The organism is Paractinoplanes polyasparticus, assembly GCF_019710575.1.
GTDB classification, from domain to species: Bacteria; Actinomycetota; Actinomycetes; order Mycobacteriales; family Micromonosporaceae; genus Actinoplanes; species Actinoplanes polyasparticus.
Map to the genome: position 1 here is coordinate 1 of NZ_JAHWFK010000053.1, position 54,399 is coordinate 54,399.

Consider the following 54,399-nt stretch of genomic DNA (forward strand, 5'->3'; position numbering starts at 1 on the left):
CCAGGTTGTCGGAGGTGATCACCGGCTGCGGCGGGAACGAGACGACCTGCTCGCGCATGTCGACCTTGCTGCGCACCGCGTCGACGAACGGCACCAGCAGGTTCAGGCCGGGGCTAAGGGTGCGCTTGTACTTACCCAGGCGCTCCACAACGTCCATGCGCTGCTGTGGAACGATGCGAACGGACTTGACCAGCGTGACGATCGCGAACAGCGCGACCACCAGTACGAGGACGCCGATTACAGCTTCCATGGCACCTCTCTATATGTTGGGCAGATCGTCGCGCCACACGATCACCGTGCCGCCGTCGACCTTGATGACCCGGACGCGTTCGCCGGGAAGGTACTTCTCTTGGCCATCGAACGAGCGGGCCTGCCAGTGCTCGCCGTCGATCTTGACCATGCCGTGTGCGCCGTCGATCTCCTCCAGGACGGTGGCGTGCGTGCCTTCGATCGCCTCGACCCCGAACGGGGTTTCGCCTGTCTCGATCGCAGGCCTGGCGTGCCGCTTGACGATCGGGCGCAGGGTGGCCACCGACAAGCCGGACACGGTCACGAACACGATGATCTGGAGGAGGAAGGGTGCGCCGAGCGCGGCCGCGCCAGCCGCGGCCAGAGCCCCGACCCCGAAAAAGATGATCAGAAAAGTGGCCGTGAAAGCCTCGGCGATCGCCAAAGCGATGCCGAGCACGATCCACAGGACAGCTTCCACACATCGATCGTGACACGTCCGCGCACGTCCGGCGACGCTGCGTGCTCCCTCGCGGAAAATGTCATCGAACTGCCATCCAATCCGGGCCGCCGGGCGGCGTAGCCATATCGGCCGCGCGGAGTTATACCCACGAGTCACACATCGAGAGGGTCCACCGTGTCACTGCTGCCGGAGACCGGCCGACGGGTCGAGGAGATCGCCGTGCGCGCCCAGGCCGAGGGGCGTACGCCGTCGCTCGTCCTGGCTGTCGTGCGCGACCGCGCCGTGCTGCACCAGGTCTTCACCGGCGAGCATCCGCGCCCGGACGCGAAGACGCAGTACCGCCTGGGTTCGATCACCAAGACGATCACCGCCACGCTGGTCATGCAGCTGCGCGACGAGGGCTTCTTCGCCCTCGACGACCTGCTCTACCGGCATCTGCCCGGCACCCCGATCGGCGGCGTCACGCTGCGCCAGCTGCTGGGCCACGTGTCGGGCCTGCAGCGCGAGCCGGACGGCGCCTGGTGGGAGCGGCACGCCGGCGGCGACGTCGACCAGCTGCTGGCCGACCTCGGCTACGACAAGGTCGCGGGGCCGCCGTTCCGCCGTTACCGCTATTCGAATCTGGCGTACGGCCTGCTGGGCGCCGTGCTCGAGAAGGTCACCGGCGAGAGCTGGCAGGCCCTGGCCGGCAAGCGTGTGCTCGACCCGCTCGGGATGAAGCGGACGACGTACTCGCCGGTGGAGCCGTTCGCCCGGGGCTATGTGGTGCATGAGCTGGACCGTTCGCTGCACGAGGAGCCCCGCCTGGACTCGGGGGCGATGGCTCCGGCCGGCCAGCTCTGGTCGACGCTGACCGACATGGCCAAGTGGGCCGCGTTCTGGACCGACCCGGCGCCGGCGGTCCTGGCCCGCGAGACGGTCGACGAGATGTGCGCCCCGGTGGCGATCAGCGACCTCGAGTCGTGGACCGGCGGCCACGGCCTCGGGCCGCAGCTCTACCGGGTCGGCGAGCGCGTGTTCGCCGGCCACGGCGGTTCGATGCCCGGGTACGTGGCCCAGTTCGCCGTCCACCGCCGCAGCCGCCTCGGTGTGGTCGCCTTCGCCAACTCGTACGGCCTCTCCGGCACCACCATCAAGGACGTGGCCCTCGCGGCGCTGACGGCGGCCGTCGAAGCCGAGCCCGTCGCCCGCCCGCCGTGGCTGCCGCCCACCCCGCCCACCGGCGAGGCAGCCGCGCTGGTCGGCCGCTGGTGGTGGATGGGCCGCGAGTTCGAGGTCACCACCGACGGCGACGCGCTGGTCATGACCGGCCCCAACCACCGCTCACGCTTCACCCGCGAGGCCCCGGACCGCTGGCGCGGCGTCGACGGCGACAACGAGGGAGAAGTCCTGCAGATCCTCCGCGACGACGAAGCCCGCGTCACCGCGATCGACATCGCCACGTTCGTCTTCAGCCGCGACCCGGCGCACCTCGCCTGAGCCGCCTCGGCGCCCGGCCGGCGTCCACCCCGGCCCGGCCATGGGCGATCAGCACGAGGTGCACCCGGTCCCGCGCGCCCAGCTTCTCCATCAGATGAGCGACGTGGGTCTTCACTGTGGCCTCGGAGACGTGCAGGGCCCACCGCCCGGACCGCGGCCAGCATCGACGCACGCGGGCTGTCCTTGAGCAGGAACCCGGAGGCGCCCGCCCTCTACCTCGGGGTGTCCGCGCTGAGCCTGCCCGACTCCCGGGCGTGGGGCCCGGCGTAGGCGGCGCTGGCCTGCGCGGCCGGGCTCACCTACGCCTTGGCCGCGGCGGTTCCCGCGGCGGTGACCACACGCTCGGCCGCCATCACCACGTCACCGGCGGGCGCCACCGGCGGCTGAGCCGTGCTCCGTCCGGGACGGAAGCCCAGCGCCAGCCCGGCGGCGACGACCCCGATGCCCAGCCAGACCGCGAGGCCGGGCATCGGGCCGCCGACGGCCACGCCCACAGCGGCGGCCGAGACGGGGGCGATGCCGGTCAGCAGGCCGGCCCGGGCCGAGCCCAGTCGCTGGACGCACGTGTACCAGAGAACGAACGCCACCGCCGTGACCGCGACGGCCAGGTAGACGCCGGCCAGCACGTCGTCGAGCCGCAGCCGGAGCGCCGCCGTCGGTCCCTCGCCGAAGAGCCCGCCGAGGCCGAACGCCACGGCGGCCATCCACGTCGAGTGCGCCGAGACGCCCAGCGGGCCGTGGCGTCCCAGCACCGGGACGGCCAGCAGGGTGAAGCCGGCCTCGCAGGCGAACGTGACCAGCGCCCACAGCAGCCCGATGCCGTCGGTGCGGCCGAAGCCCTGCACGAGCGCGGCGCCGGCCGTGACCACCAGCGCGGCGACAATCAGGCGGCGGGCCGGGGTCTGTCCTTCGAGCAGCGGCCCGGCCACGGCCAGCAGCAGCGGCACGCAGGCCACGGCGACACCGAGGACGGCCGGCTCGGCGTGCTTCGAACCCTGCACCAGGGCCACGTTGAAGACGATCATGCCGGTCGCGACGACGCCGGCGAGCCACAGCCACTCCGCCCCGCGCGGGCGCACGACCCGTTTGCCGACGAGGCGGGCGTACAGCATGAGCAGCAGGCACGCCACCGCGTACCGCAGGGATTGGACGGTCAGGGACGGCGCGTCGGCCAGGAAGCCGGAGACCGCCACGCTGCCGCCGACGAAGGCCATACCGGTCGCCCCGGCCAGCGCGGGCAGGAGATTTGTCTTCACACCAACGATGCTGGCCGGGATATGGTCCGAGTTGAAGGACCAATCCATGGCGACCGAGGGGGACCAATTTCCGGATCGGACTTCCTGCAGCTGCGGCCGGAGGAGGCGCCGGCCAAGGGCCTGACCACCTGGCTGGCCGACGGGCTCCGGCTGGCGGTGTCGCACGGCCGCCTCGCGCCGGGGACCCGGCTGCCCGCCACCCGCCTGCTGGCGTCCGAGCTGCGGATCTCGCGCGGCGTGGTCGTCGACGCCTACCAGCGGCTCATCGACGAAGGGCTCGCGCAGGCCCGCACCGGCGCCGGCACGACGATCGTGGCGCATCCGCACGTCCGCGACGCCCCGTCCGACCGCCGCCGCTCGCTCGACACGTTGCGCCTGCCCCTGCCGCCGGCCGACGGCATCGATGTCGACCTCTCCCCCGGCGTTCCCGATCTCGCTGCTTTCCCCCGCACGGCCTGGCTGCGGGCCGAACGGGCGGTTCTCGACGAGATCACCGCGGCCGATCTGGGGTACGGCGACCCGGGCGGCACCCCGCGCCTGCGGGCCGAACTGGCCGGCTGGCTGGCCCGCACCCGCGGCGTCCGGGCCGAGCCCGACGACGTGATCGTGGTCAACGGCGTCGCCCAGGCGCTGGCGCTGCTCGCGCAGACGCTCGAGACGCGAACCGTCGCCGTCGAGGATCCGGGGTCACGCGGGGCGCGGGACCAGCTCGCGCACTGGGGCGTACGGCCGGAGCCGGTCCCGGTCGACGCCGAGGGCCTGGTCGTGGACGCGCTCACCCAGGCCGCGGTCGTCATCACGCCGGCCCACCAGTTCCCGACCGGGGTCGTGCTCGGCCCGGCCCGCCGCCGCGCCCTGCTGACCTGGGCCGCGGCCGGCGGCACGATCATCGAGGACGACTACGACGCCGAGCACCGCTACGACCGCGCCCCCGTGGCCGCGCTTCAGGGCTCGGCGCCGGACCAGGTCGCGTACGCGGGAAGTGTCTCGAAATCGCTCGCGCCCGGGATGCGCCTGGGCTGGCTGATCGCGCCCCGGCGGATGCAGCCCGCCCTGCTCACCGCGAAGCACGACAGCGACCTCGGCAACCCCGCGCTGCCGCAGCTGGTGCTGGCCCGGCTGCTCGCGACCGGCGACTACGAGCGGCACCTGCGCAACGTCCGCAACCGCCAGCGCCGCCGCCGTGACGCGCTCCTGGCCGCCCTGCGCGTCCACCTGCCGCGGGCCCGGGTGACCGGGGTGGCGGCCGGTCTGCATCTGCTGATCATGCTGGACGGCGACGAGCCGGACACGCGGACGGCCGAGCGGGCGGCGAAGCACGGCATCCTCGTCCACCCGCTGTCGTGGCACCGCATGACCCCGGGCCCGCCCGGCCTGGTGCTCGGCTACGCCGCCAACCCGCCCGACCGGCTGGCCGAGGCCGCCCGGCGCCTGGGCCAGGTCATGGCACAGTGACGAAATCGATCAGCCGCTCCATCGAGTTGATCAACGGCGTCTCGACGTCCTTGTAGCTGCTCACCGAGGACAGGATCCGCCGCCACATGTCGGCCGGTTCCCGTACGCCCACCGCCGCGCAGATGCCCTCCTTCCAGGGACGCCCGGGCGGGATCACCGGCCACTTCTGCAGTCCCACCCGCTCCGGCTTCACGGCCTGCCAGATGTCGACGTACGGGTGACCGGTGACCAGCACGTCGGGATCGGTCACGGCGGCCACGATCCGGCTCTCCTTGCTGCCGGGGACGAGATGGTCCACGAGTACGCCCAACCGTCGCTGCGGCCCGGGGCGGAACCCCCGCACCGCGCCGGCCAGGTCGTCGATCCCGTCCAGCGGCTCGACCACGATGCCCTCGATCCGCAGGTCGTCACCCCAGATCCGCTCGACCAGCGCGGCGTCGTGGATGCCCTCGACCCAGATGCGACTCGCCTTGGCCACCTGCGCCCGCACGTTGTCGACGGCGATCGACCCCGAGGCCGTCACCTTCCGCTGAGCCTGCGCGGGCGCCGCCGACGGCCGCCGCAGCGTCACCGTCTGCCCGTCGAGCAGGAACGCGGCCGGCGCCAGCGGGAAGTTGCGCCGCTTGCCGTGCCTGTCCTCGAGCACGACCGCGCCCAGCTCGAACCCGATGACCGCCCCGCAGAACCCGGAATCCGCGTCCTCCACGACCAGGTCGCGTTCGGCGTCCACCTCGGGCACGACCCGGCGCCGCCGCCACTCCCCTTTGAGCACGTCCTCCCCATACATGCAAGGCACCGTAACCCGTGCGTTGGGACACGGCGTTTCTGACTCTCCGGCCGAGACAAGGTTCCCAACCGGCACGTACCCTTGCTCGCATGTCCCCCGCAGCAGATGCGGCCACCCGCGTCGCGCGGCGCTCCACCCGGTTCGTGACCTGGGTGCGCGCCTGGCGCGCCGGGCTCGCCCCCTTCGACGAGCTGGCCGACGAGATCGCCCGCGACGAGGAACACCTGGTCGCCGACGTGCCCGGCACGTGGACCGACGTGCCGCTGCCGCAGGGCCTGCCGGCCTTCGCCAAGGTGCACCCCGACGACATCCGGCTCGTGCTGCCCGCCCCCGGCGACCCGCGCGGCCTGCCCGGCCCCGGCCCGCTCACCGGCGCGGCCATGCTGGCCGGCGAGGCCGTGATGACGCCGTCGTTCGGTGTGGTGCCCGAGGTGCGGCGCCACGTCTCCGGCTCCGGCGTCGAGTTCGAAACGGTGCTGTGGCGCTGGTTCCCGGTGGAAAACTACCGCCCGGTCTTCCAGATGGGCGCGGCCGAGGCCGAGGGCGAGCTGACCCTGGCCCTGAGCGAGGCGACCAGCCAGCTGACCAAGCTCGACGTGGCGCAGTGGAAGCCCGAGCTGGCCGGCGCCCTGCAGGCGTTGCGGCGCCCCGAAAGCACGGCCACGCTGCCGCCCGGCTTCGACCCGCGCGCCCGCCGCCTGTTCGCCCGGGCGTCGATCCTCGACCAGGTGCTCGCCCTGGCCGAGACGAACGCGCCCGGCGGAGCCATCAACGGCTACGAGGCCCAGCAACGCGACGCCGCCCTGCGCCCGCTGCTCGACGCGTGCCGCCAGGCCCTGGTCGCCGCGTGCAACTCCCCCCTGCATGCCTGACCGCATCAAGCACTGCACCTTCTGCGGCGCACGCTTCGTCCCCGGCCAGCCGTGGCCGCGCCGCTGCACAGCCTGCGCCGAAACGACATACCGCAATCCCACCCCTGTCGCGGTCGCCGTCCAGCCGATCGGCGCCGGCCTGCTGGTGGTACGCCGGGCGATCCCACCCGCCCTCGACCGGCTGGCCCTGCCCGGCGGCTTCATCGACTACGGCGAGTCCTGGCAGGACGGCGCGGCCCGCGAACTGCGCGAGGAAACCGGCCTGACGGTCGACCCGTCGACGGCGACGCTGTACGACGTCATCAGCGCCCCGGACAGCACACTGCTGGTATTCGCCCTGTTCCCGCCGCTCGCTTCCGTCGACGAGATGCCGGCCCCCGAGGCCAACGCCGAGACGTACGGCTGGGAGGTGCTGAACGGCCCGGCCGAACTCGGCTTCAGCCTGCACACCGCCGTGGCAGCCCGGTTCTTCAGCTGATCAGGCCGGCGGCGACCAGTTCGCCCAGCAGCAGCCGGATCGCGGGGGCGCACCGGGCGGCGTCGGCCGACGTGAACCAGGCCAGCTCGGCGATCTCGTTCGCGGCCACCGGCCGTTCGTCGGGTTTGCCACCGGTGAAACAGATCAGCCGTACGGTCGTGCCGGGTGGACGGTTGTGGGCCGGCGCCACGATCTCGGTGAACAGGGTGAGATCGGCCGGGTCGACGACGAGGCCTACCTCTTCGCGGGTCTCGCGGGCTGCAGCCTCGGCGTACGACTCGGACGGCTCGGGTTTGCCGCCGGGCAGATAGAAGGCGTCCAGACCGTCCGGCCGCACCACCAGGACCCGGCGTTCGCGGACGTGGACCCAGGCGGCGGCAATCACTTCACTTGTCACGCCGTGAGCCTAAATCGAGGACGCGGAGCCTCCCCGGCCACTAACCTGCAGCGCCATGGAGATTCGGGTGGAGCGGGGCGGGGACGACGTCGCTGAGGTGCATCGGGTGGCGTTCGGCGATGACGGGGACAAGATTGCTGAGCTGGTTCGGGCGCTCAAGCAGGACGACCCGGCGTTGCTGTCGTTGGTGGCCGAGGTGGACGGTCGGGTTGCCGGCAATGTGATGTTCACGCGCAGCCTGCTCGACGCGCCGCCCCGGCTGGTTGATGTGTGGGTGCTCAGCCCGCTTGCGGTCCTGCCCGAGTATCAGCGACAGGGTGTCGGGCGTGCGCTCATCAAGCGCGGCCTCGAAATCGCCGACGAACAGCGGGTGCCGCTGGTCTTTCTCGAGGGCGACCCGGCGTACTACTCGAAGTCGGGGTTCCGGGCGGGCGGCGAGCTCGGGTTCCGGAAGCCGTCGCTGCGGATTCCGGATGCGGCGTTCCAGGTTTATCCGCTGAGCGCCTACGAGGCGTGGATGACCGGCACACTCGTCTATTCTGCGACGTTCTGGGACTTCGACTCGGTGGGCTTGCGCGACTCCTGAGCCTGCAACTCGTCGATGTGGGGCGGGGTGTGCACGCGCGTCGCGATGAGCGCGGCCACCAGGCAGGCGGCGGCGCCGATGAGCAGGGCGAGACGGGGGCCGCCCTGGGCGCTGACCCAGCCGCTCAGCACGCTGCCGATCGGGGTGGTGCCCAGGTAGACGAAGACCCACAGGGCCAGGATGCGGCCCCTGTACTCGGGCGCCGCGTGCAGCTGGATCGCTGTGGAGGCCAGGGTGGCGAAGCCGAAGGCGGCCGCGCCGGTCAGCAGCAGGGTGACGGCGGCGACGGGCACGTCGGGGGCTATCGCCGTCAGGGCCATGCCGGCCGCGAAGGCGAAAGCGGTGAAGACCAGGTACGTACGCCGGGGGTGTTTGATGAGGCCGACCGCGAGGGAGCCCAGGATCGCGCCGACGCTGAGCATCGTGGAGAGCAGCCCGTAGGTGCCGCCGTCGCCGTGGAACGTCTGCTTCGCCAGCACGGGGAGCACGACCGCGAAGTTGAACGCGAGCACGCCGACGAAGCCCATCATCACGAGCGGCAGCCAGACCTGCTGGCGGGTGCGGGCGTAGCGGATCGCGTCGGCCACTCCGCTGTGCGAGACCGCGCGGCGTGCCGTGGCGAGCGGCCGGATGGCGAGCAGCGCGACGATGACAGCCAGGTAGGAGAAGGCGTTCACGGCGAAGCACGGCGTCGTCCCGACCGCGACGATCAGCACGCCGGCCAGGGCCGGGCCGACCACGCGGGCGCTGTTCATCACGACGCCGTTGAGGCTGACCGCGCTGGCCAGGTCGGCCGGTGGGACGAGCGAGCTGACGAACGCCTGCCGGGCCGGCGAGTCGACGATCCCGATGATGCCGCCGGCCACGCTGACCGCGACGATCAGCGGCACGCCGGCCCGCCCGGACGCTGCGGCCAGCCACAGGCCCAGCGCCAGCACGCCGTACGTGGCCTGCGTGACGAGGATCAGCTTGCGCAGGTCGAAGCGATCGGCGACGGTCCCGCCCCACGGGCCGAACAGCAGCGACGGCACGCCACCGGCCGCGAGCACGAGTCCCAGCGCCGAAGCCGAGCCGGTCAGTTGCAGCACGAGCCAGCCGATCGCTGTCTGCTGCACGAAGGTGCCACTGGCCGAGGCCACCTGCCCGCCGAAGTACCAGCGGAACGGAACGGCTCGCAGGGCGCGGAAACTGTCGATCATGCGCGACGGGTGCCCCGTACGCCGGTCGTGCGAATCGTCTCGTGACCGAGGACTCAGGCCGGCCCGAGTCCTCGTGACTGAGCACTCAGGCTGGCGTGACCTCCGTACGGTGACGGGATGCAGAAGCCGGAACTGGACGACGGGCAGCGGACGCTGGCCGGGCGCGTCACCGCGATGATCGAGGGGCTGGGGCCGGGCGACGACCATTCGGACGCTCTGCCCGCTCTGCGCGAGCTCACTCGGGACAGCCTGGTGCTCGGGGACGTGCTCGGCGACTATCTGCACCAGGTGATGGCCGGTAGCCAGGCCGGCACCATCTCGCTCTGGCCCGTGCTCGAGTTGCTGCGGGCGGCGGGCGCCGACGAGGAGCGGGCCGCGGCCAAGGCGACCTGGCTGCGCACCTCGCCCGTCACTCCACCACGCTGACCGGCACGCCGTCGGGCAGGTGACGCAGCAGCAGGCGCTGGACGTCGGGCGGCACGCGGACGCAGCCGTTGGAGATGCTGCGGCCGAAGGCGGATTCGTCGCGCCAGGCGTGGATCGCGGTGTGCCCGTTGCGCAGCGAGGCCGACAGGGCGTCCCGATCGTCGGGCACCGCGCCCAGCACGAGCGCGTCGAGACCGGCGTACACGGAACCGTGGGTGATGGTGCGGCCCATCACGAAGGTGCGGCCCAGCGGGGTCGGGGTCCGCGACGAGCCGACGGCGACCTTCCACTGGCCGCGCTGCTGGGAGTCGCGCAGCCAGGTGAGCCGGCGCCGGCTGAGGTCGACCACGAGCTGATCGCGCAACGGCCGTACCGATCCCGACGACGAAGGCACCCACCCGATGCGCCGGTTGATCGACGGGATCAGCACCGCCAGCCAGCCCGGCCGCTTGCCGACGATCGGCGCGGTGACCGGCAGCCCGCTGATGGTCCGCGGCAGATAGGCCCTCGGCTTGCCGCCGGGCGCGTCGTAGACGGCCACCTTCCGGTGCGGCCGCAGGCCTTCGACCAGGGCGGCGACCGAGTGGGCGGCCGGGTCGTGGGCCAGGCCGGGCGCCGCGTGCCAGTAGGAGATCTTCGGCAGTCCGGGCGGGGCGGGTGCGGCCTTCGGCACCGGCACTGGCGCGGCCACCGGCTGAACGGCGGCGGGCACTCGGCGCGCGGTCAGGGTCCCGCCGGGATCGGCGCGCGTGGCGGCCACGGCAGCGGTGGCGCCCAGAGCCACCGCCAGCAGCCCGCCCGCGACCGCCGCCCTACGGGTGTACATCGCCCCACACTATGACAAATCGCGGGCCTGCAAGAATGCTCCGATGCGAAGAGCGATCATCTTTCACGGCACCGGCGGCAACCCGGGCGTGGCCTGGTACCCCTGGCTCGCGGCACGGCTGGCCGAGCGGGCGTACGACGTAGAAGTTCCGCATTACCCCGGACTCAACGTCGAGCCGGTCGCCGAGTTACTGCCGCAGGTGCTGAAGGCACACACCTTCGACGAGCAGACCGTGCTGGTCGGCCACTCCGGCGGCGCCTCGCTGCTGCTGGCCGTGCTCGAACACGTGCGGGTCGCCCAGGCCATCCTCGTCGCCGGCTACAGCACCCGGCCCAACGATTCCGACGAGCCCGTGCTGCAGGCGGCCTACGACTGGGACACGATCCGCGCCAACGCCGGCGAGCTCTACTTCATCAATTCCCGCCAGGATCCGTACGGCTGCGACGAGCACCAGGGCCGGGCCATGTTCGAGCGCCTGGGCGGCACCCAGATCGTCCGCGACGACGGCCACTTCGGCGACTGGAACCAGACCTACGACGAGTTCCCGCTGCTGAACCGGCTCATCCCGTAGCGGCGTCGAGCCGGGCCACTCGGCGCTTACCCGCCGTGCGGCGGTAGCTCGCGTCGAGCAGCTCGGCGATCTCGTTCCAGTCGGTGTCGTCGCTCAGGTCGATGCCGATCCAGCCCGCCGGCGCCAGGTAGGCCGGAAGGTAGCACCGCGGGTCGTCGACCAGGGCCGCACGCTCGTCCGGCTCCAGCAGCACGAGCAGCGACTGGTCGTGCCGCCGGTACTCGCCGTCGACCTTGACGCTGCCGCCGTAATAGGCGAAAACCTTGGTCGTGTAGAAGGCCGGGATCCCGTGCGACACCTTCTCGGCCGCATCGGGAAAATTCAGCGCCAACTCCCGTACGCGATGAAGCAGTTGATCTTCTTCGTCGAACATCACGGGGTGGCCCATCGCGGTCAGATCTCGTCGATCAGATCGGCCACCGAGTTGACGATGCGGGACGGGCGGAACGGGTAGCGGTCCGCCTCCTCACGCGTGCTGATGCCGGTCAGCACGAGGATCGTCTCGAGCCCGGCCTCGAGCCCGCACAGGATGTCGGTGTCCATGCGGTCGCCGATCATCGCCGTGCTCTCGCTGTGGCCCTTGATGGTGTTGAGGGCCGAGCGCATCATCATCGGATTGGGCTTGCCCACGAAGTACGGGTCGACGCCGGTCGCCTTCGAGATCATGGCGGCCACCGAGCCGGCGGCGGGCAGCGCGCCTTCGTTCGAGGGGCCGGTGGCGTCGGGATTGGTGCAGATGAAGCGGGCGCCGCCGTCGATCAGCCGGATCGCCTTGGTGATCGCCTCGAAGCTGTACGTGCGGGTCTCGCCCAGCACCACGTAGTCGGGGTCGAACTCGGTCAGCACGTAGCCGGCCGCGTGCATGGCCGTGGTCAGGCCGGCCTCGCCGATGACGTACGCCGTGCCGCCCGGCCGCTGGTCGGCCAGGAACTGCGCGGTGGCCAGCGCCGCCGTCCAGATGGACTGCTCGGGCACGTCGAAGCCCATGCGGGTGAGCCGGGCCTGCAGGTCACGCGGCGTGTAGATCGAGTTGTTGGTCAGGATGAGGAAGGGCTTGCCGGACGTCTTCATCCGGTTGACGAACTCGGGGGCGCCCGGCACCGGCACACCCTCGTGGACGAGTACCCCGTCCATGTCGGTGAGCCAGCTCTCGACGGCCTTGCGCTCAGTCATCATGCTCCTCGTCGCTGTGGGGGTGGGCAGCACGGGACCGGGCAGTCGTCCCAGACCGGCAGCGTACCGAGCCGCTGCAGTGGCGCACCCTCGGTACGCTCGCGCACCAGGTCACGCACCATCGTGACGAAACGCGGATCGGTGCCGGGCGTCGCCGCCCGCGCGTATCCGAGACCGAGCCGCTTGGCCGTGTCGGCGGCCTCGTTGTCGAGGTCCCAGAGCACCTCGAGGTGGTCCGAGACGAAGCCGATGGGGCTGACCACGACGTCGGTGACGCCCTGCTCCTTGAGGTTTTCGAGGTGGTCGTTGATGTCCGGCTCGAGCCACGGCACCTGCGGCGGGCCGGAGCGGCTCTGCCACACCAGGTCCCAGTCGTCGTGGCCCGCGACGAGGCGTGCGGTCTCGTGCAGCTGGGCCTCGTAGCGCCCGCCCGTCGGGCCGGCGGTCTTCGCCATGCTCTCCGGGATCGAGTGCGCCGTGAAGACGAGACGTGTCGTCTCGCGCCGGCTCTCGTCGAGCGTCGCCAGGGCGGACTGCACGGCGCTCGCGTGCGGGCCCACGAAACCCGGGTGGTCCCAGAACTGGCGCAACTTCGAGATCACCGGCGCGCCCGGACCGACCTTGGCCCGGGCGTTCGCGATGTCCTCCCAGTACTGCTTGCACGACGAATACCCGCCGTACGCGCTGGTGGCGAACCCGAGCGCATGGGTCACGCCGTCGTCGCGCATCTGCGCCACCGTGTCGGCCAGCATCGGCTGCCAGTTGCGGTTGCCCCAGTACGCGGGCAGATCGATGCCGCTCGTCCTGAACTCGGCGCTCACCGCCGCGAGCAGGTCACGGCACTGCTGGTTGATGGGCGAGACCCCGCCGAAATGGTAGTAGTGCTCAGCCACCTCGGCCAGGCGCTCGTCCGGAACTCCACGCCCGCGCACCACGTTGCGCAGGAACGGCATCACGTCATCGGGCTTCTCGGGACCGCCGAAGGACAGCAGGACGAAGGCGTCATAGACCACCAGTCCACTATTCCACCGGGCTACGCACCCAGCGCGTGGTAGCCCCCGTCGACGTGCACAACCTCACCCGTCGTGGCCGGGAACCAGTCCGACAGGAGGGCGCAGATGGCCTTGCCGGTGGCCGTGGTGTCGTGCAGGTCCCAGCCCAGCGGCGCCCGGTTGGCCCACGCGTCCTCGAACTGCTCGAAGCCGGGGATCGACTTGGCCGCCATCGTGCGCAGCGGCCCGGCGCTCACCAGGTTGCTGCGGATGCCCTTGCTGCCCAGGTGCAGCGCCAGGTAGCGGTTGGCCGACTCCAGGCCCGCCTTGGCCACGCCCATCCAGTCGTAGACCGGCCACGCCTTGGTCGCGTCGAAGGTCAGGCCCACGATGCTGCCGCCCGCCTGCATGAGCGGCAGGCAGGCCACAGCGAGCGACTGGTACGAGTACGTGGAGACCTGCAGGGCCTTGGACACGTCCTCCCACTGCGCGTTGAGGAACTCGCCACCCAGCACGCTCTGCGGCCCGAACGCGATCGAGTGCAGCACCCCGTCCAGCCCGTCGACGTGCTCCCGCACCTTGCCGGGCAACGCGGCCAGGTGCTCCGAATCGGTGACGTCGAGCTCGATCACCGGCGGCGGCTCGGGCAGGCGCTTGGCGATCCGCTCGACCAGCGACATCCGGCCGAAGCCGGTCAGCACGACCTTGGCCCCGCTCTCCTGAGCGATCCTCGCCGCCGCGAAGGCGATCGAGGCGTCGGTGATCACGCCGGTGATGAGCAGCCGCTTGCCGGCCAGCAGTCCAGACACGGGTTGTTACTCCTTAGATGTTTTCTCAGTGACCCATACCGAGGCCGCCGTCGACCGGGATGACCGCGCCGTTGATGTAGCCGGCCGAGTCCCCGGCCAGGAACGTCACCGCGGCCGCGACCTCGTCGGTGGTGGCCAGCCGGCCGGCCGGGACGGCCTTGATGATCTCGGCCCGCCGGTCGTCCGTCAGCACCTGGGTCATCTCGGTGTCGATGAAGCCCGGCGCCACCACGTTCGCCGTGATGTTGCGGCTGCCCAGCTCACGGGTGATGCTGCGGGCCATGCCGACCAGACCGGCCTTGCTCGCGGCGTAGTTGACCTGGCCCGGGCCGCCGTACAGCCCGACAACCGACGAGATGAAGATGATCCGGCCCCACTTGGCGCGCAGCATCTTGGAGCTGGCCCGCTTGGCGACCCGGAACGAGCCCTTCAGGTTCGTGTCGATCACCCGCTCGAACTGCTCCTCGCTCATGCGCAGCAGCAGCGTGTCGTCGGTGATGCCGGCGTTGGCCACCAGCACCTCGACCGGGCCGAGCTCCTTCTCGATCTGGGTGAACGCGGCGTCGACCTGAGCCTGGTCGGTGATGTCGCACTGCACCCCGTACAGGCCCTCGGGCGCGCCGCTGCCCCGGTGCGTGACCGCGACCCGGTCACCCTGCTTGGCGAACGCCTGCGCGATGGCGAGGCCGATGCCCCGGTTGCCGCCTGTCACCAGTACCGTGCGAGCCACGACCTTCGCTCCTCATACCCAGGTAGGGGGTGCCGGATGGCACCGCGGGGGCACGACGGCGCGGTGCGCAGCGCCGTAACCTGCCGGAGTGGAGACTATCGGCCCGGTGACCCGGCGCAATGCCACGGGGCCGCTACGCCGCCTGTTCTGGTCCCGCGAGACTTCCCGCCCCGCACCGCGGGCGCGCATCTGGATCTATCTGGTGCCGCTCGGCCTGCTGGCCCTGATCGGCCTGGGCCTGGGCACCGGCGCCTACCTGACCGACAACCGCCAGCTCGACCCGATCTGGGTCGTGATCATCGCGGTCGGCTCGGTGCTGCCGATCATTGTCACTCTGCGTCGCCCGGTGCTCGCCTGGCGGCTGGGCTTTCTGATGCTCTTCCTGGGCTCGCTGCAGCCCGGCCTCAAGGAGTCGTGGCCCTGGAACCCGGTCCAGATCCTCGGCTTCCTGCTGATCCTGGGCCGTCTCGCGGTGGTCGAGGACGCCGCCCTCACCATCTGGGCAACCACCTTCAGCCTGGTCCCGGTCTTCGTGTACGCCCCGTACGCAAACGCCTGGGGCGCCGCGATCCTGCTGGTCGCGATCGCCGCGCTCGGCGACATCGTGTCGCGCCGCCGCCGTACGAAGGCGCTGCTCGCCGAAAGCGTCGAGCTGACGGAGCTGGAGCGGGCCAAACGCGCCGTCCTGGAGGAACGCACCCGGATCGCCCGCGAAATGCACGACGTGGTCGCCCACCACATGTCGATGATCGCCGTGCGCGCCGAGACCGCGCCCTACCGGGTGGGCGATTTGTCCGACCCGGCCAAGGACGAGCTGGCGACGATCGCGGACGCGGCTCGCGAGGCCCTGACCGACATGAGGCGGCTGCTGGGGGTGCTGCGGGCCGAGCAGGACGAGGCGCCCCGCGCTCCCCAGCCCGGGTTCGCCGAGGTCGAAGACCTGATCGCGACGGCTCGGGCCGCCGGAGTGAACGTCGCCTACGACGCAACCGGGCTGTCGTCTTCTGTGGATATCCCACCTGATGCCGAACGCCCTGTGGACAACGAAAGCCTTTCCGGTGACGGCTCCCCTAGGCTGCCCACCCTGGGTGGGGCGGCGGCGGAGCTCGCGGCGTACCGGATCATCCAGGAGGCCCTGGCCAACGCGGCGCGGCACGCGCCCGGCGCCCCGGTGACCGTCGATGCTCGCGGCCTCGACGACCGGTTGGAGGTCACCGTGCGCAACCCGCTGACATCCGCCCTCACCGCGAGCAAGGGGCACGGTCTGGAGGGCATGCGCGAGCGGGCCGAGCTGCTGGGCGGCACGCTGACCGCCGCCCCCGACGGCGACCATTTCGTCGTACGGGCGATTCTGCCCAAGGGAGAGAACCAGTGATCAAGATCCTGATCGCCGACGACCAGGCGATGGTCCGCCAGGGCTTCGGCGCGCTGCTGGCTGCCCAGCACGACATGCTGGTCGTGGGCGATGCCGCGGACGGCGCGGCCGCCGTCACCCAGTCCCGCGAGCTCCGCCCCGACGTGGTGCTGATGGACGTACGCATGCCGGTCATGGACGGCCTGGAAGCAACCCGCCGCCTGAACCACAACGACGGCCCCAAGGTCTTGATCCTCACCACGTTCGACCTGGACGACTACGTGTACGCGGCCCTGCGCGCCGGCGCCAGCGGCTTCCTGCTGAAGGACGCCCCCGCCGCCGACCTCATCAACGCCGTACGCATAGTGGCCGCCGGCGAGGCCCTGCTGGCGCCCTCCGTGACCCGCCGCCTGATAGCGGAGTTCGCCGCCCGCCCCGTAGCCGACCGCCCCCGCCCGGCGGCCCTCAACGCGCTCACTCCCCGCGAGACAGACGTGCTGCGCCTGATCGCGCGCGGCCGCTCCAACCAGGAGATCGCCGAAGACCTGGTAGTGGCCGAACAGACCGTGAAAACCCATATCGGACGCATTCTGGCCAAGCTGGGCCTGCGGGACCGAGCCCAGGCAGTCGTCTTCGCCTACGAAACCGGGCTCGTCGTACCGGGGTAGCACCCACGATTGCGGTCTGTGGTGTGACGATCCGGGGTCCACTTCAGCCGGACGCTCCGCGGCATGCGAATCCTGCCGCTCGCCCTGGTCCTGACCAGCCTGCTCAGCCTCACACTGCCCGCTCCCGCGCGCCGCACCGCCGCCGCCGGAGCGCCCGCCGCCGCCCCACCCAGGGTGGGCAGCCCAGCCGTTTCGCCGCGATCGAGCCGGGCGTTGTCCACAGGCACGCCCACGGTTGCGACCTTCAGAAGCACTCTCGTGGCCACCTACCGCGAAACCGCCACCCACATGCTCGCCGGCGGCTGCCCCTACGCCACCTGGGCGGCCCAAGGGCGCCACTTCCTGTTCTTCGACCCCGCCGGCGACGGCCGCGCCGCCGAAGTGCTGGGCGATCTCGCCACCGCCACCCGCGTCGCCGTCCTGATCCCCGGCGTCGACACCACCCTGGCCGACTTCGACCGAGGGCTCGGCGGCGTCCCGCGGCGCGCCCCCGGCGTCCAGGCCCGGGCCCTGCACGACCTGCTCGCCAAGCGCGCCCCGCACACCGCCGTCATCGCCTGGCTCGGCTACGACGCGCCCGAGGGCATCGGCCTGGCCGCCGCCACCGAAGGCCGCGCTCGCGACGGCGCCGCCGCCCTCACCACGTTCGTCCGCGACCTGCTGCCCGGGAAACACGTCACCCTGATCGGCCACAGCTACGGGTCCATCGTCGCCGGGCTCGCCGCGAAGGACCTGCCTGAGGTGGCCGACGTCGTCACGCTGGGCGCTCCCGGCATCGGCGTCGACCGGGCCGACGAGCTCGGTGGCGCGCGGGTCTGGTCGGCGCTCGCCCCGACCGACTGGATCCGCCGCATCCCGCAGGTTCGGGTGCTGGGGCTGGGGCTGGGGCGCCGGCCCACGTCGCCTGGCTTCGGGGCGTACGCCCTGCCCACCGACGGTGTTGCCGGGCACGATTTCTATCTCGTGCCGGGCAGTTCCACGTTGCGAGCGGTGGCCGGGGTCGTCCTGTCGGGTGGTCCTCGACACGACTTGCCGGGCCGCGTTTCTTAGTAGCGTCTTAAGGGGTACAGTTCCGGGCGGTCCTGACGCCGAACGACTTGTTGGAGGTGATCGCTGTGCGAGATAGCGATCCTCCTAGTCGTGGCCGGGCCGCCCGTCAGCGTGACTGACCGCTGACCTCTCTCAACCCCGCATCGCCCCGTTCCCGGGGTTCAGTCGTGTGCGCCGCGACGACGACGCGTGGGTGCCGGCCGCGACGTGACGTGCGCTGATAACGCCCGGTCACCAGCGGAAGAAGCCTCCGATGAAGAACCTCATCGCACCCCTGACCTTCACGGTCGCCGCGGTCTACGTGGTCGTCCTGTTCGTCCTCGCCCACAGCACGCCCTGACTGCGGGTCAGGGCAGCCGTGACGTCCAGATCAGCGACAGACCGGCCGCCGCCAGACCCAGCAGCAACGCCAGCCCGGCGTACCACTGCGTGACCTCGCGGGGCTCCACGCGGTGCCCGATCGAGCTGCCCATGTCCTCGTACACCTGCTTGAGCTCGCTGACCGAGGCCGCCTCGTAGAAGTAGCCCTTCGTGTTCTCGGCCAGCTGCTGCAACGACAAGCGGTCGACCGGCACCCGCTGCAGGGCGCCGCGGATGTCGACCACGCCGGCGTCGGTGCCGAAGGCGATCGTCGACACCGGCACGTTGGCCTGGGCGGCGGCCGTTGCGGCGTCCTCGACCGAGCGGCCCGACGTGCGGTAACCGTCCGACAGCAGCACGATCCGGGCCGGGGGCGCGCCGGCGGCGCCGTCGGCGGGCACCGAGCGGATCGCGTCGAGCGAGGTGAAGACCGCCTCGCCGGTGGCGGTCGCCTCGGCCAGGGTGAGGCCGTCGATCGCCGAGATCACCTCAGACCTGTCCTTGGTCGGCGAGACGAGCACGTTGGCCGCCTTCGCGAACGACACCAGACCCAGGTTGTAGGTGGGCGGGAGTTCGTTGACGAACGCCTTCGCCGCCTCCTGGGCCGCCTCGATGCGGTTGGGGGCCACGTCGTCGGCCTCCATCGAGAGCGACACGTCGATCGCCAGCATCACCGTGGCCCGTTCGAGCGGCTGTTCCTTGTCGACCGACGGACGGGCCAGGGCCGCCCCCAGAGTCAGCAGGGAGAGCAGCAACGCCGCCGCCGAGATGTGCCGGCGCCAGCCCAGGCCCTTGGGGGCGAGGGTGCGCAGCAGGTCGACGTTGGTGAACCGCATCGCGTACGTGCGTTTGCGGAACTGCCGCCACGTGTAGAGGCCGGCCAGGGCCAGCACCGGCAGCAGCGCAAGGAGCCACCACGGCTCCAGGAATCGGATCATCGGGTGGTCCCCCGGGTGCGTGCGTGTCGTTGGGCGGCGACGAAGCGGACTATGTCCAGCAGCCAGTCGGTGTCGGTGCGCAGGCGCAGGTGGGCGGCGCCGGCCGCGCGCAGGGCGGCGGCGATGGCGCCGCGCTGCTCGGCCGCCGCTTCGGCGTACCGGTGTCGCAGTTTGGCGTCGGCGGTCTGCACCTCGTGCAGCTCGCCGGTCTCGGGGTCGGCCAGGGCGAGCACACCGACGTCGGGCAGTTCCAGCTCGCGGGGGTCGACGACCTCGATGGCGAGCACGTCGTGCCGGACGCCGAGCTTGCGGACGGGCCGGGACCAGCCGTCGACCGGCGCCATGAAGTCGGAGATCACGACGGCCACCCCGCGACGGCGGGGCGGCCGGTTGAGCAGGTCGATCAGGGCGCCGAGGTCGGTGCGGCCGGGCCGGATCTCGGTGCCGGCGATCGCCCGCAGCAGACCCTGGGCCTCCTTGCGCCCGGGCCGGGCGGGCAGGCGGATCACGGGCGCGGCGGGCGGGGCTTCGGGCGTACGACGCCGGAAGCGGCCCGGCGACTTCGCGACGCCGGAGCCGGTGCCGACGACCGCGCCGATCCGGTTTCCCCCGCGTACGGTCAGATGGGCCATCGCCGTGGCCGCGGCCAGCACCAGATCGCTCTTCAGGTATTTCGCGGTGCCGAAGTCGAGGCTGGCGCTCAGGTCGATCGCCATCCACGTCTCGAGCTCGCGGTCGGCGACCGTGCGGCGCACGTGCGGCAGCGTGGTGCGGGCCGTGACCGGCCAGTCCATGCGGCGCACGTCGTCGCCCGGACGGTATTCCCGGGACTCGCCGGCCTCGCTGCCGGGGCCGGGCAGCAGGCCCGCGTAGTCGCCCTGGAGCAGCCCGTCGAGTTTGCGGGTGACCAGCAGCTGGAGCCGGGAGAGGACGGCCTCGGCCCGGGCCGTGCCGGCCTCGCCGCCTAGTGCTGTGCCGGCCATACCGCACCGGACTGCGGAGCGTGGGGCTGCGACCCGTCGCTGCCGGGGGCGACCGGGTGGGTTCCGTTCGGCGACGTGCCCTGCCGGGCCGCGACCGAGGGCAGCGGGACGCTCTGCATGATGCGGGCGACGATGTGGTCGGCCGGGATGTCGTCGGCCAGCGCGTCGTAGCTGAGCACCAGGCGGTGGCGCAGGATGTCGGGCGCGATGTCCTGCACGTCCTGCGGCAGCGCGTAGTCGCGGCCGCGCAACAGGGCCAGGGCCCGGGTCGCGCGGACGATGCCCAGCGAGGCGCGCGGGCTGGCCCCGTACTGGATCAGCTGGGCCACGTCGGGCATGCCGTGCTGAGCCGGGGCGCGGGTGGCCAGCACCAGCCGGACCGTGTAGTCGACCAGGGCGTTGTGCACGAACACCTGGTCGGCGCGGCGCTGCAGGCCGAGCAGGTCTTCGGTGGTGAAGACCGTCTTGGGTTCGGGGGGGCTCACGCCCATCCGGTAGACGATCTCGCGTTCCTCGGCGTCGGTGGGATAGCCGACCAGGATCTTCATGAGGAAGCGGTCGCGCTGCGCCTCGGGCAGCGGGTAGACACCCTCCTGCTCGATCGGGTTCTGGGTGGCCATGACCAGGAACGGCGTGGGCACCTCGTGGGTCTGCCCGCCGATCGACACCTGATGCTCGGCCATGACCTCGAGCAGGGCCGACTGCACCTTGGCCGGGGCCCGGTTGATCTCGTCGGCGAGCAGGAAGTTGACGAACACCGGGCCCAGCTCGACGTCGAACTTCTCGCTGGATTGACGGTAGATCCGGGTGCCGACGATGTCGGCCGGAACCAGGTCGGGGGTGAACTGGACGCGCGAGAACGAGCCGCCGACCACCCGGGCCAGCGTCTCGACCGCGAGCGTCTTGGCCACGCCGGGCACGCCCTCGAGCAGGCAGTGCCCGCGCGCGAGCAGCGCCACGAACATGCGCTCGACCATCCTGTCCTGGCCGACGATCACCCGCTTGACCTCGAACATCGCCCGCTCGAGCTGGGACGCGTCCTGTGCCGGGGGCACGGGCGCACCGGCACCGGGGGTGGTCTCGGTCTCGGGCGTGAGCGGCTGCGCCACCAGTCCTCCACAGCGGGTCGAAAAGACATTGCCGACGCTCAAGCCTTACACGACCGGCCTGAGAGCGTGCTTCTGGTGTCGCATTACGCTCCGGCGGTGCGCCTGACCATGGTCCACGGGCTTTGATCTTTCTGCGCGATACGCCGGATCGGGCACCTCCGCGGGGAGGATGCGCGGCGTCCCGAAGCGTGTAACATCGTCCCCGTCGCCGGGCGACTTCCCCCGTGGTCGCCCGGCGCTCATACACTTCAGGGTGTGGATGGCCCCGTAGAGCCGCAGTGCTCCGCCAAAGGATGTCGTGCGGATGCCTCCTGGACGCTCCGGTGGAACAACCCGAAGATCCACACCCTCGACTATCGCAAAACCTGGCTGGCCTGCGACGAACACCGCGTCACGCTGGGCCAGTTCCTGGATCTCCGCGGATTCCTGCGCGAAGTGACGCCCTTCGGTACGGCAACCGATGCGCCCATCTCCTAGGCTCAAGGGGTGACCGTCGACGCCCTGACCCCCTGGCCCGACACCGTCGAGTGGCGTTCGGTCTCGCCGAAGCTGATCACAGTGGAGCTGATCGTCCGGTGGAGCTGGACGGTGATCGTGGCCGCCGGCCTCTGCGTCGGCCTGGTGCTCCAGGGCCACTGGCTGTGGCAGCTGGGCATCGCGCTGGTGGTGGTCAACGCGATCTGGCGCTCGTTCGTCACCGTCCGGGCCGTGCGCGCCTGGGGCTACGCCGAACGCGATCAGGATCTTCTGGTCCGGCACGGCCTGCTGGTCCGGCGGCTCTCCATCGTCCCGTACGCGCGCATGCAGTTCGTCGATGTCACGGCCGGTCCCCTCGAACGCGCGTTCGGGCTGGCCACGGTGCAGCTGCACACCGCCGCGGCGGCCAGCGACGCGCAGATCCCCGGGGTCCCGCCGGCCGAGGCGGCCCGCCTGCGCGACCGGCTCACCACGCTCGGCGAGGACCGGGCCGAGGGCCTGTGACCGCCGCCGGTCCCCCGCAACCGACCGCGCCGCCCGAGGCCGCCGTCGCCGAGCCGCGCCGCCGGCTGCACCCGCTCAGCCCGGTGCTGCACGGGGCCAAGAGCATCGCGGTGGTCGTGGCGGCCCTCTCCTGGCAGACGCTGTCGCAGGTCGGTCTCGAACGGTTCGCGCTGGTGGTGGCCGTCATCGCGGTCGCCGTGGTGATCTTCTCGATCTTCGGCTGGCTGACCACGGGCTACCAGGTGGTCGGTCGCGAGCTGCGCATCACCGACGGCGTGATCTGGCGGCGCAACCGGGCCATCCCGCTCGAACGGCTGCAGGCGGTGGAGCTGCGGCGGCCGTTGCTGGCCCAGCTGACCGGGCTGGCCGAGCTGCGTCTCGAGGTGATCGGCGGGGGCAAGACCGAGGCGCCGCTGGCCTACCTGACGGTGCGCGAGGCATCGGCGCTCCGGCAGCGGCTTCTCGCGCTCGCCGGTCGTACGCAGGCAGCAGCGCAACCCACCGACCAGCTCGCGGACGCGGCGCCCGCCGCGCCCGCCTTCGAACGCCCGCTGCTGCGGGTCAGGAACCGCGACCTGGTCGTCAGCCAGCTGCTCACCCCGCAGGCGTTCTTTCTGCCCGTCGGCGTGGCGTTCGTGGTGCTCCAGTTCGTGATGGAGGGGTCGTGGACCTTCGTCGGCATCGCCAGCACGGTGACGGCGATGGCCGGCGTGCTGCTGCAGCCGGTGCGGCGGGTGCTGCAGGACTGGGATTTCCGCCTGGCCCGCGACCCCGAGGAAAGGCTCGGAGTGCGCTACGGGCTGCTCGAGACGCGCAGCCAGATCGTGCCGCTCAACCGGGTGCAGGCGGTCGGCGCGACGTGGCCGCTGCTCTGGCGCGGGCAGGGCTGGCTGCACCTGCGGCTGGCCGTGGCCGGCTACGCGGGCGAGGGCGGCGGCGACGCGAAGCGCTCCGACCGCCTGCTGCCGGTGGGCGAGTTCGACACAGCCCGCTCCCTGGTGTGGGAGGTGCTGCCCGGCGTCGACCTGGCCGCGCTGGCCACCTCGCCGCCGCCGAAACGCGCGCGCTGGCTCAACCCGATCGCGCTGCGGTCGATCGGCGTCGGGCTGACACCCGAGGTGCTGGTGACCCGCTGGGGGCTGCTGACGCGCGAGATGCACCTGGTGCCGTACGCGCGGTTGCAGAGCGTCCGGGTCGTGCAGGGCCCCCTGCAGCGGATGCTGGGCCTGGCCACCGTGTACGCCGACACCGCGCGCGGCCGGTCCGGCCAGGCCAAGGATCGCGACCTCGCCGAGGCGTACGCGCTGGCCGCCGAGCTCGCCGTGCGGGCCCGGCAGGCGCGCAAGCCGGACTCCGCCACCCCCGAGGCGTATTGGCAGTCGCCTACGCGGCCCTAAGCTCTTGGCATGGAGCTTCCGGAATTCCCGCCCGGTCTGAGCGCCCGGGTCGAGTTGACCGTCACCGATGCCGACACCGCGCAGGCGCTCGGGTCGGGTGACGTGCCGGTGCTGGCCACGCCGCGAGTGCTGGCGCTGGCCGAGGCCGCCACCGTCGCCGCCACCGCCCGGCACCTGCCGGGCGGCCTCACCACGGTCGGAGTCCGGGCCGAGATCAACCACCTGGTGCCCACGCCGGTCGGCGGCTCGGTGCACGCGCTGGCCACGCTGGCCAAGGCCGAGGGCCGCAAGCTGTATTTCGAGGTCGTCGTGCGGATGGGCGAGACCCTGGCGGCCGAGGTGCTGGTCGAGCGGATGATGCTCGACCGTCAGCGCTTCATCGAGAAGACCCTCAGCTGAGGGTGCCCCACCGGGCGGTCACCTCTTCGTTGGTCGGCATGGCCACGGCGCCGCCGCGGCGCTCGCAGACCAGGCCGGCCACCGCGAGGGCGAAGCGCACGTTGCGCTGCCAGCCGTCCAGGTCTTTGGGCAGGCCGTCGGCGAGCAGGCGGCGCACCAGCGCGCCCATCACCGAGTCGCCGGCGCCGGTGGCGTCGACGGCGTCGACCTTGGGCGCGGGCAGCATCACCGCGCCCTCGCCGGCCGACACGTACGCACCCTTCGAGCCCCAGGTGACGACGACGGCCTTGGCGCCCAGGCCGCGGATACGCTCGGCCGCCCGCTCGGGCGTCGCCCCGTCGTAGAGCACCTCGGCGTCGGCCGCGCTCAGCTTGACCAGGTCGGCGGTGGCGAAGAACTCCTCGGAGAGCTCCCGCAGGTGGGTCACGGCGGCGCCGTCCGGCAGCAGGGTGGGCCGGGCGTTGGGGTCGAAGACGCGCAGCGGCCCGGGCACCGCCCACGCGGCCCGGGCGGCGGCCCGGAACGGCTCGCGCAGCAGGCAGATCGAGCCCGTGTAGAGCACGTCGGCCCCGCCCACCATGGCCGTGTCGAGGTCGGCCGGGCCGAGCAGCGCATAGGACGGCGGCTCGCCGTAGAACGTGAAGGTCGGCTCGGCGCCCACGAACGTGGTGACGGCCAGCGTGGTCGGCACGGCGACCCGCTTGACGCCGGCCGTGCCGACGCCGCGCTCGGTGAGGAACACGGCGAGCCGGTTGCCCAGCACGTCGTCGCTCAGCGAGCCGACGTACTGCACCTGGCCGCCGAGCCGGGTCGCGCCCACCGCGACGTTGAGCGGCGCGCCCCCGATGGCCTGGCGGTAGACCACTTCACCGTCGCGCTCGGCCTCCTGAAGGTCGATCAGCGCCTCGCCGAGCACCACCGCGTAGCCCATGCCATGCCTCCTGTGTCGTGGTGGGACCAGCCTCGCGTTCCGGCACGCGCCACGCCAGTGCTCGCACGATATGTCCATATTTGGGATGATCGCCGGATGTTCTCACGCGCGCTTGCCCTCACCGTTCCTCTGTTCATGATCACTGGTTGCGCGAACTCGGTGCCGATCGGGCCCACCACGTCCGCCTCGATGTTCACTTCCGCCTCGGCCTGGACGATCTACCAGGGCTCACCCAGCCCCGCCCCCTCGGCCTCGTGGGCGCCGGACACGGTCGCCACCGGCACGTTCCTGCCGTTCCGGCCGGGCGCGACGGCGATCACCTACGACCCCGCGGTGGTTCCGCCTGGTGCGACGGCCACGGTCGCGGTCGCCCAAATGCCCAGGACCACCGAGGTACGGCTGGAGGCGGCCGGGCTGATCCCCCGGCGCGCGTACGGGGCCCACCTGCACACCGAGCCGTGCACCGCCGTGCCCGACCAGGCCGGCCCGCACTACCAGCACCAGAAGGACCCGAAGACCCCGTCGGTCGACCCGTCCTACGCCAACCCGCGGAACGAGGTGTGGCTCGATCTCAGCGCCGACGGCTACGGCACGGCGACCGTGTCGGCCGTGCAGGCCTGGACGTTCCCGGCCGGCCGGTCGGCCCGTTCGCTGATCCTGCACGCGCAGCAGACCAAGACCGCCGCCGGTGTCGCCGGCACCGCCGGACCCCGGGTCGCCTGTCTGACCCTGCCGCAGCGCTGAGTGTCAGGGGGAGGCGGTAACGTCGGGGTCACACGATCGGAGGCGCCACGATGGCCGAGCAGAAGGCTGCGCAACCCGCAGCCAAGACGGAATCTCACGACCCCGCCTTCCCCGAGGCCTTCCTGCAGTTCATGCGGTCCGGGTGGCGAGAGGACCCGCTGGCCGTCAGCCCGCTGCCCGAGGCGCCCAACTACGCCAAACGGCGCAACGCGCTCTCCGAGGCGTTCCCCGGCGAGACGCTGATCATCCCGTCCGGCAACGAGAAGGTCCGGGCCAACGACACCGACTACCCGTTCCGTCCGGGCAGCGACTTCGTCTACCTCACCGGCGACCGCGACCCCGACAGCGTGCTCGTGCTGCGCCCCAGCGGCTCCGGTCACGACGCGGTGCTCTACACCCACCAGCGCAACTCGAAGGACACCGACGCCTTCTTCCGCAGCCGCAACGGCGAGCTCTGGGTCGGCCGCACCCACACCCTGGCCGAGAAGTCGACCGAGCTGGGCGTCGAGACGGCCTCGCTGGGCGAGCTGGGCGCGGCTCTGGCCGGTTCCGCCCCGGGGCGTACGCGGGTGCTGCGCGGCCTCGACCCGAATGTCGACCGCACCGTGCTGGCCTACGAGCCCGACCGCGAGAAGCCGCGCGACCGCGAGCTGGCCTGGGTGCTCAGCGAGCTCAAGCTGATCAAGGACGAGTGGGAGATCGCCCAGCTCCAGGCCGCGATCGACGCCACCGTCCGCGGCTTCGAAGACGTGGCCCGCGTGCTGCCGGCCGACCGCGGAGTGAAGGAGCGCCTGCTCGAGGGCGTCTTCGGCCTGCGCGCCCGGCACGACGGCAACGACGTCGGCTACGGCTCGATCGTCGGCGCCGGCGCCCACGCGACGATCCTGCACTGGGTGCGCAACACCGGCACCACCACGCCGGGCGAGCTGCTGCTCATGGACATGGGCGTCGAGGGCCACAACTTCTACACCGCCGACGTGACCCGCACGGTGCCGGTGAACGGCCGCTTCACCCCGCTCCAGCGCCAGGTGTACGACATCGTGCACGCTTCTCAGCAGGCCGGCATGGACGCGATCAGGCCGGGCGTGCTGTTCAAGGACGTGCACAAGACCTGCATGCGGGTGCTCGCCGAGGGCCTCGCCGACCTCGGCCTGCTGCCGGTCAGCGTCGACGAGGCGATGGACGAGAAGAGCACCGTCTACCGCCGCTGGACGCTGCACGGCTTCGGCCACATGCTCGGCATCGACGTGCACGACTGCAACAACGCCCGCAACGAGACCTACCGCGACGGCCCCCTGCAGGAGGGCTACGTGCTGACCGTCGAGCCCGGCCTCTACTTCCAGCCGGAGGACGACCTGGTGCCGGCCGAGTTGCGAGGCGTCGGCGTCCGCATCGAGGACGACGTGCTGGTCACCGCGGACGGCTGCCGGAACCTCTCGGCCGGCCTGCCCCGCTCCTCGGCCGAGGTCGAGACGTGGATGGCCGCGCAGCGCGAGGCCGGTCCGCGACTCCCCGGCTGACCGTCAAGGCGGCCTGCCGGGCTGACCGGATCCCGCCCTACAGCTTGTAGTCGCTGACGTTCCAGCACTCCGGGCCCGAACCGACGTCGATGGTCACCTTCACCGGGTGGCCGTCGGCGTTGTCGAACGCCTTGGTGACCTGTCCGCCGTCGTCGGCCGCGGTCTGGGCCATCTCGAGCAGCTCCTTGAGCGTGAAGGCCTCGATCTCCTCCCCGGTGTCACCGGTGGCGGGGCCCAGATCCGCCTCGCCCCCGGCCGACGGCTTCGCCGACGTTGCGTCCAGCCGCTTCGACGCGGCGACCGCGCCCGACTTCACGTCCACCTGATACCGGCCGGTCGGCGTGGCCGCGTCGCAGCCCCGGGCCAGCACATAGGAGTACGCCGCCGGCTCGGTCCACGCCGGCGGTGACGCCGGCGCGACCGGGGCGGTCTTCGCGTCATCCGACGACGACGTGCATCCGCCGACCAATGCCAGCAGAGCGATGCCACCCAAGGCCCATTGCACCCGCACAACGTCTCCCCTCACCGAAAATCGATACGCAATGTAACGCAACGACGCACCCCCAAGATTTGTCGCGGGCCGTGTCGATCGGGGGCGCGCCCGTTCGACCTGGGGGTGAGAAGGTCGACGAGCGACCGGATCGGATACCGAGGAGAGCAGCACCATGGCGAAGTACATGCTGATCATGCGGAACAGCGACGAGTCCCTGGCCAAGATGATGGACGCGTCGTTCGACGACATGCTCGAGACGGTGGGCCGCTTCAACGACGAGCTGATCAAGGCCGGCGTCCTGGTGGCGGCCGAGGGCCTGGAGGACGCCGCGCAGAGCGTGGTCGTCGATCACACCGGCGACACCCCGGTGGTCACCGACGGCCCCTACGGCGAGACCAAGGAGCTGTTCGGCGGCTTCTACATCCTCGACGTCGCCTCCAAGGAGGAGGCGGTCGAGTGGGCCAAGCGCATCCCGGCCTTCCCCGGTTCGAAGACCGAGATCCGGCGCGTCCCCGGCATCGACGAGTTCCCGCAGGACAACGAGTGGATCAAGAAGGAGCGGGCCTGGCGCGAGCAGACCGGCCAGCTGTGACCTCACTCGAGGCCGTCTGGCGCATCGAGTCGGCTCGCATCGTCGGTGCGCTCACCCGCTACACCGGCGGCGACCTGGAACTGGCCGAGGACGTGGCTCAGGAGGCGGTGGCCGAGGCTCTCGTCTCCTGGCCGCGCGACGGTGAGCCGGCCAACCCGGTGGGCTGGCTGTTGAACACGGCTCGGCGGCGGGCGATCGACAGCTTCCGCCGCCGGGCCGCCCGGGACGAGAGGTACGCGCTGCTGGCGTCCGAGGACACCGACGGCGGCGACGGTCACCTGTGGGACCCGGACCGGATCGACGACGATGTGCTGGCGCTGATGTTCGTCGCCTGCCACCCGGTGCTCTCGCCCGAGGCCCGGGTGGCGCTCACCCTGCGTACGGTCGGCGGTCTGTCCACCGAGGAGATCGCGCGGGCGTTCCTGGTGCCGGTGGCGACGATTCAGGCCCGGGTGACCCGGGCCAAGAAGACGATCGCGGCCGCCCGGGTGCCGTTCGAGGTGCCGCCGCAGGCCGACCGCAAGGAACGGCTCGGCGGCGTCCTCAGCGTCCTCTACGTCATCTTCACCGAGGGCTCGACGGCGACGACGGGTGACAGCCTGCTCCGCACCGACCTGGCCTACGAGGCTGTCCGGCTGGCCCGGACGCTGGCCGCGCTGCTGCCCGGCGAGCCCGAGGTGTTCGGGTTGATCGCCCTGTGCGAACTGACCACGGCGCGCTTCCCGGCCCGTACCGGCCCGGACGGTTCGGCGATCCTGCTCGAGGACCAGGATCGCCGGCGCTGGGACCGCTCGGCGATCCGCCGCGGCCTGGCGGCGTTGGCTCAGGCCACTGCGGCCGGTCGCGGTCTCGGCCCGTACGGATTGCAGGCCGCGATAGCCGCCGGCCATGCCACCGCCGCCTCGGTCGCGGAGACCGACTGGGAACGCATCGTGCTGCTCTACGAGGCTCTGGGCCGGGTCGCGCCGTCGCCGATCGTCGAGTTGAACCGCGCGGTGGCGGTGGCGATGGCCAGCGGCCCGGGCCCGGCCCTGCTGCTGGTCGACGAGCTGGTCGCCCAGGACCGGCTGCCCGGCTCGTACCTGTTGCCGAGTGTGCGGGGCGAGCTGCTCAGCCGGCTGGGCCGCACGGCCGAGGCCCGCGCCGAGCTGGAGCTGGCCGCCCGGCTCTGCGGCAACGCCCGGGAGCGGGCCGTCCTCGTCCGGAAGGCTGCGGCGCTCAGCTAGCCTTTTCCAGGACGAGCAGATCGCTCTCCTCCTCGACCGGCCGCGGCCGGCGCTCGGCTCGCACCGCTGCCTCGAGCGCGTCGAACCCCTCGATGATCTCGAGCTCGGTCAGCCGCTCGAACGTGGACGATCCGCGCAGCTTCAACCGGTGCTCGTAGTCGGCCAGGCTGTCGGCGATGCGTTCCTGCACCCGTTCGACCGTCACGAACCTCAGCCCGGCCGCGGCGAACGTGTCGAGCAGCGGGTCCATCCGCGGGAAGACCTGTTCGTCGATGAGCCGGGCGCCGGGGAAGTAGCTGTACCACGGCAGTTCGGGCATGCGGTCGGGGAACAGGCTGCGGATCAGCACCCGGCCGCCGGGCCGCAGCACCCGGGCGATCTCGGCCGCCGCGGTCGCGTGGTCGCGGACGTGGTGCAGCACGAGGAACAGCAGAACGAGGTCGCAGCTCTCGTCGGGCCGCGGGATCTCGGTGGCGGAGCCGGACAGGTAGCTGACGCCCGGCTGGTCGCCGTGTTCGCCGGCGGCGGCTCGCATGTGGTCGGACGGCTCGACCCCCCAGACGGGACCGCCGAACTCGGCGGCCAGGGCCGGGGTGAAGCGGCCGGTGCCGGAGCCGAGGTCGAGCACTTCGAGCGGGCGCCGGGCCGGAGCGTGCCGCGCGAACACGCGCAGCCACTCGGCCAGCCTGTCGGGAGTCAACGCGCGAGCCCGCGCATAGACCAGATGTTGCCGGTCGTCGTAATTCACCTCGCGCAACAGCACACCCCTTCCCCGGCACCCATCCTTTCCCAGTGCGCGGCCGAGCGCGACCCCCCACAGCCATCCGGGAGGCGACTCACAGCCGAACCTCAGGCGGCGTCGGCCACGAAGACGGCCACCGAGCGGGCCGGGACGGTCAGGTTGCCGGCGGCCGCCTTGGCCGTACGCAGCAGCGGGTCGGCCGATCGGACCAGCTCGGGGTGGGGGTGCAGGCTCTCGGAGACACCGGACACGGCCTGGACGGTGGACTCGTCGGTCGCGTTGAAGACGACGACGAGCTGACTCCACCTCGGGTCGAGGCCGGTGCCGTCAAGACACATCACGATCACGCCGGGGGTCTCGCCCGGGCCGCCGAGCGGGAACACCACCCGGCGCTGCACCTCTTCGGCCGTGGGCAGGCCGAACACCGGGGAGGAGCGGCGGATGCGCAGCAGCTCGCGGTAGCGCTCAGCCGTCAGCTCGATGACGTCGGGCGGCGGCACCAGGGACGGCTCGGCCAGCAACGGGCGGGCGCGGGGCCACTGGTCCTCGTTCTCGCCCGCCGGCGGCAGGCCCAGGCCGAAGCCGTTGCCGAGGGCCGGGTCCCAGCGGATCTGGTTGAACCAGTCGCCGGAGTTGTGCGAGTTGCGGTCGAGCGACTTGGAGCGCAGCCGCTCGCTGCCCATGGCGACGAAGCCGGCGCCCTGCCCGAGCACCACCAGCGACAGCGCGACGACCTGGAGCCGGGCCCGGTCGACGGGGGCGGTCGTGATCGGCAGCTTGAACGCCATCGCGTCGTACAGGATCTCGTTGTCGTGGGCGTCGACGTAGTTGATCGTCTCGCCCGGGGACTGCGCGTAGCCGCTGGGCGAACCGTTGTAGTCGACCTGGGCGCCGCTCTGCTCGGCCCCCGTGTGGGTGGTGAAGCGGTAGGTGGCCAGGCCGCCGGCCAGGCCCACCTTGATCTGGTCGTGCACGTGCAGCGGGGTCGACGAGCCGAGCCCGGTGGCGAAGCCGAGCACGCCCGGGTCGCCGAACGAGCCGCCGCCGCGGGCCGCGTCGCGCAGCCGGTCGTTGAACGTGCCGATGCCGGTGCCGGCCATGTTGACCTGGGTGGCCTGGGTGAACCGGGCGTTGCCGGCGACCTCGCCGAAATCCCAGCCCTCGCCGTAGAGGCAGATGTCGCGGCCGTCGGGCAGGTGGTCGAGGTTGACGCGTACCTCGAGGATGTTGGCCCGCGGGTGGTGGCCCATGAGGTCGAAGCGGAAGCCGTCGACCTTGTATTCGCGGGCCCAGGTGACCACGGAGTCGACGACCAGGCGGCTCATCATCATGTGCTCGGGCGCGGTGTTGGGGCAGCAGGTGGACTCGGCGGTCGAGCCGTCGGCCAGCAGGCGGTGGTAGTAACCCGGGACGACCCGGTCGAGGACGCTGAACCGGTCGAGCCCGTCGCCCATGGTGTGGTTGTAGACGACGTCCATGACCACGCGCAGCCCGGCGGCGTTGAGGGCGGCCACCATGCGGCGGAACTCGAGGATGCGGGACGGCCCGGCCGGGTCGACGGCGAAGCTGCCCTCGGGGGCCGTGTAGTGCCACGGGTCGTAGCCCCAGTTGAACCCGTCGGACGCGGCGACGGCCATGACGGCGCGCTGCTGCTCGGGCGAGTCGGGCGGCAGGGCGGCCAGGTCGCAGTCGGGGGTGGCCTGGTCGGCGCGGCGGTCGGGCACGCTGCCGAAGTCGAACGCGGGCAGCAGGTGCATGTGGGTCAGCCCGGCCTCGGCCAGCGAGCTGAGATGGCTCATCGAGGCCGAGCCGGGCCGGGTGAAGGCCGCGTACGTGCCCCGCTCGGCCGGCGGCAGCGAGTGGTCGAAGATCGAGAAGTCGCGGACCGACACCTCGCTGATCTGCATGCGGGCCGGCGCGACCGCGGGCGGTTTGGCCAGCGATTCCCAGCCGGACGGCTTCAGCGCGGGGTCGGCCAGGTCGACGAGCAGGCTGTGGGTGGAGTCGGTGGCCAGGGCCAGCGAGTACGGATCGGTGACGCTGGTGGTGACCACGCGCTGGGCCGACGGGTGCCACACCTCGACCCGGTAGCGGTAGTAGCGGCCCAGCCACTTCGGCTTGAGCGCGGCCGACCAGACGCCGGTCAGCGCGTCCCTTTCCATCGGCACCAGGCGCGGCTCGTCGTCCGGGGCCTTGAACAGCTCGAGCTCGACCGTGCGGGCCGTGGGCGCCCACACCGCCAGCCGCGGGCGCTCGTCGAGGAGGATCAGGCCCAGCTCGGCGTCGGCGGCGTCGGCGTAGAGGTCGTCGAGCACGCCCGGAAGCTGCGCGGCGGTCAGCACGGTGACCTGGCCCCCGGCATCGCGGCCCTCGACCAGCACCGGGCCGCGGAGCAGCTCGCCCAGGGCGGCGTCGCCCATCTCGCGTACGGAGAAGGCGCGGTAGGCCCGCAGGTGGGGGAACCGGCGGCTCTGGGCCTGGAAGAGCCCGCCCGGACGCGCGGTGAGCGGGACGGCGGCCTCGCCGAGCAGCGAGAACGTGACCGCGCGCTCGGCCAGCCAGGCGGGCAGGGCGATCGTGGTGCGGTCGACGAAGACGGCGAACGCGCGGGCCCGGTCGAGCTCGGGGCCGAGGCTGCCGAGCGAGGGGCGCACGGGGTGGGCTTCACCGGCGCGCAGCCACACCTCACGGGCCACGGTGAGATCGAGCCGCTGGTCGTCGGGCAGATCCTTCTCGTCGCCGCGGTGGAGCACGAAACGCAGGCCGATGGCGTCATCGCGTACGGGAACCGAGAAGACGGCGCCGAAGTCGTCGAACGAGGCGGGGCTGAGCGGGCGGCGCCAGTCGGGTTTGGTGATCGTGCCTTCCCAGGCGTGCAGGCCCCAGCCGGCATAGTCGCCGGCGGGCCGCTGGTAGTGGATCACCACGACGTCGGAAGAGCTGATCACCTGGCCATACTCGCACCAGGGCCCGACAGTTTCAGCGCCTGGCGATGACCGTGGTGATTCTTGGCCCATCGGCGCCAAGCCGCAGCAGATAGCTGTAACTCTCCCCCGGCACCGCATTTCCCCGCGAATCCAGGTATTCCCACTCGACCGACACCAGGCTCAGCACCGGCGACAACGCCTGCACGTCGATCAACTGAGCGTGCGCGGCCACGATCTGACGCTCCTCGTAGCTGGGGGCCGCGCCGAGGAACGACAGCGCGACGGCGGCCGGCGTGGCGAACGTGAAGCTGTACGCATCGGAGACCACCATCCCCGGCAGCGCGTGACAGTTCGCGATGGCAACCACGTCTCCGCTGGTCAGAGCGGTGCCGTAGCGGTCGAAGAACTCGCTGAGTCCGACCCTGTCGGTAGGCGCCTGCACGATTGCCGATGTGCCCGGCGCGCGACCGGGGTAAACGTGAAAGGAGGGCGACCCCGGCTTGCGCCGGCTTACAAGACGGACGTACGGTTTACAGACGGACCTGAACCGAGAGTTAGGTATGCCTAACCAGAAGGCCGCCCTTTCGGTGCGAAAGACTTGAACGACAGTCGCTGGGTGTGAAGGAGATGACGGTGGCCAGCCTCGACACCTTTGGTGCGAAGAGCGAGCTCCGCGTCGGTGACGCGAGCTACGAGATTTTCACGATCGACAAGGTCGAGGGGCACGACCGGCTGCCCTACTCCTTGAAGATCCTGCTCGAGAACCTGCTGCGGACGGAGGACGGCGCCAACATCACCGCCGACCACATCCGCGCGCTCGGCGGGTGGGACCAGACGGCCGACCCCAGCGTCGAGATCCAGTTCACCCCGGCCCGGGTCCTCATGCAGGACTTCACCGGCGTGCCGTGCGTGGTCGACCTGGCCACCATGCGCGAGGCCGTGAAAGACCTGGGCGGCGACCCGACCAAGGTCAACCCCCTCGCCCCGGCCGAGCTGGTCATCGACCACTCGGTCATCGCCGACCTGTTCGGCCGCCAGGACGCGTTCGCCCGCAACGTCGAGCTCGAATACCAGCGCAACCGCGAGCGCTACCAGTTCCTGCGCTGGGGCCAGACGGCGTTCAACGAGTTCAAGGTCGTGCCGCCCGGCACCGGCATCGTGCACCAGGTCAACATCGAATACCTGGCTCGTACGATCATGGAGCGCAACGGGCAGGCCTACCCCGACACCGTGGTCGGCACCGACTCGCACACCACGATGGTCAACGGCCTGGGCGTGCTGGGCTGGGGCGTCGGCGGCATCGAGGCCGAGGCGGCCATGCTGGGCCAGCCGGTCAGCATGCTCATCCCGCGGGTCGTCGGCTTCAAGCTCTTCGGCGAGATGCCGGCCGGCACCACCGCCACCGACCTCGTGCTGACGATCACCGAGATGCTTCGCGAGCACGGCGTGGTCAGCAAGTTCGTCGAGTTCTACGGCCCCGGCGTCACCGCCGTGCCGCTGGCCAACCGGGCCACCATCGGCAACATGTCGCCCGAGTACGGCTCGACCGCGGCGATCTTCCCGATCGACGACGAGACCATCAAGTACCTCAAGCTGACCGGCCGCTCCGACGAGCAGGTCGCGCTGGTCGAGGCGTACGCGAAGCGGCAGGGCCTCTGGCTCGACCCGCAAGCCGAGCCCGACTACTCCGAGAAGCTCGAACTCGACCTGTCGACGATCGTGCCGTCGCTGGCCGGCCCGAAGCGCCCGCAGGACAGGGTGCCGCTGAACGCCGCCAAGCAGATGTTCCGCGACGCGCTCACCAACTACGTGTCCGACCAGGGCCCGGCCGACGAGGCCAGCGAGGAATCGTTCCCGGCCAGCGACCCGCCGGCCAACCACGAGAACTCGGCCGCCGACAAGCCGCACGTGTTCAGCGCGGCCACCGGCGCCGACGGCCGTCCCTCCCAGCCGACCAGGGTGGTCGGCGAGGACGGCGTGGAGTACGAGCTCGACCACGGCGCCGTCGTGATCGCCGCCATCACCTCGTGCACCAACACCTCGAACCCGCAGGTCATGATCGGCGCGGCGCTGCTGGCCAAGAAGGCCGTCGAGCGCGGGCTGACCCGCAAGCCGTGGGTCAAGACCACGCTGGCCCCCGGCTCCAAGGTCGTCTCCGACTACTACGACCGGTCCGGCCTCACGCCCTACCTCGACAAGATCGGCTTCAACCTCGTCGGGTACGGCTGCACCACCTGCATCGGCAACTCGGGCCCGCTGCCCGAGGAGGTCTCGGCCGCCGTCAACGAGGCCGACCTGACCGCGGTCAGCGTGCTGAGCGGCAACCGCAACTTCGAGGGCCGGATCAACCCGGACGTCAAGATGAACTACCTGGCGTCCCCGCCCCTGGTCGTGGCGTACGCGCTGGCCGGCTCGATGGACATCGACATCACCACCGAGCCGCTCGGCACCGGGTCCGACGGTCAGCCGGTCTACCTCCAGGAGATCTGGCCCAGCGCCAAGGAGATCGACGACGTCATCGCCTCGGCGATCGGGGCCGAGGGTTTCAGCACCGCCTACGCCGACGTGTTCGCCGGCGACGAGCAGTGGCAGTCGCTGCCCACCCCCGAGGGCAAGACCTTCGAGTGGGCCGACGACTCGACGTACGTCCGCAAGCCCCCTTACTTCGAGGGCATGCAGCCCTCGCCGCAGCCGGTGAACGACATCGCGGGCGCCCGCGTGCTGGCCAAGCTGGGCGACTCGGTCACCACCGACCACATCTCGCCCGCGTCGTCGATCAAGCCCGACTCCCCCGCCGGAAAATACCTCGCCGAGCACGGCGTCCCGCGCCACGAGTTCAACAGCTACGGCTCGCGCCGCGGCAACCACGAGGTCATGATCCGCGGCACGTTCGCCAACATCAGGCTGCGCAACCAGCTGGTGCCGGGCGTCGAGGGCGGCTTCACGGTCAACCACCTCACCGGCGAACAGACGACGATCTACGACGCCTCGGTCGCCTACCAGGAAGCCGGCGTCCCGCTGGTCATCCTGGCCGGCAAGGAGTACGGCTCGGGCTCGTCGCGCGACTGGGCGGCCAAGGGCACCATGCTGCTGGGCGTCCGCGCCGTCATCGCCGAGAGCTACGAGCGCATCCACCGCTCCAACCTGATCGGCATGGGTGTGCTGCCGCTGCAGTTCCCGCCCAAGACCAACGCCGAGTCGCTCGGCCTCACCGGCTCCGAGACCTTCACGATCACCGGCGTGACGGCCCTCAACGACGGCGACACCCCTTCGACGGTCAAGGTCCGCACCGACACCGGCGTCGAGTTCGACGCCGACGTCCGCATCGACACCCCCGGCGAGGCGGACTACTACCGCCACGGCGGCATCCTGCAGTACGTCCTCCGCAAGATGCTCGAGAGCTGAGCCGAGCGTTCCCGAAGCCCCGTCTGCCCGGTCCGGCAGGCGGGGCTTCGCTCTGAGCATCGCCCGTTATCCACAATCCGCACCTGTCCACAGGACGGCCGGACCGCGGCTCCGCGAGTCCACAAAAACGATAAAATCGGCCGTGGCCGGGGGCCCCCGGTGGAGGGCGGGGTTCGCCTCGGCGCAGCCGCGTGCCCGCCGGCGCGGATTTATGCTCGAACGATGACGCGCGCGGTGTTTCCCGGCACGTTCGATCCCGTCACGGCCGGCCACCTCGACGTCGCCGACCGGGCCCGCCACCTCTTCGACGAGCTGATCGTGCTGGTCGCAGTGAACGCCGCGAAGCACCCCACGCGCGAGGGCGAGGCCCGTGCCGAAGCCGTCCGCGCCGCCTTGCCCTCCGCCTGGCACAACGTCACGGTGGCCGCGTGGCAGGGGCTCACCGTCGACTACTGCCACCGCCACGGCGCGGACGTCATCATCCGCGGCGTCCGCAATCCCGCCGACGCCCGCCACGAACAGGAACTGGCCGCCATGAACCAGTCCCTGGGCATCCCCACCCTGCTCATGCCGGCCCGACCGGCTCTGGCTTCGGTCTCCTCGACCGCCGTCCGGGCGGTCCAGGCCTGACCTCGCTCGACCGGACCCCGCTCGCATCGATGCCGGGATCGGACGAATCTCGCGCACGCTGATCGACAGGCTTCGGCGCGGGCTCAGTGGGTAAGCGCGCGCCATGCGTATCGGGAATTCGGAAGTCCGGTTTCTGGGTGGGCCGCTGGGCTGCCTCGGCATGATCGTGCTGTCGGTGGTGGCCTCGATAGTGCTGACCGTGCTGGTCAACATCATTCTTTAGACGGCGCTGTCACAACCGCGGGGCCGGCGGTGCTTACCTGGCATGGACTTAGCACTGGCCCACGGCGGGAAGGACAGCGTGGCCCTGTCGAGAAGAACCCGGGCGGCCCGGCCCGACCTGGAGCAGGTGTTCCGGGCCGCTTACCCGCGAGTGGTGGCCGTGGCCGCCCGCGTGCTCGGCTCGCGCGACGAGGCGGAGGACGTCGCGCAGGAGGTGTTCCTCACCTTCGGCCGCTCCGACGTGCCGGCGGGTGAGGCGCTGCCCTGGCTCTCGGTGGCGGCCGCCCACACCGCGCTCAATCACATCCGTACCGGAAAACGCCGCGCCGGCCGTGAGCAGGCCGCCCGGTCCCACGACACGGTGGTGCCCGACGTCGCCGACGCGGTGGTGGCCGCCGAGGAACGCCGCCGGGTGCGGGCCGCCCTCGCCCGGCTGCCCCGGAAACAGGCGATCGCCCTCGTTCTGCGGCACAGCGGCCTCAGCTACACCGAGGTGGCCGCCGCCCTCGACCTCTCCCCCGGCAGCGTCGGCACCACCGTGCGACGGGCCGAGTCCGCTCTGCGCAAGGAGTTGAACGCATGAAACGCCACCCGAACGACGGCGTGCTGCGCCGGCTGGTGGACGAGCCGGCCGGGGTCGCCGACGCCGACCGCGAGCACGTCGCGAGCTGCCCCGTCTGCAGCGCGGAACTGATCACCGCCCGGCAGGATGCCGCCTTCGCCGCCGAGACCCTGCACACTGCGGCCGATCCGGATGTCGACGCCGGGTGGGAACGCCTGCGGGTCGCCGAGCCGGTGAGCGCGCCGCGCCGGGTCCGCGCCCGCTTCCGCAGTCCGATCATCGCCGGCGCCGCCGTGGCCGTGCTTCTCGCCGGAGCGGGAGCGGCGGCCGCGGGCGACTGGTTCCCGATCTTCCGGACCGAGCGCATCGCCCCGGTCACGGTGCACCAGGCCGACCTGATGGCCATGCCCGACCTCTCCTCGTGGGGCGACGTCGAGATCACGTCGCGCCCGCAGATCCACCAGGTCGCCGACGCGGCCGCCGCCCAGAAGGAGAGCGGCCTCGCTCTGCCCCGGGTCGCCGATCTGCCGCGCGGGGTGACCGGCGGTCCGGCGTACCAGGCGGGCCGGCGCATCAGCGCGACCTTCACGTTCCGGGCGGCCAAGGTGGCAGCGTTCGCCCAGGGCCGGGGCGAGGCCACCCCGTCCATGCCGGCCGGCCTGGACGGGAGCAGCTTCCGGCTGACCGCCGGCCCGGGCGCCGCCGCCGTGTGGTCGAGCCGGCAGGGGGTTCCGTCGCTGATCGTGGCCCGGGCGGTCGCGCCCACCGCGTACTCGACGGGGGTGCCCTTCGCGACGGCCCGGGACTACCTGTTGTCGCTGTCGGGGCTGCCCGCGGACGTGGCCAAGCAACTGCGCACCTTCACCGCTGACGGCACGACGCTGCCCTTGCACGTGATGCCCGAAGAGATGACCAGCAAGCCGACCGAGGTCGACGGCGTCCCGGCGACCCTGCTCACCGCCAGCGACGGGGTGCTGAGCGCCGTGGTCTGGGTACGCGACGGCGTGGTCACCGCGGTGGCGGGCTCGGTGAGCGCGGACGAGGTGCTGTCGGTGGCCCGAGGGCTCCGGTGACCTCTCCCGCGGTGTGGGCCTCGGGCCTGCGCAAACGGTACGGGCGGCGGCAGGCCGTGGACGGCGTGACGTTCGAGGTCGGGCGGGGCGAGGTGGTCGGCCTGCTCGGCCCGAACGGCGCCGGCAAGACGACGGTCATCAAGATGCTGCTCGGTCTCGTCCGGCCCGACGCGGGCGAGGTCATGCTGCTCGGCCGGCCAGGCACGGATCCGGGCTCGCGGGCCCGGGTCGGCTACCTGCCCGAGCTGTTCCGCTACCAGCCGTGGCTGACCGCGGCCGAGGTGCTGCGGCTGCACACGCGGCTGGCGAGCACGGCTGTCCCCGAGGCGGAGCAGCGTGAGTGCCTCGGCCTGGTCGGGCTGGCGGACCGCGCCGGCGACCGGGTCGGCGGCTTCTCCAAGGGCATGCAGCAGCGCCTCGGGCTGGCGGTCGCGCTGGTCGCCCGTCCGGAACTGGTGGTGCTCGACGAGCCGACCAGCGCGCTCGATCCGATCGGCCGGGCCGACGTACGCGATCTGCTTCTCTCCCTGCGCGAGCGGGACGTCGCCGTGCTGCTCAACTCGCACCTGATCGGCGAGGTGGAACGGGTCTGCGACCGGGTGGTCATCCTCGACCACGGCCGCGTCGCCACCTCGGGAACCCTGGCCGAGCTGCTCGGACAGCGAGAGTTGCGGCTCCGGCTGGAGGGCGTGACGCCCGCGGCGGAGAGCCGGATGGGCGACCACCGGCGAGAGGGAGACACCTTCGTCGTGCCGATCGGAGACCTCGACGAGGTGCCCGACCTCGTCGCCGAGCTGGTGAAGCTCGGCGTCCGCGTGCACGCCGTGGAACCCGGGCGGATCACGCTCGAGGAGCGCCTGCTCGACATCATCCGTGGCGGGGAGGCCGCATGAGAATCGTGCTCACCATCGCCGGTCTGACCCTGCGCGAGGCGGCCCGCCGACGGGTGCTGCGCTCGCTGGCCGTGCTGACGATCGTGCTGCTCTCGCTGAGCGCCTGGGGTTTCTCCCGGATCGACGCCGAGTTCGGGGGCCTGACCAGCGGCGAATCGAAGTTCGCGGCCGCCCTGGTGCTCAACCTGGTGATGTTCGGCCTGAGCCTGATCGCCGCGCTGGGCACGGCGTTCCTGGCCGGCCCGACCGTGGCCGGCGAGGCCGAGTCCGGTATCGCGCTGGCCGTGCTGGCCCGTCCGGTCCGCCGCGTGTGGGTCCTGCTGGGCAAGTGGCTCGGCCTGGTGGCGTTCGGCGCCGGTTTCGTGGCCGCGGCCGGCGCGGCCCAGCTGGTGATCGTCAAGGTGACCACCGGGTACTGGCCGCCCGACCCGGCGACCGGCCTGGCCCTGCTGGCCGCCCAGACGGTCACGCTGCTGACGCTGGGCCTGCTGCTGTCCACGGTGATCTCCCCGATGGCGTCGGGCGTGGTGGCCGTCGGCCTGTTCGGCGCGACCTGGATCGCGGGCGTGGTCGGCGGTCTGGGCAAGGCGCTGGGCAACGAGAGCGTCGAACGCATCGGCACCGTGTCGCAGATGCTGCTGCCCACCGACGGCCTGTGGCGCGGAGCGATGCGCTCGTTCCAGGACCCGTCCCTGTTGTCGCAGTTCAGCGAGGCGTTCGAGGGCCACCCGTTCCTCAGCGCGGACCCGCTGCACGGCGCCTACCTGCTGTGGGCGGCGGTCTGGGTGGCGCTGGTGCTCGCCGTAGCCGGACTCGCGTTCCAGCGTCGCGACCTCTAGTGACCACGGTGACGTAACGGTGTTGTCGATCTGCGCATAGGCTCTCCCGCATGGATGACAAGACTGTGCTGAGCCGGATTCACGGCCTGGTCGATGAGGAGCACACGCTGCGCGGGCAGCTGAGCCGGGGCGAGATCTCGTCGAGCGAGGAGCACGACCGGCTCAAGGAGTTGGAAGAGGCCCTGGACCAGTGCTGGGACCTGCTGCGCCGGCGCCGGGCCGCCCGTGAGGTGGGCAACAACCCCGACGCCGAGCAGGCCCACAGCGTCGGCGAGGTCGAGGGCTACCTGCAGTGACGCCGCACCGGCCGCGGCCGCCTCTGTTTGGGCGGCCGCGGCCGGAACGCCTGGCATCTCACTTGAGACCTGCCTCGTAGAGCAGCCTCTCGAGCAGCTCGTCCGCGTCCACCTTCAGCCCGCGCTGGGTGAACCAGGCCGCGACGTTGCGCACGTCACGCGCGATGAAGTCGCCGCCCTGCGGGTTGGCGACCACGTCCACGATCTGCGGCAGGTCGATCAGCACCAGCCGCCCCTCGTGCACCATGGTGTTGTAGGGCGAGAGGTCACCGTGCGCCACCTGCGCGCGGGCCAGCACCGACAGCGCGTCGGTCATCTGCCGCCACAGGTCGGCCAGCTGGTCGGGATCGGCCCGCACCTGCGCGAGCCGGGGCGCCGCCTCGCCGGTCTCCCAGTCGCCGATGAACTCCATCATCAGCTCGGTGCCGATCAGCTGGACGGGATAGGGCACCCGCACCAGGCCGCTCTCCTGGCCGACCTGCCACAGGTGGGTGAGCGCGCCGAACTCGGCCATCGCCCACTGCCCGGCGATCATCTCTTTGCCGAACGCGGTGCGGTTGGTCATGGCCCGCATCTCGCGGGACCGGCGGACCCGGCGCCCCTCGAGATAACCGGCGTCGCGGTGGAAGAGCCGGTGGTCGCCGTCGCGATAACGCTTGGCGGCCAGCACGCTCACCTTGTCGGTGTCGGGAAGTTCCCGGCGTACGAGGTAGACGTCGGCTTCCTTGCCGGTCTTCAGCATGCCGAGCTCGGTGTCGACCGCGCCGTGCTCGGTGCGGACCCAGTCGGGCCGGGGAACGGGGCCGTGAAGCGCGCCGTCCCAGGTCGACCAGCCGTCACCGGTGCTGGGAAGGTCGGGGTCCTCCTTGAGCTGCGGGCCCGGACCGCCGCGCTTCTGGAAGGTCAGATCGTCGTCGTCGAACTTGCGACGGCCGCGGCGCATGGTTGCCGGGCCGAAAGAGTCGTGCTCGCGCACTGGAGGGTCTCCTTGAGAGAGGAAAGATGGCGAATCTGGACACGAGGCATCACAACGACAGCCATGTGTTCACACCCCCTTCTCTCTCAGGCCCTGTGCGGGCGACGCGCTTACTCTCCCGAACCGGCCCGGGAAGTCGCAACCTATTTATTCGCGGCGGCCATGATCGCCGAGATTCCCTGGATCACGTTGCCGACGATCTCGGTCGGGGCGAACCGGTTGTCCACCCACTCGCGGCCGCGATGCAGCCACACGCTGGGCAGACCCATCGCCGCGGCGCCGCCGATGTCGGCCTCGGGGCTGTCGCCCACCACCCAGGCGCCGCCCAGCCTCATCCGCACCCGCTGCGCGGCGAGCGCGAAGATGCGCGGGTTGGGTTTGCTCACACCGGCCTGCTCGGAGATCACCCAATCGGCGACGTAGCGGTCCAGACCCGTGCGCCGGATGCGGACGTCCTGGATCTCGGCCCGTCCGTTGGTGACCACCACCGGGACGAGGCCGGCGTCCTTGGCGATCTGCAGCGCACAGCCGACCAGGGGGTCGAGCTTCTCGTACGCCAGCGGGCCCTCGTGCAGCTCTTCCACGAGGTCGATCGAGGGAATGCCGAGCTGGTAGCGGTCGCGGATGAGGTCGGCCAGGTCCCAGCGGGAGGTCAATCCGTCCGCATCGACGGAGAGTAACCAGTCGAGATCATCCTGTACGGCCCCGATCTCGTCGAGGAATCCCTTGGCCCACAGCCGGAACGCACCGCTGCGGTCGAGCAGGGTGTCGTCGAGGGCTATCAGGACAAGAGGCACCCGGGCACTTTACGTGAGCGGGGAGGGCACCGAACAGCCCAGGACTGTTAACAACTGGCGGGCGGGATGGGGGAATTCGCACCATCCGCCCGTGTGCTGGGCACTCTTGCCAAGACGTACGTACGGATTGCATGCGAAAGGGCGCACGTGACACGATCCAGAGCGTGCCCAGAGTAAGTCAGGACCAGCTGGACGCCCGCCGCACCGAGATCCTCGCCGCGGCGCGCGACTGTTTCGCACGGTTCGGCTACGAGGGTGCGACGGTACGGCGGCTCGAGGACGCGACCGGGCTGTCCCGCGGGGCGATTTTCCACCATTTTCGCGACAAGGAATCACTCTTCCTGGCCGTCGCCGAGGACGACGCGGCTGCGATGGTCGAAACGGTCGCCCGCAACGGGCTCGTCCAGGTGATGCGTGACCTGCTGGCCCGGGCCGGCGGCAGCGAGGGCGACACGGCCGGGTGGCTCGGCACCCAGCTCGAGGTGTCCCGGCGGCTGCGCACCGACCCCGCGTTCGCCAAGCGCTGGACCGAGCGGTCGGCGGCCATCGCCGACGCCACCCGTGACCGGCTGCAACGCCAGCGGGAGGCGGGCGTGCTGCGCGACGACGTGCCGGTCGAGGTGCTCACCCAGTTCCTCGAGCTGGCGTACGACGGCCTCGTGCTCCACCTGGCCACGGGGCGCCCGCCCGGCGAGCTCAGCCGGGTCCTCGATCTGGTCGAGGAAGCCGTCCGAAGGGCCTGATCACAACGCTTGCGCGGCTCTGCACAATGGGGCACAGAAACGCCGCGACGAGCAGGAAGGCCCAGCCCATGGACGACACCTGGGGCATCTCCGGCCCGACCTTCCTCACCTACTTCATCGGGGCGACGATCGCGATCGTGATCATCGCCGCAGTCCACCGCAAGACGCTGTTCCGCGGCGACCGCTCGGCCCGCGTCGACAACCTCGGCCCGCAGCAGGTGGCCTACCTCAACGGCGGCGACCGTCTGGCGATCTATTCGTCGATGGGCGGCCTGCGAGCGGCGAACGCGCTGGGCACCGGCCCCGGCCGCACCCTCATCCGCACCGGCCCGCTGCCCAGCGGCGTGACACCGCTCGACAGCGCGATCTACAACGCGGCCGGCAACGGCGTCCGCACCCGCGACCTGCCGAACGACCAGTGGGTCGCCTCGGCGATCGAGCAGCTGCGCGACCACCTCGAGCGCAGCGGCCTGGCGGTCAGCGCGGGCAAGATGCGCGAGGCCCGGCTGTGGGTGCTCGGCGGCCTGGCCCTCGTGTTGATCGGCATCGCGCGCATTGTGGCCGGCCTCGGCAACGACCGGCCGGTCGGCTTCCTGGTCGTCGCCACGATCGCCGCGTTCGTCCTGACGCTGACCATGCTGCGTACCCGCCGCTGGGCCACCGACGCCGCCCACAGGGGCATGCGCGACCTGCGGTCCCGGCACACCCACCTGGCGCCGGTCAACTCGCCGTCCTACGCGACCTACGGCGCCACCGGCGCCGCGATGGGCGTCGCGCTGTACGGCGGGGCTGCCCTCTATTCGATGGACCCGGCGTTCGCGGCCGAGGCCGAGGTGCAGCGCATCGCCGCCACCGGCGGCAGCGCCGGCAGCTCCGGCGGAACCGACAGCAGTAGCAGCTCGTGCAGTAGCGGCAGCTCGTGCAGCGGCGGCAGCTCCTGCGGCGGTGGCGGCGGTTGCGGTGGCTGAGTACGGCGTGGGAATAGGGTGGCGACCCGAGATCGCCGGCTTCGTGGAGAGTCTTCCCGGCCTGCGCTTCGCCGAAGTGGTGGCCGAGTCGGTGCACGCCCACGACGAGCTCCCCACCGGCCTGCAGGCGCTGCTCGACCGCGGCGCGACGGTCATTCCACACGGCGTACGGCTGTCACTGGGCAGCACCGAGCCGGTCGACCCGGCTCGGGTCGACCACTTCGCGGCCGTGGCCGCACGGTTGAACGCACCGCTGGTCAGCGAGCACATCGCCTTCGTCCGGGCGGGTGGCGTCGAGGCCGGCCACCTGCTCCCCCTGCCCCGCACGAGGGAAGCGGTGGACGCGGTGGTGGCCAACGTCCGGCGCGTGCAGGCCGCTCTGCCGGTCCCGATCGCCCTCGAGCCGATCGCGGCCCTGTTCGACTGGCCCGACGACGAGCTCACCGAGGCCCAGTTCCTCACCGAGATCCTCGACCGCTCCGGCGCCCGGCTGCTGCTGGACGTGGCCAACGTCTACGCCAACGCCCGCAACCGGGGCGCCGACCCCGAGGCTCTGCTCGACGACCTGCCGCTCGACCGGATCGCCTACGTCCACGTGGCCGGCGGCGCCGAACATCAGGGCCTCTACCACGACACTCACACCGACGCGGTCCCGCAGCCGGTGCTCGACCTGGTCGCCGCGCTGTGCGCCCGCCACGTCCCCCCGGCCCTGATGCTCGAACGCGACGGCGACTACCCACCCGCCCCTGCCCTGGCCGCCGACCTCGACGCGATAGCCAAGGCCTCCGGCTACCCACCCATCACATGACCACCCCCGGTCCCCCGGGCGACATCTCGCCGCACCCGTCCCCCGCGACCACCGACTCCGCGCCACCTGGCTCGAACCCGGCCGATTCGTCCGCCACAGCCATGTCGGCTGCCAGTCCCGACGCCTCGCCCGACCCGCATCCGCCGACCGGGTCCGGGCCGGTTCCGTCACCGGCGCTAGGGTCTGTTTCGCAGCGGGGGTGGGAGCGAGGCGCGGTCCAGATTTCGTCTGGTGGTGGCCCGCGGAAGCCCGGCTCCCGGTGTTGGAACCGGGTTTTCGCGGGACGCCGCCAGGCGGGATCTGGGCCTCGCCGCAGCCCCGGCCCCGCTGCGAAACAGACCCTAGGCCCGAGCCTGGCCGACCGGCAGCTCGCCCTGGTCGAGGCGCTGACGGCCGGCCGGCCCATACCCGAAGGATTCGACGGTTTCCGCTTCGAGGCAGCGCGGCTGGCGCTGCTGCGCAAGCGGGCGGGTGAGGTCGCCCGACAATGGCCGATGCTCGCCGCCGGCTTCGGCGACCGGTGGACGCGCGAGTTCGCCACCTGGGCCGCCGCGCGCCCGACCCACGGCTCCCTGCGCGACGGCTGGGACCTGGCCCGCGACCTGACCCGCCGCGGCGCCCTGCCCCCGATGGCCGCGGCCGAACTGGCCGAACGCGAGGCCGCCTGGCACTACGACGGCACGTCGGCCCCCAGGTCCCGCCGCGTCCCCGCCGTCCGCACCGCGTCCGGCGCCATCGCCCTGCAGGTGGCCGGCCGGGTCTGGCTCCTCCGCCGCCCGTAGCGCCCGCCTCTTTCCTCAATGGCGAACCCGGTTGATGCCGCTACCCCGGCGCCTTGTCGATGAAGCCCAGCACCTGGCGGATGCGGCCGTCGGCGTCCAGTTCGGCGACGTCGAAGCCGATCACCAGCGGGTCGCCGGCGCCGGCCGTCAGGGTCCAGGTGAAGCGCATCTGGTCGTGGTGGGCGTCGACCGGGCCGCCGGAAGCGAACGTGTGGCCGGGGAACTGCTGCTGCACGGCCCCGATCAGGGCGGTCAAAGCTTCCCGGCCCTCGGCTGCGGCCAACGGGTCGACGTAGCGGATCCCGTCGGCGAACAGGTCGTCCACGGCCTTCCGACGGGTCGTGGCGTCCGGCTCGTTCCACACGGCCAGATAGCGGTCCATCACGGCGTTGAAATCGGTCATCGTTCGGTCCTCCCGTTTCGGTGTCCGCTGACTGTCGCTCGCCGGCCGGGCGCCGGTCGATTACCCGCGAGGTAATGGGCACGCTTCCCGGGCGGCGCCTACGCTGCGGGCCGGAGGGGGTGCGGATGAGCGGGGTGGGCGAGCTTCTGCGGGGGTGGCGGTCGGACCGGCGCCTGAGCCAGCTGGAGTTGTCGGTGCGGGCCGGGGTGTCGGCCCGGCACCTGTCGTTCCTCGAGACGGGGCGGTCCCGGCCCACCCGCGACATGATCCTGCGGCTGGCCGAGGAGCTGGGTGTTCCGCTGCGGGCACGCAATGAGCTCCTGCTCGCTGGGGGCTTCGCACCGGCGTACGCCGAATCGGCTCTTGACGGTCCGCCGCTCGCCACGGTGCTGGCGTCGTTGCGGGACGTACTGGCCGGGCACGCGCCCTACCCGGCCGTGCTCATCGACCGGCACTGGACGATGGTCGACGCGAACGACGCGGTCGGGCGCTTCACCGGTGGTTGCGCGCCCTGGCTGCTCGAACCGCCGGTGAACGTGCTGCGTCTGTCGCTGCATCCCGACGGCATGGCCCCGCGCATCCGCAACCTGCCCGAGTGGCGGGCCCACCTGCTGCACCGCCTAGACCAGCAGGCCACGGCAACCAGCGACCCGGTGTTACGCGAGCTGCTGGCCGAGCTGACCGCCTACCCGGGCGGCCCGGCGGCTACCGGCTCGCCGCCGAACGGCCTGGTTGTGCCGTTGCGCTTCGACGACCTGTCCTTCTTCAGCATCACATCGGTGCTCGGCACCCCCCTTGACGTGACCCTTTCCGAACTGGCCATCGAGTCCTTCCTGCCCGCCGATCCCAGCACCGCCGCCGCCCTGCACCGTTGACAGCCGCGGAGGTGGCAGGATCGGGGGCATGGATCTCGGGCTCGCTGATCGCGTCTATGTCCTCACCGGAGCCTCGCGCGGGCTGGGTTTCGCCACAGCCGAGGCGCTGGTGGCCGACGGCGCCAAGGTGGTGGTCTCGTCCCGCGACGAGAAGCGGGTGGCCGAGGCGGTCGATTCCCTCGGCGGCGGCGAGAACGCGGTGGGTGTGATCGCCGACCTCACCGATCCCGAGACCCCGCGCCTGCTCATCGACACCGCCAGCGAGCAGTTCGGCCGGTTCGACGGCGCCCTCATCTCGGTCGGCGGCCCGACGCCGGGCCGGGCCGCCGCGCTGAGCGACGAGCAGTGGCGCGATGCCTTCGAGACGGTGTTTCTGGGCTCGGTCCGGGCGGCGCGGATGTTCGCGGCAGCCCTGCCCGAGAGCGGCGCGATCGCGCTGGTCCTGTCGACGACGGTGAAGACGCCGATGACCAATCTCGGACTCTCCAACGGCCTGCGTCCCGGTCTCGCCATGGCCGCGAAGGACATGGCCGACGAGTACGCGCCGCGCGGCGTCCGCATCGTGAGCCTGCTCCCGGGCCGTTTCCTCACCGACCGCAACCTCGAGCTCTTCGAGGCCTCCGGCGACGCCTCAGCCGCGGCGGCCGAAGCAGCGGGAAGCATCCCGCTCCGCCGCCTGGGCGAGCCGGCCGAGTTCGGCCGCGCCGCCGCGTTCGTGCTCTCCCCCGCCGCCAGCTACATCACCGGAACAGCCATCGCCATCGACGGCGGCGTCCTCCGCACCCTCTGACCAGCCGCTACCGATGCAGCCCGGTGGATACGCTCGTGCGGTGTCTGCGCCCACCGCGGCGGAGGTGGCGGCCGCCGCCGGCCGCACCATCCCCGACCTGATCGGCCCGGATCTCCGGGTGCTCTTCTCCGGCATCAACCCGAGCCTCTACTCGGCGGCGACCGGTCACCACTTCGCCCGGCCGGGCAACCGCTTCTGGCCGGCGCTGCACCGTTCCGGATTCACCGACCGTCAGCTGCACCCGTCCGAGCAGTTCGAGTTGCCGTCGCTGGGGCTCGGCATCACCAACGTGGTCGCCCGCGCCACGGCCCGCGCCGACGAGCTCTCGCCGGCCGAACTGGTCGCCGGCGGCGAGGTGCTGGCCGCCCTGGCCCGGCTGTGGAAGCCCCGCTACCTGGCCGTTCTCGGCGTCACGGCGTACCGCACGGCCTTCGCCAAGCCCAAGGCTGCGATCGGCCTTCAGCCCGACCGGGTCGGGAGCGTACCGGTATGGGTGCTGCCCAACCCGAGCGGCCTCAACGCCCACTACACGGTGGACACTCTCGCCGCCGCCTACGCCGAGCTGCGCGAGACTGCCGGCAGCTGACGCACGCTCGACCGGGTCAGACCCCACCGTGGGGGGATTGTCGCTACGGTCGGGTCATGACTACCGAGATCAGCGCGTTGATGGCGGCGGCGGCTGAGCGAACCGTCCCGATCGTCCAGGGCATTCGCGACGACCAGCTGGGCGATCCGACGCCGTGTGACAAGTTCCAGGTGCGTGACCTGCTGAACCATCTCTTCCAGGTGGTCGTCAGCTTCCAGGGAGCCGCCCGCAGGGAGCCGCTCGACTTCTCCGACATGCCCGATTTCGTGACCCCGGGTTGGCGCGACCGTTTCGCCACCGAGACCGAGCGCATGATCGCCGCCTGGTCGGATCCGGCGGCCCTCGAGGGCATCTCGCCCGGCATGGGCATGCCCCAGCCTCTGGTGGGCAACCTGGCCCTGGCCGACCTCACCGTGCACGGCTGGGATCTCGCCACCGCGACCGGCCAGCCCTACCGGCCGGCCGACGCCGCCGTGGACCACCTGTTCCCGTTCGTCCAGCAGATGGTGCCGACCGGCCGCCAGATGGGTGCCTTCGGCGACGAGGTGCAGGCCCCGGAGGACGCCGGCGTCTTCGAGCGCCTGCTGGCGCTGAGCGGCCGCACGGTGGCCTGACCCACACGCCCCGGCCCCGAGCCACGCACCAGACAGCCGAGCCCCGGCACAGCGCACCCGGCCCAACAAGCGCCCAAACAGCCGAGCCTCGCCACAGCGCCACCCGGCCGAACAAGCGCCCAGTCGGCCGAGGCCCGAGCCGATCACCACGTATCAGCGGTCGAACGACCCGACGGCTGGTCGGCCGGGGTTCTGCGCCGGGCGGGCGGGTCAGGGTTCGATCTGGCCGGCCGGGACGGTGACGATCTCGACCTCGTCGGCGTAGGCCGGCGGTGGCGACGCGGTGGCGAACTGGGTGCGGTAGAGCTCGGCGTAGAGCCCGCCCGCGGCCACGAGCTCTTCGTGGCGGCCGCGTTCGACGATGCGGCCGTCGTCGAGCACCAGGATCTGGTCGGCGCCGCGGACCGTGGACAGCCGGTGGGCGATCACCAGCGCCGTCCGGCCCTCGAGGGCCACGGCCAGCGCCCGCTGCACCGCCGCCTCGGACTCGCTGTCGAGGTGGGCCGTGGCCTCGTCGAGCACGACGATCGACGGGCGCTTGAGCAGCAGCCGGGCGATGGCCAGCCGCTGCTTCTCGCCGCCGGAGAACCGGTAGCCGCGCTCGCCCACGACCGTCTCGAGCCCGTCGGGCAGCGACGCCACCAGCTCGGCGACCTGGGCGCCGCGCAGCGCCGCCCACATCTCGTCGTCGGTCGCCTCGGGCCGTGCGTACCGCAGGTTCTCGGCGATCGTCTCGTGGAAGAGATGGGCGTCCTGGGTGACGACGCCGATGGTGTCGCGCAGCGAGTCGAGGGTCGCGTCCCGCACGTCGATCCCGTCGATCCGCACGGCGCCCGTAGTGACGTCGTAGATGCGGGAGACCAGCATGGACGTGGTCGACTTGCCGGCGCCGGACGGGCCGACCAGCGCGACCATCTGGCCGGGCTCGACGGTGAAGTCGACCCCGCGCAGGACGGGCGCGTTCTCCGTACGGTCGAGGGTCGCCACGTCCTCGAGCGTGGCCAGCGAGACCTCGCTCGCGCTCGGGTAGCGGAAGTGCACGTCGCGGAACTCGACCCGGCCCGCGCCCTCGGGCAGCGCGACCGCGCCGGGACGCTCCTCGATGCCGGGCTTGAGGTCGAGCACCTCGAAGACCCGGTCGAAGGACACGAGCGCGCTCATCACGTCGACCCGCACGTTGCTGAGCGCGGTCAGCGGGCCGTACAGCCGGGTCAGCAGCAGGGCGAGGGTGACCACCGTGCCGGCCGTGACGCTGCCGGTGACCGCGAGCCAACCGCCGAGCCCGTAGGTGAGAGCCTGAGCCAGCGAGGCGACCAGCAGCATGGCGACGAAGAACGTACGCGAGAACATGGCCTGCTGGATGCCGATGTCGCGGACCCGGGCGGCCCGCTCGCCGAAACGGTCGGCCTCGGCGCCGGGGCGTCCGAACAGCTTGACCAGCATGGCGCCGGCCACGTTGAACCGCTCGGTCATCGTCGCGTTCATCTTGGCGTCCAGGTTGTACGACTCGCGGGTGATCTCGGCGAGGCGCTTGCCGACCCGGCGCGCGGGGATGATGAACAGCGGCAGGAGCATCAGCGAGAGCGTGGTGATCTGCCACGAGAGGCTGAACATCACCGCGGCCGTGAGCACCAGCTGGATGACGTTGCTGACCACACCGGACAGCGTGGACGTGAAGGCGCGCTGGGCGCCGGTGACGTCGTTGTTGAGCCGGCTGACCAGAGCGCCGGTCTGCGTGCGGGTGAAGAACTGCAGCGGCATGCGCTGGACGTGGTCGTAGACCCGGGTGCGCAGGTCGAGGATGATGCCCTCGCCGATGCGGGCCGAATACCACCGCTGGGCGAGGGAGAGGAACGCGTCGGCCACGGCGAGCACCGCGATCATCACGGCGAGCCGGATCACGGTGGAGGCCGCGTCGGAGCCGCCGCCGGTGATGGCGTTGACCACGTCGCCGGCGAGCAGGGGTGTCGCGACGCCGATGACGGCCGCGAGCACCACGGTGAACAGGAAGACCAGGATGTCCCGGCGGTAGGGCCGGGCGTAGCGCAGGATCCGGCGGGTCGTGCCCCGGCGGAGACTGTGTTCGGCCACCCGGTCCGAGTTCTGAATCGAGCGCAGCATGTTCCAACCGGACATGCTCATCTCGTCACCTCCCGGGCGTCATCGGTGCGGGCAGTCAGAGTCTGCCCGGCGGGTATGACAACTCCGGAAGGCGAAGGGACTATTCCGTCAGATCACGCACGCGGCGGGTCTGCGCCTCACGCTCGGCGCGGTCCTGTTCGGCGTACGTGCGCTGGGTCGCCCCGGCCAGCAGCGCCTTGATCTCGGCGACCGCGCCCCGATCGGCGGCGAGCACGGCGGCGGCCAGGTCGGCGACGGTGCCCTCGAGGTCGGCGACCGGCACGACAGCGGTGGCGAGCCCCAGGGAGAGAGCCTCGTCCGCGCCGATGCGACGACCGGTCACACAGATCTCGAGCGCGCGGGAGGGACCGACCAGTTCGGTCAGCCGCTTCGTGCCGCCCAGGTCGGGCACGAGCCCGAGTGTCACCTCGGCCATCGAGAATCGGGCATCGTCGGCCAGGACGCGCATGTCACAGTTGAGCGCCAGTTGGAAACCGGCGCCGATCGCATGGCCCTGCACAGCGGCGATCGTCACGATCCCGGGGTTACGCAGCCAGGTGAACGCCGACTGGAAGCCGGCAATCCGATCCGCGCTCTCCTCCGGCGACAACTGCGCGAGCTTCGCGAGTGAAGAATCGCCTTCACCGCGCGCGACCGACAGATCCAGGCCCGCGGAAAAAGAACGGCCGGCGCCTCGGACAATGACGACTCGCACGTCACCCGGTAATTTCCGGGAAATGTTCGAGAGTTCGGCCCACATCGCCGGCGTCTGCGCATTGAGCACCTCGGGCCGGGACAACGTCACCGTTGCCACCGGCCCGTCCAGGTCGTAGCGAACGCCCGACTCGTCGGCGGGGAGGCCGGATGCGGCGTCGCCGGTCGTCACGCCTTCTTGCGGCGACGCGCGCCGCCACGCTGGCGGAGCTGCACACCGGACTCGGTGAGGACCCGGTGCACAAAGCCGTAGGACCGGCCGGTCGATGCGGCAAGGGCACGAATGCTCTCACCCGAGGTGTAGCGCTTCACCAGATCCTTCGCCAATGACTGGCGCTCGCTGCCGACGATTCGGCGACCCTTCTCGGTGCTGGTGGCAGTGCCCGTGGCTGGCATGTTGAATCCTCACGTCCCAGACTGTGCGGTTCATACGGTCTCACCTATTAGACCGCCTCCAACGATCATGCGCTAGGTATCCAGGCGTAGCCAACGTGCCCATTTATCACTGTCAGGAACTTGACGATGACGGCGTCCATCAATGTCAGACAGTTAACAGTCGTTTGCCGTGAAAGCTTTCACTCTCCGGGGCGGGATCCGCGGTCTTTTCCGCAAGACCATCGATCACCTGCGGAAACTCTCGATCGAGGACCATCGGCCCCGGGGCATGACTGAGCGTCGATGCATCGCCTACCCACCGCTGCCGAGCCGGCTGTGCCAAGTTGGGGATGCCCGAATCGGTGCCCGACCTGACCGCAAACGCCCGAACGTCGCACTGTCTGTGTGGGCACTGGTTGACAAGAGACGATGGCGATGATCCGCAGATCACGCCAATTCGACGAGCTCCAGCAGGTCGTCGCTCCACGCGTCCTCGTCGCCGTCGGGCAGCAGGATCGCCCTGTCCGGCTTGAGCGCCTGCACCGCCCCGGCATCGTGCGTGACCAGCACAATCGCGCCCGGGTAGTTCGCGATGGCGTCCAGCACCTGCTCGCGGCTGACCGGGTCGAGGTTGTTGGTGGGCTCGTCGAGCAGCAGCACATTGGCGCCCGAGCAGACCAGCGTGGCCAGGGCCAGACGCGTTTTCTCGCCACCCGAGAGAACTCCGGCCGGTTTGTCGACGTCGTCACCCGAGAAGAGGAACGCACCGAGGATCTTCCGCAGTTCGGTGTCGTTCTGGTCGCCGCCGGCGCTGCGCATGTGCTCCAGGATCGTGCGGTCGACGTCGAGCGTCTCGTGCTCCTGGGCGTAGTAGCCCAGCCGCAGGCCGTGGCCGGGGCGCACCTCGCCCGTGTCGGGCTGGAGCAGGCCACCGAGCATGCGCAGCAGCGTGGTCTTGCCGGCGCCGTTGAGTCCCAGGATGGCCACCCGCGAGCCGCGGTCGACCGCCACGTCGACGTCGGTGAAGATCTCGAGCGAACCGTACGACTTCGACAGGCCGGTCGCCGTCAGCGGCGTCTTGCCGCAGGGCACGGGACTGGGGAACCGCACCTTGGCCACCTTGTCGGCGACGCGCGTCTCCTCCAGGCCGCCGAGCAGCTTCTCGGCCCGCCGGGCCATGTTCTGCGCGGCCACGGTCTTGGTCGCCTTCGCCCGCATCTTGTCGGCCTGGGCCATCAGGGCGCCGGCCTTCTTCTCGGCGTTGGCCCGCTCGCGGCGGCGACGGCGCTCGTCGGTCTCGCGCGACTCCAGGTACTTCTTCCAGCCGACGTTGTAGATGTCGACGACCGAGCGGTTGGCGTCGAGATACCAGACCTTGTTGACCGCGGCCTCGAGCAGCTCGACGTCGTGGCTGATCACCACGAGCCCGCCCTTGTGCTGGGCCATGTAGCCGCGCAGCCACGAGATCGAGTCCTGGTCGAGGTGGTTGGTCGGCTCGTCGAGCAGCAGGATGCCCTTGCCGTTCTGGCCGGAGTCGGCGAACAGGATGCGGGCCAGCTCGATCCGGCGGCGCTGACCGCCGGACAGGGTGCCGATGGTCTGCGCCAGCGCGCGGTCGGGCAGACCGAGGTTGGAACAGATGCGGGCGGCCTCGGCCTCGGCGGCGTAGCCACCCAGGGCCGAGAACCTGTCCTCCAGGTTGCCGTAGCGCCGGACCAGCTTGTCGTCGGCGCTCTCCTCCAGCTCGATCTCGAGTTTCTGCATCTCGGCGATGATCGAGTCGAGG

At 71.4% G+C, this 54,399-nt stretch carries 61 protein-coding genes (1 of these 61 only partly in view); 33 read left to right on the plus strand and 28 right to left on the minus strand.

What is annotated here, in order from left to right:
- The coding region (locus tag KXC43_RS41315) for an SPFH domain-containing protein (RefSeq protein ID WP_255645711.1) at positions 1 to 250 on the minus strand (250 nt) is incomplete at its 3' end.
- A 9-nt stretch (positions 251 to 259) separates the two neighbouring features.
- Complete coding sequence (locus KXC43_RS41320) at positions 260 to 709, minus strand: NfeD family protein (RefSeq protein ID WP_221381724.1); 450 nt, start codon at positions 707 to 709, stop codon at positions 260 to 262.
- A 156-nt stretch (positions 710 to 865) separates the two neighbouring features.
- On the opposite strand from KXC43_RS41320, the gene KXC43_RS41325 reads away from it, so the two are divergent.
- A complete protein-coding gene (locus KXC43_RS41325; RefSeq protein WP_221381725.1) occupies positions 866 to 2,170 on the plus strand; it encodes a serine hydrolase domain-containing protein in 1,305 nt (434 codons plus the stop codon).
- On the opposite strand, the gene KXC43_RS41330 is transcribed toward KXC43_RS41325, so the two are convergent.
- The gene (locus tag KXC43_RS41330) at positions 2,142 to 2,342 is read right to left on the minus strand and encodes a LuxR C-terminal-related transcriptional regulator (RefSeq protein ID WP_221381726.1); all 201 of its coding nucleotides are present in this window, start codon (positions 2,340 to 2,342) and stop codon (positions 2,142 to 2,144) included. The two genes, KXC43_RS41325 and KXC43_RS41330, sit on opposite strands and share 29 nt — an antisense overlap.
- Before the next feature lie 127 nt (positions 2,343 to 2,469).
- Positions 2,470 to 3,426, minus strand: coding sequence for a DMT family transporter (locus KXC43_RS41335; protein WP_308129495.1), 957 nt, complete (start codon positions 3,424 to 3,426; stop codon positions 2,470 to 2,472).
- A 21-nt stretch (positions 3,427 to 3,447) separates the two neighbouring features.
- Here KXC43_RS41335 and pdxR point away from each other — a divergent pair, with 21 nt between their 5' ends.
- Positions 3,448 to 4,881 (plus strand): MocR-like pyridoxine biosynthesis transcription factor PdxR, encoded by a 1,434-nt coding sequence (gene pdxR, locus KXC43_RS41340; protein WP_221381728.1) that lies wholly within the window; start codon positions 3,448 to 3,450, stop codon positions 4,879 to 4,881.
- Here pdxR and KXC43_RS41345 read toward each other — a convergent pair.
- Positions 4,868 to 5,668, minus strand: a complete 801-nt coding sequence (locus KXC43_RS41345) for a DUF3097 domain-containing protein (protein ID WP_221381729.1) — start codon at positions 5,666 to 5,668, stop codon at positions 4,868 to 4,870. The two genes, pdxR and KXC43_RS41345, sit on opposite strands and share 14 nt — an antisense overlap.
- Positions 5,669 to 5,757: 89 nt before the next feature.
- On the opposite strand from KXC43_RS41345, the gene KXC43_RS41350 reads away from it, so the two are divergent.
- Positions 5,758 to 6,540 (plus strand): Rv1486c family protein, encoded by a 783-nt coding sequence (locus tag KXC43_RS41350; RefSeq protein ID WP_221381730.1) that lies wholly within the window; start codon positions 5,758 to 5,760, stop codon positions 6,538 to 6,540.
- Complete coding sequence (locus KXC43_RS41355; RefSeq protein ID WP_221381731.1) at positions 6,533 to 7,018, plus strand: NUDIX domain-containing protein; 486 nt, start codon at positions 6,533 to 6,535, stop codon at positions 7,016 to 7,018. The genes KXC43_RS41350 and KXC43_RS41355 overlap by 8 nt, the downstream gene beginning before the upstream one ends.
- Here the strand turns inward: KXC43_RS41355 and KXC43_RS41360 are convergent.
- Positions 7,011 to 7,415, minus strand: coding sequence for an NUDIX hydrolase (locus KXC43_RS41360; protein ID WP_221381732.1), 405 nt, complete (start codon positions 7,413 to 7,415; stop codon positions 7,011 to 7,013). The two genes, KXC43_RS41355 and KXC43_RS41360, sit on opposite strands and share 8 nt — an antisense overlap.
- Before the next feature lie 55 nt (positions 7,416 to 7,470).
- Between KXC43_RS41360 and KXC43_RS41365 the strand changes: the two genes are divergently transcribed.
- Complete coding sequence (locus KXC43_RS41365) at positions 7,471 to 8,001, plus strand: GNAT family N-acetyltransferase (RefSeq protein ID WP_221381733.1); 531 nt, start codon at positions 7,471 to 7,473, stop codon at positions 7,999 to 8,001.
- On the opposite strand, the gene KXC43_RS41370 is transcribed toward KXC43_RS41365, so the two are convergent.
- Positions 7,950 to 9,200 carry an MFS transporter gene (locus KXC43_RS41370; protein ID WP_221381734.1) on the minus strand — a complete coding sequence of 417 codons (1,251 nt, stop codon included), beginning with the start codon at positions 9,198 to 9,200 and terminating at the stop codon, positions 7,950 to 7,952. The genes KXC43_RS41365 and KXC43_RS41370 overlap by 52 nt on opposite strands.
- 117 nt (positions 9,201 to 9,317) lie before the next feature.
- Here KXC43_RS41370 and KXC43_RS41375 point away from each other — a divergent pair, with 117 nt between their 5' ends.
- Positions 9,318 to 9,626, plus strand: coding sequence for a hypothetical protein (locus KXC43_RS41375; RefSeq protein WP_221381735.1), 309 nt, complete (start codon positions 9,318 to 9,320; stop codon positions 9,624 to 9,626).
- Here KXC43_RS41375 and KXC43_RS41380 read toward each other — a convergent pair.
- Positions 9,610 to 10,452 carry a L,D-transpeptidase gene (locus KXC43_RS41380; RefSeq protein WP_221381736.1) on the minus strand — a complete coding sequence of 281 codons (843 nt, stop codon included), beginning with the start codon at positions 10,450 to 10,452 and terminating at the stop codon, positions 9,610 to 9,612. The genes KXC43_RS41375 and KXC43_RS41380 overlap by 17 nt on opposite strands.
- 43 nt (positions 10,453 to 10,495) lie before the next feature.
- Between KXC43_RS41380 and KXC43_RS41385 the strand changes: the two genes are divergently transcribed.
- Positions 10,496 to 11,023 carry an RBBP9/YdeN family alpha/beta hydrolase gene (locus KXC43_RS41385; RefSeq protein ID WP_221381737.1) on the plus strand — a complete coding sequence of 176 codons (528 nt, stop codon included), beginning with the start codon at positions 10,496 to 10,498 and terminating at the stop codon, positions 11,021 to 11,023.
- On the opposite strand, the gene KXC43_RS41390 is transcribed toward KXC43_RS41385, so the two are convergent.
- From KXC43_RS41390 to KXC43_RS41410, 5 genes are read right to left on the minus strand one after another with little or no spacing between them, the layout of a single operon-like run.
- Positions 11,013 to 11,411: an MmcQ/YjbR family DNA-binding protein gene (locus KXC43_RS41390; RefSeq protein ID WP_221381738.1), complete on the minus strand. Its 399-nt coding sequence runs from the start codon at positions 11,409 to 11,411 to the stop codon at positions 11,013 to 11,015. The genes KXC43_RS41385 and KXC43_RS41390 overlap by 11 nt on opposite strands.
- Positions 11,412 to 11,416: 5 nt before the next feature.
- Positions 11,417 to 12,196, minus strand: coding sequence for an HAD-IIA family hydrolase (locus tag KXC43_RS41395; protein ID WP_221381739.1), 780 nt, complete (start codon positions 12,194 to 12,196; stop codon positions 11,417 to 11,419).
- Positions 12,196 to 13,209 (minus strand): ferrochelatase, encoded by a 1,014-nt coding sequence (locus tag KXC43_RS41400; protein ID WP_221381740.1) that lies wholly within the window; start codon positions 13,207 to 13,209, stop codon positions 12,196 to 12,198. Before KXC43_RS41400 ends, KXC43_RS41395 begins: the two co-directional genes overlap by 1 nt.
- A 20-nt stretch (positions 13,210 to 13,229) precedes the next feature.
- On the minus strand, positions 13,230 to 13,997 hold the full coding sequence (gene fabI / locus KXC43_RS41405) for an enoyl-ACP reductase FabI (RefSeq protein WP_221381741.1): 768 nt from the start codon (positions 13,995 to 13,997) through the stop codon (positions 13,230 to 13,232).
- Between the two features lie 25 nt (positions 13,998 to 14,022).
- Entirely contained in the window at positions 14,023 to 14,727 is a 705-nt protein-coding gene (locus tag KXC43_RS41410) for a beta-ketoacyl-ACP reductase (RefSeq protein WP_221381742.1), read from the minus strand.
- 88 nt (positions 14,728 to 14,815) lie between these two features.
- Between KXC43_RS41410 and KXC43_RS41415 the strand changes: the two genes are divergently transcribed.
- From KXC43_RS41415 to KXC43_RS41425, 3 genes are all read left to right on the plus strand, one after another.
- Positions 14,816 to 16,102: a sensor histidine kinase gene (locus tag KXC43_RS41415; protein ID WP_308129496.1), complete on the plus strand. Its 1,287-nt coding sequence runs from the start codon at positions 14,816 to 14,818 to the stop codon at positions 16,100 to 16,102.
- Complete coding sequence (locus tag KXC43_RS41420; RefSeq protein ID WP_221381743.1) at positions 16,099 to 16,749, plus strand: response regulator; 651 nt, start codon at positions 16,099 to 16,101, stop codon at positions 16,747 to 16,749. Before KXC43_RS41415 ends, KXC43_RS41420 begins: the two co-directional genes overlap by 4 nt.
- A 63-nt stretch (positions 16,750 to 16,812) precedes the next feature.
- Positions 16,813 to 17,799, plus strand: coding sequence for an alpha/beta fold hydrolase (locus tag KXC43_RS41425; protein ID WP_255645712.1), 987 nt, complete (start codon positions 16,813 to 16,815; stop codon positions 17,797 to 17,799).
- A gap of 347 nt (positions 17,800 to 18,146) precedes the next feature.
- Here the strand turns inward: KXC43_RS41425 and KXC43_RS41430 are convergent, their stop codons facing one another.
- The 3 genes from KXC43_RS41430 to KXC43_RS41440 are packed head-to-tail and all read right to left on the minus strand — an operon-like array spanning position 18,147 to position 21,189.
- Positions 18,147 to 19,097 carry a VWA domain-containing protein gene (locus KXC43_RS41430; protein WP_221381744.1) on the minus strand — a complete coding sequence of 317 codons (951 nt, stop codon included), beginning with the start codon at positions 19,095 to 19,097 and terminating at the stop codon, positions 18,147 to 18,149.
- Positions 19,094 to 20,080, minus strand: a complete 987-nt coding sequence (locus KXC43_RS41435) for a DUF58 domain-containing protein (RefSeq protein WP_221381745.1) — start codon at positions 20,078 to 20,080, stop codon at positions 19,094 to 19,096. The genes KXC43_RS41430 and KXC43_RS41435 overlap by 4 nt, the downstream gene beginning before the upstream one ends.
- Positions 20,062 to 21,189: an AAA family ATPase gene (locus KXC43_RS41440; protein ID WP_221381746.1), complete on the minus strand. Its 1,128-nt coding sequence runs from the start codon at positions 21,187 to 21,189 to the stop codon at positions 20,062 to 20,064. The genes KXC43_RS41435 and KXC43_RS41440 overlap by 19 nt, the downstream gene beginning before the upstream one ends.
- A gap of 255 nt (positions 21,190 to 21,444) precedes the next feature.
- Here KXC43_RS41440 and KXC43_RS41445 point away from each other — a divergent pair, with 255 nt between their 5' ends.
- From KXC43_RS41445 to KXC43_RS41460, 4 genes are read left to right on the plus strand one after another with little or no spacing between them, the layout of a single operon-like run.
- Entirely contained in the window at positions 21,445 to 21,666 is a 222-nt protein-coding gene (locus tag KXC43_RS41445; RefSeq protein ID WP_221381747.1) for a hypothetical protein, read from the plus strand.
- Positions 21,667 to 21,675: 9 nt separating this feature from the next.
- Positions 21,676 to 22,170: a PH domain-containing protein gene (locus KXC43_RS41450; protein WP_221381748.1), complete on the plus strand. Its 495-nt coding sequence runs from the start codon at positions 21,676 to 21,678 to the stop codon at positions 22,168 to 22,170.
- Complete coding sequence (locus KXC43_RS41455) at positions 22,167 to 23,567, plus strand: PH domain-containing protein (RefSeq protein WP_221381749.1); 1,401 nt, start codon at positions 22,167 to 22,169, stop codon at positions 23,565 to 23,567. The genes KXC43_RS41450 and KXC43_RS41455 overlap by 4 nt, the downstream gene beginning before the upstream one ends.
- Positions 23,568 to 23,576: 9 nt before the next feature.
- Entirely contained in the window at positions 23,577 to 23,966 is a 390-nt protein-coding gene (locus KXC43_RS41460; protein ID WP_221381750.1) for a thioesterase family protein, read from the plus strand.
- Here KXC43_RS41460 and KXC43_RS41465 read toward each other — a convergent pair.
- Positions 23,959 to 24,897 carry a carbohydrate kinase family protein gene (locus KXC43_RS41465; RefSeq protein WP_221381751.1) on the minus strand — a complete coding sequence of 313 codons (939 nt, stop codon included), beginning with the start codon at positions 24,895 to 24,897 and terminating at the stop codon, positions 23,959 to 23,961. The genes KXC43_RS41460 and KXC43_RS41465 overlap by 8 nt on opposite strands.
- A 96-nt stretch (positions 24,898 to 24,993) precedes the next feature.
- Here KXC43_RS41465 and KXC43_RS41470 point away from each other — a divergent pair, with 96 nt between their 5' ends.
- Together KXC43_RS41470 and KXC43_RS41475 are read left to right on the plus strand one after the other, a co-directional pair.
- Complete coding sequence (locus KXC43_RS41470; protein ID WP_255645713.1) at positions 24,994 to 25,641, plus strand: superoxide dismutase family protein; 648 nt, start codon at positions 24,994 to 24,996, stop codon at positions 25,639 to 25,641.
- A 50-nt stretch (positions 25,642 to 25,691) separates the two neighbouring features.
- Entirely contained in the window at positions 25,692 to 27,161 is a 1,470-nt protein-coding gene (locus tag KXC43_RS41475; RefSeq protein ID WP_221381752.1) for an aminopeptidase P family protein, read from the plus strand.
- Between the two features lie 37 nt (positions 27,162 to 27,198).
- Here the strand turns inward: KXC43_RS41475 and KXC43_RS41480 are convergent, their stop codons facing one another.
- Complete coding sequence (locus KXC43_RS41480; RefSeq protein WP_221381753.1) at positions 27,199 to 27,687, minus strand: hypothetical protein; 489 nt, start codon at positions 27,685 to 27,687, stop codon at positions 27,199 to 27,201.
- Between the two features lie 139 nt (positions 27,688 to 27,826).
- On the opposite strand from KXC43_RS41480, the gene KXC43_RS41485 reads away from it, so the two are divergent.
- Both KXC43_RS41485 and KXC43_RS41490 read left to right on the plus strand, forming a co-directional pair.
- Positions 27,827 to 28,246 carry a YciI family protein gene (locus KXC43_RS41485; RefSeq protein ID WP_221381754.1) on the plus strand — a complete coding sequence of 140 codons (420 nt, stop codon included), beginning with the start codon at positions 27,827 to 27,829 and terminating at the stop codon, positions 28,244 to 28,246.
- Entirely contained in the window at positions 28,243 to 29,472 is a 1,230-nt protein-coding gene (locus tag KXC43_RS41490; protein ID WP_308129497.1) for an RNA polymerase sigma factor, read from the plus strand. The genes KXC43_RS41485 and KXC43_RS41490 overlap by 4 nt, the downstream gene beginning before the upstream one ends.
- Here KXC43_RS41490 and KXC43_RS41495 read toward each other — a convergent pair.
- The 3 genes from KXC43_RS41495 to KXC43_RS41505 all read right to left on the minus strand — a co-directional run bounded on the left by KXC43_RS41495 (position 29,465) and on the right by KXC43_RS41505 (position 33,583).
- Entirely contained in the window at positions 29,465 to 30,220 is a 756-nt protein-coding gene (locus tag KXC43_RS41495) for a class I SAM-dependent methyltransferase (RefSeq protein WP_308129502.1), read from the minus strand. The two genes, KXC43_RS41490 and KXC43_RS41495, sit on opposite strands and share 8 nt — an antisense overlap.
- A gap of 101 nt (positions 30,221 to 30,321) precedes the next feature.
- Positions 30,322 to 33,231 carry a pullulanase-type alpha-1,6-glucosidase gene (pulA, locus tag KXC43_RS41500; protein ID WP_438870947.1) on the minus strand — a complete coding sequence of 970 codons (2,910 nt, stop codon included), beginning with the start codon at positions 33,229 to 33,231 and terminating at the stop codon, positions 30,322 to 30,324.
- Positions 33,194 to 33,583, minus strand: coding sequence for a DUF6841 family protein (locus KXC43_RS41505; protein ID WP_221381757.1), 390 nt, complete (start codon positions 33,581 to 33,583; stop codon positions 33,194 to 33,196). Before KXC43_RS41505 ends, pulA begins: the two co-directional genes overlap by 38 nt.
- Positions 33,584 to 33,759: 176 nt before the next feature.
- Here KXC43_RS41505 and acnA point away from each other — a divergent pair, with 176 nt between their 5' ends.
- The 7 genes from acnA to KXC43_RS41540 all read left to right on the plus strand — a co-directional run bounded on the left by acnA (position 33,760) and on the right by KXC43_RS41540 (position 41,061).
- Positions 33,760 to 36,546 (plus strand): aconitate hydratase AcnA, encoded by a 2,787-nt coding sequence (gene acnA, locus KXC43_RS41510; RefSeq protein WP_308129498.1) that lies wholly within the window; start codon positions 33,760 to 33,762, stop codon positions 36,544 to 36,546.
- 222 nt (positions 36,547 to 36,768) lie between these two features.
- Complete coding sequence (coaD, locus tag KXC43_RS41515) at positions 36,769 to 37,176, plus strand: pantetheine-phosphate adenylyltransferase (protein ID WP_221381758.1); 408 nt, start codon at positions 36,769 to 36,771, stop codon at positions 37,174 to 37,176.
- 265 nt (positions 37,177 to 37,441) lie between these two features.
- Entirely contained in the window at positions 37,442 to 37,981 is a 540-nt protein-coding gene (locus tag KXC43_RS41520) for a sigma-70 family RNA polymerase sigma factor (RefSeq protein WP_221381759.1), read from the plus strand.
- A complete protein-coding gene (locus tag KXC43_RS41525) occupies positions 37,978 to 39,033 on the plus strand; it encodes a hypothetical protein (RefSeq protein WP_221381760.1) in 1,056 nt (351 codons plus the stop codon). Before KXC43_RS41520 ends, KXC43_RS41525 begins: the two co-directional genes overlap by 4 nt.
- On the plus strand, positions 39,030 to 39,926 hold the full coding sequence (locus KXC43_RS41530; RefSeq protein WP_308129499.1) for an ABC transporter ATP-binding protein: 897 nt from the start codon (positions 39,030 to 39,032) through the stop codon (positions 39,924 to 39,926). Before KXC43_RS41525 ends, KXC43_RS41530 begins: the two co-directional genes overlap by 4 nt.
- Entirely contained in the window at positions 39,923 to 40,765 is an 843-nt protein-coding gene (locus KXC43_RS41535; protein ID WP_221381761.1) for an ABC transporter permease, read from the plus strand. The genes KXC43_RS41530 and KXC43_RS41535 overlap by 4 nt, the downstream gene beginning before the upstream one ends.
- Positions 40,766 to 40,815: 50 nt before the next feature.
- A complete protein-coding gene (locus tag KXC43_RS41540; protein WP_221381762.1) occupies positions 40,816 to 41,061 on the plus strand; it encodes a DUF2630 family protein in 246 nt (81 codons plus the stop codon).
- A gap of 58 nt (positions 41,062 to 41,119) precedes the next feature.
- Here KXC43_RS41540 and KXC43_RS41545 read toward each other — a convergent pair whose 3' ends face one another.
- Both KXC43_RS41545 and KXC43_RS41550 read right to left on the minus strand, forming a co-directional pair.
- A complete protein-coding gene (locus KXC43_RS41545) occupies positions 41,120 to 42,037 on the minus strand; it encodes a serine protein kinase RIO (protein WP_438870948.1) in 918 nt (305 codons plus the stop codon).
- Between the two features lie 143 nt (positions 42,038 to 42,180).
- Complete coding sequence (locus tag KXC43_RS41550; RefSeq protein ID WP_221381763.1) at positions 42,181 to 42,834, minus strand: HAD family hydrolase; 654 nt, start codon at positions 42,832 to 42,834, stop codon at positions 42,181 to 42,183.
- Between the two features lie 164 nt (positions 42,835 to 42,998).
- Here KXC43_RS41550 and KXC43_RS41555 point away from each other — a divergent pair, with 164 nt between their 5' ends.
- The 4 genes from KXC43_RS41555 (at position 42,999) to KXC43_RS41570 (ending at position 46,135) form a co-directional block, all read left to right on the plus strand.
- On the plus strand, positions 42,999 to 43,577 hold the full coding sequence (locus tag KXC43_RS41555) for a TetR/AcrR family transcriptional regulator (protein ID WP_221381764.1): 579 nt from the start codon (positions 42,999 to 43,001) through the stop codon (positions 43,575 to 43,577).
- Between the two features lie 68 nt (positions 43,578 to 43,645).
- Positions 43,646 to 44,545, plus strand: a complete 900-nt coding sequence (locus KXC43_RS41560; RefSeq protein WP_221381765.1) for a TIGR04222 domain-containing membrane protein — start codon at positions 43,646 to 43,648, stop codon at positions 44,543 to 44,545.
- Positions 44,538 to 45,353, plus strand: coding sequence for an MbnB/TglH/ChrH family RiPP precursor modification enzyme (locus tag KXC43_RS41565; protein WP_221381766.1), 816 nt, complete (start codon positions 44,538 to 44,540; stop codon positions 45,351 to 45,353). The genes KXC43_RS41560 and KXC43_RS41565 overlap by 8 nt, the downstream gene beginning before the upstream one ends.
- 353 nt (positions 45,354 to 45,706) lie before the next feature.
- Entirely contained in the window at positions 45,707 to 46,135 is a 429-nt protein-coding gene (locus KXC43_RS41570) for an SCO6045 C-terminal-like domain-containing protein (RefSeq protein WP_221381785.1), read from the plus strand.
- 40 nt (positions 46,136 to 46,175) lie between these two features.
- Here KXC43_RS41570 and KXC43_RS41575 read toward each other — a convergent pair whose 3' ends face one another.
- Positions 46,176 to 46,538, minus strand: coding sequence for a nuclear transport factor 2 family protein (locus KXC43_RS41575; RefSeq protein ID WP_221381767.1), 363 nt, complete (start codon positions 46,536 to 46,538; stop codon positions 46,176 to 46,178).
- A gap of 125 nt (positions 46,539 to 46,663) precedes the next feature.
- Between KXC43_RS41575 and KXC43_RS41580 the strand changes: the two genes are divergently transcribed.
- Genes KXC43_RS41580 through KXC43_RS41595 form a run of 4 tightly spaced genes read left to right on the plus strand, consistent with a single transcriptional unit; the run spans position 46,664 to position 49,403 of the window.
- On the plus strand, positions 46,664 to 47,413 hold the full coding sequence (locus KXC43_RS41580) for a helix-turn-helix domain-containing protein (protein WP_221381768.1): 750 nt from the start codon (positions 46,664 to 46,666) through the stop codon (positions 47,411 to 47,413).
- A gap of 28 nt (positions 47,414 to 47,441) precedes the next feature.
- A complete protein-coding gene (locus tag KXC43_RS41585; RefSeq protein ID WP_221381769.1) occupies positions 47,442 to 48,203 on the plus strand; it encodes an SDR family oxidoreductase in 762 nt (253 codons plus the stop codon).
- A 13-nt stretch (positions 48,204 to 48,216) separates the two neighbouring features.
- Positions 48,217 to 48,789 (plus strand): G/U mismatch-specific DNA glycosylase, encoded by a 573-nt coding sequence (gene mug / locus KXC43_RS41590; protein ID WP_221381770.1) that lies wholly within the window; start codon positions 48,217 to 48,219, stop codon positions 48,787 to 48,789.
- A 56-nt stretch (positions 48,790 to 48,845) separates the two neighbouring features.
- The gene (locus KXC43_RS41595) at positions 48,846 to 49,403 is read left to right on the plus strand and encodes a TIGR03086 family metal-binding protein (RefSeq protein ID WP_221381771.1); all 558 of its coding nucleotides are present in this window, start codon (positions 48,846 to 48,848) and stop codon (positions 49,401 to 49,403) included.
- A gap of 210 nt (positions 49,404 to 49,613) precedes the next feature.
- On the opposite strand, the gene KXC43_RS41600 is transcribed toward KXC43_RS41595, so the two are convergent.
- The 4 genes from KXC43_RS41600 to KXC43_RS41615 form a co-directional block, all read right to left on the minus strand.
- Positions 49,614 to 51,545 carry an ABC transporter ATP-binding protein gene (locus tag KXC43_RS41600; protein ID WP_221381772.1) on the minus strand — a complete coding sequence of 644 codons (1,932 nt, stop codon included), beginning with the start codon at positions 51,543 to 51,545 and terminating at the stop codon, positions 49,614 to 49,616.
- A gap of 79 nt (positions 51,546 to 51,624) precedes the next feature.
- Positions 51,625 to 52,410, minus strand: a complete 786-nt coding sequence (locus KXC43_RS41605) for an enoyl-CoA hydratase/isomerase family protein (RefSeq protein ID WP_221381773.1) — start codon at positions 52,408 to 52,410, stop codon at positions 51,625 to 51,627.
- A complete protein-coding gene (locus tag KXC43_RS41610; protein WP_127501473.1) occupies positions 52,407 to 52,634 on the minus strand; it encodes a helix-turn-helix domain-containing protein in 228 nt (75 codons plus the stop codon). The genes KXC43_RS41605 and KXC43_RS41610 overlap by 4 nt, the downstream gene beginning before the upstream one ends.
- Before the next feature lie 426 nt (positions 52,635 to 53,060).
- Positions 53,061 to 54,399, minus strand: the 3' portion of a protein-coding gene (locus KXC43_RS41615) for an ABC-F family ATP-binding cassette domain-containing protein (RefSeq protein WP_221381774.1). 266 nt of this gene lie beyond the right edge of the window; only the last 1,339 of its 1,605 coding nucleotides appear in the window; its start codon lies beyond the right edge, outside the window; the stop codon is at positions 53,061 to 53,063.

Coding starts and splice junctions, on each gene's coding strand:
- KXC43_RS41535 (WP_221381761.1), top strand. CDS start 39,923: ATGAGAATCGTGCTCACCATCGCCGGTCTGACCCTGCGCGAGGCGGCC.
- pdxR (WP_221381728.1), top strand. CDS start 3,448: ATGGTCCGAGTTGAAGGACCAATCCATGGCGACCGAGGGGGACCAATT.
- KXC43_RS41385 (WP_221381737.1), top strand. CDS start 10,496: ATGCGAAGAGCGATCATCTTTCACGGCACCGGCGGCAACCCGGGCGTG.
- KXC43_RS41395 (WP_221381739.1), bottom strand. CDS start 12,196: ATGACTGAGCGCAAGGCCGTCGAGAGCTGGCTCACCGACATGGACGGG.
- KXC43_RS41520 (WP_221381759.1), top strand. CDS start 37,442: ATGGACTTAGCACTGGCCCACGGCGGGAAGGACAGCGTGGCCCTGTCG.
- KXC43_RS41435 (WP_221381745.1), bottom strand. CDS start 20,080: ATGGCCGGCACAGCACTAGGCGGCGAGGCCGGCACGGCCCGGGCCGAG.
- KXC43_RS41475 (WP_221381752.1), top strand. CDS start 25,692: ATGGCCGAGCAGAAGGCTGCGCAACCCGCAGCCAAGACGGAATCTCAC.
- KXC43_RS41595 (WP_221381771.1), top strand. CDS start 48,846: ATGACTACCGAGATCAGCGCGTTGATGGCGGCGGCGGCTGAGCGAACC.
- KXC43_RS41370 (WP_221381734.1), bottom strand. CDS start 9,200: ATGATCGACAGTTTCCGCGCCCTGCGAGCCGTTCCGTTCCGCTGGTAC.
- KXC43_RS41600 (WP_221381772.1), bottom strand. CDS start 51,545: ATGAGCATGTCCGGTTGGAACATGCTGCGCTCGATTCAGAACTCGGAC.
- KXC43_RS41380 (WP_221381736.1), bottom strand. CDS start 10,452: ATGTACACCCGTAGGGCGGCGGTCGCGGGCGGGCTGCTGGCGGTGGCT.
- mug (WP_221381770.1), top strand. CDS start 48,217: ATGCAGCCCGGTGGATACGCTCGTGCGGTGTCTGCGCCCACCGCGGCG.
- KXC43_RS41540 (WP_221381762.1), top strand. CDS start 40,816: ATGGATGACAAGACTGTGCTGAGCCGGATTCACGGCCTGGTCGATGAG.
- KXC43_RS41610 (WP_127501473.1), bottom strand. CDS start 52,634: ATGCCAGCCACGGGCACTGCCACCAGCACCGAGAAGGGTCGCCGAATC.
- KXC43_RS41365 (WP_221381733.1), top strand. CDS start 7,471: ATGGAGATTCGGGTGGAGCGGGGCGGGGACGACGTCGCTGAGGTGCAT.
- KXC43_RS41350 (WP_221381730.1), top strand. CDS start 5,758: ATGTCCCCCGCAGCAGATGCGGCCACCCGCGTCGCGCGGCGCTCCACC.
- KXC43_RS41470 (WP_255645713.1), top strand. CDS start 24,994: ATGTTCTCACGCGCGCTTGCCCTCACCGTTCCTCTGTTCATGATCACT.
- KXC43_RS41525 (WP_221381760.1), top strand. CDS start 37,978: ATGAAACGCCACCCGAACGACGGCGTGCTGCGCCGGCTGGTGGACGAG.
- KXC43_RS41390 (WP_221381738.1), bottom strand. CDS start 11,411: ATGGGCCACCCCGTGATGTTCGACGAAGAAGATCAACTGCTTCATCGC.
- KXC43_RS41560 (WP_221381765.1), top strand. CDS start 43,646: ATGGACGACACCTGGGGCATCTCCGGCCCGACCTTCCTCACCTACTTC.
- KXC43_RS41485 (WP_221381754.1), top strand. CDS start 27,827: ATGGCGAAGTACATGCTGATCATGCGGAACAGCGACGAGTCCCTGGCC.
- pulA (WP_438870947.1), bottom strand. CDS start 33,231: ATGGGCCAAGAATCACCACGGTCATCGCCAGGCGCTGAAACTGTCGGG.
- KXC43_RS41585 (WP_221381769.1), top strand. CDS start 47,442: ATGGATCTCGGGCTCGCTGATCGCGTCTATGTCCTCACCGGAGCCTCG.
- KXC43_RS41355 (WP_221381731.1), top strand. CDS start 6,533: ATGCCTGACCGCATCAAGCACTGCACCTTCTGCGGCGCACGCTTCGTC.
- KXC43_RS41425 (WP_255645712.1), top strand. CDS start 16,813: ATGCGAATCCTGCCGCTCGCCCTGGTCCTGACCAGCCTGCTCAGCCTC.
- KXC43_RS41460 (WP_221381750.1), top strand. CDS start 23,577: ATGGAGCTTCCGGAATTCCCGCCCGGTCTGAGCGCCCGGGTCGAGTTG.
- KXC43_RS41375 (WP_221381735.1), top strand. CDS start 9,318: ATGCAGAAGCCGGAACTGGACGACGGGCAGCGGACGCTGGCCGGGCGC.
- KXC43_RS41580 (WP_221381768.1), top strand. CDS start 46,664: ATGAGCGGGGTGGGCGAGCTTCTGCGGGGGTGGCGGTCGGACCGGCGC.
- KXC43_RS41430 (WP_221381744.1), bottom strand. CDS start 19,097: ATGATCCGATTCCTGGAGCCGTGGTGGCTCCTTGCGCTGCTGCCGGTG.
- KXC43_RS41575 (WP_221381767.1), bottom strand. CDS start 46,538: ATGACCGATTTCAACGCCGTGATGGACCGCTATCTGGCCGTGTGGAAC.
- coaD (WP_221381758.1), top strand. CDS start 36,769: ATGACGCGCGCGGTGTTTCCCGGCACGTTCGATCCCGTCACGGCCGGC.
- KXC43_RS41465 (WP_221381751.1), bottom strand. CDS start 24,897: ATGGGCTACGCGGTGGTGCTCGGCGAGGCGCTGATCGACCTTCAGGAG.
- KXC43_RS41345 (WP_221381729.1), bottom strand. CDS start 5,668: ATGTATGGGGAGGACGTGCTCAAAGGGGAGTGGCGGCGGCGCCGGGTC.